A 57671-nucleotide genomic window follows, 5' to 3' on the forward strand; every position below is an offset into this window, starting at 1 on the left:
TCGCATGGGAGAAGGCGCTTCTGAAACCGCTCCGCGGCTTATCCGCCACACCGGGATTCAGCTGCAGCTCACCCACCGTCGGCATGATCAGAAAATCACCCAGGTCCGAATGCCCCGTCCCGCTGAAATGCGTATGACTAAATCCGACGATGGTCTTATCGTCATACTGGTAACCCGCACAGTATTTATATACATCCGGATTATACTTCCCATTCATCTCATAAGGAATGGTGTCCGTATCAGGACTCAGCTGCACCATGCCGAATGGCACCGTTGCGCCCGGATAGACATGGCCCATCCGCTGGGTTCCGATGATCGGCCGTACATACTGGACCAGGTTTTCATCGGCAGCGCTCTGGGCAAAGGAAAATACAGGAAGACTGGCTAAGATCGCGAATAGTGACGTACGCATATTGGTAAGGGCCCTTCCATTTGGTCAGTCAGGGACTTGCAAATATAGTCCTGTAATTGTAAACAGAAACTTAATGACACCATCCTGCCCCATCCCGCCTCCTAATTGATGGTCACGGTCGCCCCCAGCTTATTATACCCGGTTGCCGCCTCCCACGTATCCTTATTAGCCAGCCGGATGGCATACTCCGCACGCCCCGCCAGGGACGCAGCCGCGTCCGGCAAATAGAGCAGCAGATCATAAACGCCCTTGGACATACCGGCATCCGTACTAATGGTCTCGTTCACCACGACTGCCCCGCTATACCATTTACGCACATCCGCTGAAAGAGGGAATTCGTACCCTTTACCTCCATCCCGCGCGCGCAGCACCAGCCTCGCCGGCCGCTGGTTATAGGGCGAGGCGTACCCTTCGTTCCTCAGGTTCAGGGTTAGCTTGAACTGCATACCCGCCTTCACGGCCACACCCGGATAGATCCCGCTCACCAGGACAAACCTATACCCTAAGTTCTTTTTAATATTCTCCATACATCCCCCGTCCACCCAGTCATTGTTCACGTCATTATTGTACGCACAATTGAGGAAGCTGTAATGCATGGCACTCATCACCGTCTGTGCCATTCCTGCCGTTTCACAATCATTTTGCGGGCTATACGTATCGTCGCAGGTCTCCCCGCCCACCGCAGTATATTTATTGTCCGCCTGCGCATAAGCCTCCAGCAAGGTAGTGGCCGATCCCCGGGGCGTGGAAGAATTGCCGTAATCATCATAGGTGCCGTAATCTCCCACGCCTGAAAGGAAGCAATCATTATGCATCCCGATCCGGGCTTTGTCCTCGCCGGAAAATGCTTCTGCATCCGTCAAAGCAGCCGAGGTCACGGGCGCATCAATGCCGTACACATACCGCTGTTTCATCTGCGGCGTACGCACCTGCACCATACGGCTGGCTGGCAGTGCGCCCAGTAAAGCTTTCAGCACTTCGATCTTATCCCGCCAGTTGCTGTCCAGCAGCTTTGACTGACCATTCGAGGAAGGATCGCCAAAATAGTCCGTATAATAATTCTCGCCCCAGATGCCGACAAACCCCATCTGCATACAGGCGATCACGTCCGCATTGTCCTGCAGAAGAGGTTTTAGCTGCGCAATGTGCTGCAGGACGATGGCCTTCGGGGCATCCCCGTAAGGCGGGCAAATGCCTCCTTCCGGGCAGCTGCCGCCATGCGTTGTGGTCGTGTAGGAAAAACGGAGGATCAGCTTCACCCCCGCCGTACGGGCAGCCGCCAGGTCCGCTTTGATCTTGTCCAGCAGGTCGGCCGGTAATGCCGTCCCTGTCAAGCCATCCAGCACAATGCTCCGGAAAACCAGCGTGCTGTAGATCTTATAAACACCGCCCCCATCTGCCTGCTGCAGTGTCCGCCAGGCTTTTAGCTGGGTAGCATCCAAAGCCGTATAAGTATTCGCATTTACTTCCGTGGCGCGGTAAAATCCCCGCTCAGGATTGGCAAAGTCCGAATCGCTGGCCGTATAATGTATGGTATCGACAGGGACAGGCGTATACAGTACGGGCTTTTCCAATTTGTCACAGGAAAGGACGGAGCAGCAGCCGACCACCAGTAAAAAGGCTATTAATGAATAGATCTTCATGGGTAATGTTTTATTCGCTCATATCAATGAATATCGGCGCGGATCCCTCGTCGGGCATCTCACCAAGGGTTTTACTCCAGTCATTCTTCGTAGCCGTCAGCGCCAACCGAAGGCCCTTTCCCGTGAGCCCTTTTAGCTTGCTGCGTTTCAATGCCCCTTCGAATTTCAGTGTGGCGCCGTCCTGTACCACCGTGCCTATCTGGTAAAAATCGGCTACGGAGACACCGCTCCAGCCCCATGCGTTCTGTGTGGCGCCGGAGAAATAGAAAGGATCGAACCATTGGTTCAGCATGGCGCCCTCGATAAGTACGTCATACCCGCCCCCTGGCCAGGTCCCGGTGACGTAGCCGGTGGCAGGATTGTTATCCGCATCCAGGTAAAAATCGAAGATATCTCCTGCCGCGACGGTAGATGTCATTTCAAAATAGAAGTAGACATTATCGCTGTTGTAATCGAATTTCGCTTTTGTAAAGATCCCTCCGTCGACACCCGGCGTGATGGCATTGTACGCCACGGTATCCCAATCCGACAAGGTATTGTCATCCAGCTTCACCGCCGATGACTTCGCAATATGGATGACAGTCGAGCCTTCCGCCTTTACGCCGCCCGCCGTCGTGACATACAGGGTAGGTACATACTTCCCCTTGCCGGGATAGGTATGAACCGGGCTCTTGTCGGTGGAGCTTCCTCCGTCGCCGAAATCCCATTGATAGGAGGTCGCTCCTTCCGTTTGATTGGTGAAAGTGACGGTATAGCCATCCAGGCTCACCGTGTAAATGACGTCAGGAGGGGCGACTGTATCTTTCTTACAGGAACAAAGCCAGCAGCAAGCCGCCAGTATATAAAGCGTTATCTTGGTAGGTGTCATGATGATGGGTTTTATTTGTTTTGCGTACACAACGTATTGGTCTGCACCTCGTCTATGGGAATGTAATAGATGATCTTCGGATTGTCCGGAGCGATGATCATGTTCGCATAGCCCGTTGGCTCTTTGGAAAGATCGATATCCGTCTCCTTCAGCCCCGGCAGATGATATCCCCAGTACGTCCTGTTCATACTGCGCTTGTTGCGGTAGACATCGAAAGCACGATGTCCTTCGAACGCCAGCTCGAAACGCCGCTCGTTCAGCACCAGATCAAGTGCCGTATAGCCAGCAGGTACAACACCACCATAAAGGCTTCCATTTAACCCCCTGTTCTTACGGATCATATCCACGTCATCCAGTGCCGCCGCTGTTTGCCCTGCCTTCGCTTCCGCCTCGGCCTTGTTCAGGTACATCTCGGCAAGCCGGAACATGACGGGCGAGCTCAGCGTAGGACTACCTCCCTGGAAAGAAAATTTTGAGATATAATAGATCTCGATGCCGTTCTTTTTCTGGACCACTCCATTGATGGTGTCCGGCACGATATAGCTCCAGCGTACATCTTCGGGATGGGCCGCCATGGAGTCCCTGAGAGAGGCCGATGCGTACTCTTCACCCCAGCCGGAATTGCCGTCCGAGTAGATCATGGAGGCGATGGATCCGAATTTGCCATAGTCATCCGTCGCCGTAAAGGCAATACAGAAAATGGTCTCCGGGCTTGCCGCCGCATTGGCGAAAAGCGTGGGATACGTTGCCGCCGTGCTAAGCGTAAAATTTCCGCTGTTGATCACCTTATCGGAATAGTAGATCGTGCTGTCATTGTTCCCCTCATACAGATAGGCCCTGGATAGTAAGGCCCAGGCCGCCTCCCGGGTGGCATATTGCACCCCCCTGCTTTGTACCATCAGGTCCGCCCCTTTTGCCGCATCGGCAATCACCTGCTGGTAGACCTGCTGCACCGTAGCCCTTGCCTTCAAAGCCGGGTCACTGGTGGAGGTCCTCAGAATAACGCCGTCTCCCGTGGGAGAGTTGGTATAAGGCATCGCATAAAAACGGACCAGGTTGAAATGGGCGAAGGCGCGCAGGAAGTAACACTCCCCCAGCAGCTGCCGGGTGGCGGCATCCGGGCTGGCAACTTTCTCCGCAGATGCTATCACCGTATTCACGTCGCTGATGATCTTATAGGAGATGTACCAGAAATACCGCATATTCGTCTGCGTGGGAGTATGACCCAGCGAAAAGCTGTAATAGAGGGCGTCCGTAGTCGTCTGTCCGCAAACAATGTCATCACTGGCAAAATCAGACGCCTGGAAATACTGCCGCAGATACATATTATTATCATCCGTCGAACCGGCAAAGGCAACATGGTCCTTAAAAAGCGCATACGCTCCATTCACCGCATTCTTCAATCCCTCGGGGGAGTTGGTCAACGTAGCCGTGGTAATGGCATCGCTGGGCGTAACGTCCTTGACACAGGACGCCAGCAGCAACAGTAAGGGGGATACTATCCAGAATAATTTCTTTTGCATGGTATAATATTTTTATCAGAACCTGAAATCGATGTTGAAGAGATACTGCCGGTTGTTGGGATACTTGAAATCCGATACACCGGGCATCACATACAGGCCGGGCGTAATGGTGGTCTGCGGATCCTGGCCGAAGAACTTCGTCGCCCGGTAAACATTGTCCGCCGACAACGACACCCTGACCCCATCCAGCTTCAGCTTACGGATCACTACTTTCGGCAGGTCGTATGACAGCGTCACGTTCCGGATAGCAAGAAAAGATCCGTCCTTCAGATACCTGGTAGACGTCTGCGTGGAATTATTGGCGTTCTGAGGACTGGGCTCCGACGCAATATCACCCGGCTTCGTCCACACCTTATAGCCCTTTGGAAGAACCGCCTGGTTATAGTAAGGTTCGCTGCCATCGTTCTCCACAAAACGCAGGGCATTGCTGAAGATCTTGTTGCCCGAGAGGAAATAGGCATTGACGCTCAGCGTAATCCCCTTATAGCGGAAAGAGTTGGTCATACCACCCTGGAACTTCGGCAGCGGGCTTCCTGCTTCCTGGTACGTCGCACTGTCATAGTTCGAAGTCGCTTGTCTGTAGATGACTTTTCCCGCCGCATCTTTCGTGATCTGCTCCCACAAAGGCGCCCCTGTCTGCGGGTCCACACCCATCCATTTCGGCATATAGAACTCATAAAGGTTGCCCCCGTTGCGGTAGATCTGGGAAATACCCCAGGTAGACTGTGTACTGATGCTGACAGCAGGGAATTGCCGCAGCTTATTGGTATTCCAGTTGATGGAAAAATCCGTCCGCCATTCGAAATCATGCGTAGTGATGTTCAGGGTGCTCAGCCCTATCTCTATACCCTTATTGGCGATCTCTCCCCTGTTTTCCCACCTGCTCTCAAAGCCCACGGACAAAGGCTGTGATACCTGCAGCAGCAGGTTCCGGGTGATATTATTATATACATCCACCGTCAGGTCCACCCGCTTGAACAATCCCAGGTCGACACCCGCATTCCATTGATGCTTGCTTTCCCAGGTAAGGTCCGGACTGGGCAGCTGGGAAGGGGTCGCCGCTATCAGCGAATTGTACTGGCTGGAGAGGGAGTATAACCCCAGGTAACGGGAGGAGCCGATGTCCTGCGTGCCCGTGATGCCATAGCTCAGCCGCAGCTTCAGGTTGCTCACCAGCCGGCTGTTCGCCAGGAAATCCTCCTTGCTCAATAGCCAGCCGGCGCTGACAGCGGGGAAACGCGCATAACGATGGCTGGAAGGAAAGGCAGAGGAGCCATCCACCCTGTAAGAGCCCGTGAGGAAATATTTGTCCAGGTAACTATAGTTCACCTGCGAAATATAGGACACCAGCGTGGCCTGGTCATTGCTGCCGCTGACTACCTGGCTGTTGGACACCGTATTCAACACCTGCAGCCCTACCGGCAGGCCCTTGCCCGCCGCCCCGTTGAGCTCCGTATGGCTGCCTTCGAACGCCACTCCGGCAAGTCCGCTGATCCTGTGAGGGCCGAGGTTGAAATTGAACTTCAGGAGGTCATTGGAGATGTAGCCATAATTAAAGGTGTTCATCTCGCTGAGATAGCCATTCCCATGATACTGTCCTGCCGTGAGCGGCGAAAAGTAGGTGGTACTCTTGAAATAGGCAGCCGACACCCGGTTGGTGCTCGCCAGGGACAACCAGGGCGTCAACGTCACATTGGCGTTGAGGTCATAGTTCGCATCGAAATTTTTGTACGGGTGATTGGAGTTCTGAATAGTATGGATGGGATTCACCTTATCCCTCGACCACCATTTGAAGGTGGAGCTGCCATCCACATACACCGGCCTGCCTGTGCTGTCATATGGATTGTCCCAGGGTAAATTGAGATAAGCATTGTACACATCGTTGTAATCATAGCTCTTGCCTGTCGTCCCGCTGATATTGATATTGTTGGTGACGGCAATGGCTTTGTTGAAATGATACGTGCTGTTGGCGCGAAGGTTGAGGCGCTGGTATTTCGTGTTCAGGAATGTCCCCTTTTCATTGTAATAGGACAAGCCTACATAATAGTCCGCTTTCTCTGTCCTCCCGCTGGCCGATGCATACAGGTTGGTCATCGGTGCATGCCTGAAGGTCGTCGTCAGCCAATTGTAGTTCCTGTCGCGCAGGCTCAACGGCCTTTCGCCATAGAATTTCAGGATATCTATCTTAAAGGAATTGCCGGTGTCCGTGGGAATATAATCCCGGTAATACTCCTTCTGCTGGTTGTACAGCTGGCTGCCCGACATCATCTTCATCTCGCCGAAATCAGGCGTACGTATCCCTTGCGTCACTTTCACTTCAAACCGGGTCTTTCCGGCAGCCGCTTTTTTTGTCGTAATAATGATCACTCCGCCATTGGCCTGTGATCCATACATGGCCGTGGCCCCCGCGTCCTTCAGCACTGTCACGTTTTCCACATCATTGGGGTCATAGTTGCCGCCAATGATCCCATCCACTACGAACAAAGGGCTCTGGGAAGCATTCACGGAAGAGACGCCCCGCAGCCTGATCTCTGCGGCGGCGCCCGGTACGCCGGAGCTGTTCACCACCTGCAGACCAGCTACCTTGCCCTGCAGCATCGACCCTATGTCATTGGTCGTCACATCCTTTAGTTTTTCCGCCGACACCACCGTAACAGCGCTGGTCAGCTCGCTCTTTCGCTTGTCGCTGTAGCCTACCACTACCACTTCATTTATCTGCTGGTTGGATTCCTTCAGGATGATGACAAAGGTCGACCGTCTGTCTACCTTCACCCATTGCGTCTCATATCCTACAAAGGAGAACTGTAAGGTGTCGCCCTCCGACGCGGGTAGGTTGAAATAGCCCTTCCCGTTCGTCTGTGTGCCTTTCGAAGTTCCCCTGATCAGGACAGATACATTAGATAAAGGCTCTCCCCGTTCATTTCGTATGATGCCCGTCACCGGATCCGCCGCGACTGCCACGGAAGAGGAAGCCTCGCTCAGCACAATAAGATGATTGCTGTTGATGGAATAATCAAGCCCCGTTCCCTTCAATACAAGTGAAAGCACATACTCGAGCGGCGCCTCCTCGACCTTCAGGCTGACCACTTTTGTCTCGTAGAGATCTTTATACTGGTAGAGGAAGCGGTAGCCGGTCTTTTGCTCTATCAGCGACAGTACATTGGACAGCGGCTCTTTGTTGACAGTGAGACTGATCGTCTTCTGGGAAAAGGCCCATACGGAAAGATGGACCCCGGCCAACACCATGCATAAAGCTGTTATTTTCATAATAAACAGTAGTTTACGCCGGGCAATAAGTCGCCCGGGAACAGTTGTTCTGGTAAAATGCATACCTTTGGTTTGATTAAGTTAGTAATAGGCTTTCAACTGCCTGTTGGTAACTCCGGAGAGGTGGCGCAATCACCTCTCTTTTCATTTACAGGCCTTCTTTCATCATGAAGACATATTGTGTGTTTTTATTTACTCCCGGTGATCACGACGGTCTTACCATTTATATCATAGGCGAAAGAGGCGGAACGACGTAAAGCCTCAAGGGCTTCTCCCACCGTTTCTTTTTCAAAGGAACCCGTAAAAAGCAAGGACTGCTGGCTGGTGTCGGTAAACACGATATGCACCTGGTACCATCGCTCCATTCGCCTGGCCAGCGAAGCAAAGGACTCTTTCCTGAATACCAGCTTATCTTTCAACCAGGCTGTCTCAATATAGCTGCTGTCTTTGGGATCCGCCTCCACCTGCGTCACCCGGATCACCTCGTCGCGACTTTTCGCCTTGCCGCTGTCCGTCAAGGGCGCCGCCATCATTACCTGGTTGCGGATAACGATCTTTTCATTGGGTCTTAACAGGATCTTCCGCTCCGGGTCCGATCGCAGGCTGACCTCGATGACGCCTCTCACCAGGGTGGCCTCCACAAAAGAATCTTCCGCATAAGCCCGCACGTTGAATGCCGTCCCCAGCACCCGGATGATGACATTGCCCGCATGCACCACCAGCGGCATATCGGGATTGCTGTGTATATCGAAAAAAGCTTCCCCCGTCAGGCGCATCTCCCGCTTCCTCACTCCGAAATCCTTGTTGTAGGCGAATTGACAGGCGCTGTTCAGCACCACTGTACTGCTGTCCGGCAGGTTGATCAGCGTTTTAGAGCCCGTTTTCGTAACGATCCTGTCATAAGGCTCCGCACCGGTGCCGGACGCGTTCCCTGTTTTCTTAAAGACGATACCGGCTACCACCGCGACCACCAGCATCACCGCTGCCCCTGCAAACATCCTGCTCCTGCCCGGTCGTCCGGCGATGTGCGCCTCTTCTTCGGCCGGTGCAGACGTCCCCCGCACCTGCTGCATAATGGCCGACAAACTATTATTCCTGGCTGCCATATCCTCCGCCGAAGGCCGGAAAGCAAGCGTCTTCAGCTCCGACAGCAGCTCACCATAGGGCATCGTGTCCTGCCGTTCCTGCAACAACAGATGCAATTCCCGGAGCTCTTCTTCCGTGAGCTGCCCGTCATACTGCTTAGCCAGTAATTCCCATAGTCTTTTGTCTGCCATCACAAAGGCTGATGCAGAAAAGATCATTTACCCCTAAAAGCCTGTGTAAAAAATTTACGAAAAATTAATGCTGGAGAAAAGTGAGAGGCACCGCATGGCCGATCTTCTTCAGCGCAATGCTCATTTGAGCCTCGACGGTCTTGACGGAAATATTCAGCAGCTCCGCCACTTCCTTATATCTGAGATTGCTTTCCTTCACCAGGAGAAATATCAGCTTACATTTCGGCGCCAGCTGGTCGATGACCTTATTAATATAACGTACCATCTCCGAGGAGATCAGCAGCTGCTCCGGACTCACCTCCCACTGAACAGGGAAATCATGCAGTTCATCCTCCGCCAGGCGAACAGAAGACTTTTGGGACCGGAGGAACTCCAATGATCTGTTCCGGGCGCATTTCAAGAGGTAGAGCTCCGGGTTGACCACCGCCTTCAAGAGAGGCCTCCGCTGCCAGATCCGCAGAAATACATCGTTCACGATCTCCTCGGCAGCCTCCTTTTCCCCTACGATGGAACAAGCCAGCTTATACAATCGGTAAAAATACAGGTGGTGCAGCCCCGCAAGGGCCTCCTCATCCTCACCCAGGGAGAGTCTTTCGAAAAGAATATAAGCAGCGTCCGTGGTCATACCTGACTCCAATGTACGGAGATTTTCTACTCCTTGCCCTTATAAACCCCTCGCAAACGTTTGCGCCATTTTAATAATAGGTCCACGGTTCACCGGCGTATCCCCCCCTTTCACCGGCCTTTTCGGGTCATTAGACCTTCAGCCCTTCGCTCCTGTCCTTATTTTCCTAATTTTACACCCCATGGAAAAGACAAAAAGACCACCTAAAGGACCTGGATTGTCCTCCCTGTTGAAACCTTACAGGGGGCTGATCGCCCTGCTAGCCTTTTTAGCCTTCCTGAGCAATGGCCTTAGCCTGGCGCTGCCTAAAATTATCGGCTCCGCCATCGACGGATTTGACAAGCGTCAACTGGACATGCACCATATCGTCGTCAAATTCCTGACAGTGACTATAGGCGTCTTTGTCTTTGCCTATCTGCAAAGTATTGTACAGACCTTCGCTTCTGAAAGAGTAGCCCGCGACCTGCGGACCCGTCTGTCGGAAAAGATCTCCAGACAGAGCTATGAGTTCCTGCAGAAGGTAAACCCATCGGCCCTGCTGACCAATCTGACGGCTGACGTCGACTCGATCAAGATGTATGTGGCCCAGGCCATCGTATCCATCCTCTCATCGCTGGTGACCATCATCGGGGTCAGTATCCTGGTGATGACCATCAACTGGAAGCTGGGGCTTATCGTCATCGCCATCATCCCTATTATAGGTATTACCTTTTTTATAGTGCTGCGAAAGGTCAGGGCTTTGTTCCTTAAGTCGCGGGAGGTTATCGACCGGCTTAACAAGGTGATCAACGAAAGCATATTGGGGGCGGCCATCATCCGGGTGGTCAATTCCCAGCAATTGGAGTATAATAAATTCCTGGATGCCAATAGTAAAGCGATGGGGATCGGGTTGAGCATCCTGCGGCTTTTCGCCTCACTCATCCCTGTCATTATCTTTACGGCCAACATGGCGACCCTCTCCATCCTGGCCCTGGGCGGGCATTTTGTCATCACGGGTTCTATGTCGCTGGGTGATTTCTCCGCTTTCAATAATTATCTGGCCATGCTGATCTTTCCCATTCTGATCATCGGGTTTATGAGCAATGTCATCGCCCAGGCCCAGGCGTCCTATGCCCGTATCAACGGTGTCCTCAATGCGCCCGATCCGGTGGAGACGGGAACATTGAAAACGGCATTGAAAGGCGAGATCAACGTGAAGGATATAACGGTGACTTATAATGGGAAGACGGTGCTGAAAGATATTTCCTTTACTGTCGACGCAGGCTCCCGAACGGCTATCATCGGTCCCACAGCTGCGGGCAAGACGCAGCTGCTGCACCTGCTCACCGCACTCACCCGCCCTGATGCAGGGACCGTCGAATATGACGGCCATCCCATTGCCGACTATGAAAAAGAAACGCTGCACAAACAAATAGGGTTTGTTTTCCAGGACAGCATCATCTTCAATATGAGCATCCGGGAGAACATCGCCTTTAATGAGATGGTTAAGGAAGAAGACATGCAGAAGGCCATCGATACAGCAGAACTCCATGATTTCATAGACGCTCTTCCCGAAAAACTGGAGACCGTCGTCTCCGAAAGAGGGACCAGTCTCTCCGGCGGCCAGAAACAACGGATCATGCTGGCCCGTGCCCTGGCCATCAATCCGCAGGTGCTGCTGCTGGATGACTTCACCGCCCGTGTGGATGCCAGCACCGAACAGAAGATCCTGGAGAATGTTCGCCGTAACTATCCGGGCATTACCCTGCTATCGGTGACCCAAAAGATCGCCTCCATCGAAGACTATCATCAGATAATTCTGCTGATGGAAGGTGAACTCATTGCTTCCGGCACGCACCAGGAACTTATGGATACCTGCCCGGAATATGTTCAGATCTATCAATCACAACGTAGCACCAGTCATTATGAGCAACACGAACTACAATCTTAATGCTATTGCGGGCCAGCAGCCCAAAAAGACCTCCAACTGGAAGGCCCTGGGCAAGTTGATCAACCTGCTGCCCGAAAAGCGCAGCGTATTGATATGGGCGCTGATCGCCATTCTGTCCTATTCCGGTCTTACCATGCTGGGACCCTATATCATCGGCCAGACCATCGATAAATATATCCGCAACAGCCAGGATTTCGGCGGCATATTGAAAAACTGCGGCTGGCTGCTGCTGATCTACGGCGGGGTGCTGGTCTGCGTCTATCTCCGCACTATCCTCATGGGCAGCTTTGGCCAGCACCTGCTGTTCAAGCTTCGCAATACCGTGTTCAATAAGCTGCAGGAATTGCCGAATGCCTTTTTCGCACAGAATAAGGCCGGCGACCTGATCTCCCGGGTAAACAGCGATACGGACAAGATCAACCAGTTTTTTTCCCAGTCCCTTATGCAATTTGTCTCCAGTATATTTATCATTACGGGGGCCGCCATCGCCCTGCTGGTGCTCAACTTCCGCCTGGGCCTTGCCACGCTTTCCCCTGCCCTGCTAATGTGGGTCTTTACTAAGGTGATCACCCCCTGGGTCAAACGTAAAAATGCCGCCAATCTGAAAAGCGTGGGTGGCCTCAGCGCCGAGATCCAGGAAAGCCTGGATAATTTCAAGGTCATCATCGCGTTCAACCGCCGTGACTACTTCAGAAATCGTTTTGCCAAAGCCAACAAGGATCAATATTCATCTGCGATAAAAGCGGGCCTGGCCAACAATATCTTTATGCCCGTTTATAGCCTGGCATCCAGCCTCGGGCAGCTCATTATGCTGACCTATGGTATTTACCTTATAACCACCGGTAACTTTACCACCGGCTTCCTTATCAGCTTTTTCGCATACGTCACTAACTTCTATGACCCGCTGCGTCAGATGGCGGCACTCTGGGCCAGTTTCCAGGTAGCGCTTGCCGCCTGGGACCGTATTTCCCAGATATTGAACCTGGAATCCGACCTTGCCACTTTCCCCCATACGTCTGACCTTTCCGTTGCAGGCGCGGCTCCCACCTCAGCCACACCCGCGCTTCTGGAATTCCAGCATGTATCCTTCCACTATCCCGATGGCACGGAAGTCCTCCATAACAACAGCTTCCGGCTGGAGAAAGGAAAAACCTACGCCCTGGTAGGCCCCACCGGCGGCGGCAAGACCACCACTGCCAGCCTTATTGCTCGTCTCTATGATCCTACTGCAGGGCGCATCCTCCTGAACGGGAAAGACCTCCGGTCCTATACGCCCGCAGAAAAGAGCCGTAAAATAGGCTTCATTCTGCAGGAACCCTTCTTGTTTTCCGGTACCGTAAAGGATAATATCCTCTATGGTAATGAGCAATATCGCGATCTCTCCAATGAAGCGCTGACTGCGGTGATCGAGAAAGCCAACCTGCAGACGTTATTATCCCGCTTCGATACGGGACTTGAAACTCCCGTAACTTCCGGCGGCGACGGCATCAGCCTGGGCCAGAAACAACTGATCGCCTTCATGCGTGCCGTGCTCCGTAACCCGGAGCTCCTCATCCTTGACGAAGCGACCGCCAATATTGACACCGTTACGGAAAAAATGCTGGAAGACATCCTGCATAAACTGCCGGATACCACCACCCGGGTCATTATCGCGCATCGCCTCAATACGATCGAGAATGCCGACGAGATCTTCTTTGTCAATGCAGGCGCCATCACCCGTGCCGGCTCCCTGGACCAGGCCGTCGACATGCTGCTGCATGGTAAAAGAGTGAGCTAGCCGGAAATTGAGTTGCAGGATACAGAATTTCATCAGAATAGCACGGTAATTTGCGCCCATGAAATTCCTTAGCTTCCTGATCGCTGCGATCTTCTTTTCACTGTCCCTTACAGCCCAGCAGGCGGCTTCCGCCGGCAAGGGCAGGATCACAGGCCGTATCCTCGACTCAACTACACAAAATCCCGTGGAATACGCCACCATTACCCTGTATGCAACGGGTAATACCAAGCCCCTGAATGGCGCCACCTCCAATACGAAAGGCGTTTTTACCCTCGACGGCATTACACCGGGCAACTATACGCTTACCATCGGGTTCATCGGCTATCAGCCCCGGTCCACCGGCTCCCTGACCCTGGATGGCAAAACCATCAATATCTCTCTCGGTGACCTGTTGCTATCGAAAAGACCGGAAGCCCTTCAGTCCGTCACCGTCACTGCCTCGAAAGGGCTCGTGGAGAATAAAATAGACAAGATGGTCTATAACGCAGAAAAAGACATCACTTCCCAGGGGGGCGTCGCCACCGATATCCTGAAAAAAGTGCCGATGGTGTCCGTTGACGTGGACGGCAATGTCCAGCTGCAAGGCAACTCGAATATCCTTTTCCTCATCAACGGCAAGCCCTCCAGCATATTCGGCAATAACCTGGCCGACGCACTCCAGACGATCCCTGCCAGCCAGATAAAGAACATCGAGGTCATCACCAGCCCCGGCGCCCGGTACGATGCGGAAGGCACCGGCGGTATCATCAACATCATCCTGAAAGAAAACAAGCTCCGGGGCATCAACGGCAATATCAGCTTAACGGCGGGCAGCCGCCTGGAAAACGGCTCGCTGAACCTGAACGCCCGCCACGGCAACTTCGGTATGAACGCCTTCTTCAGTGGCAATGCACAGCTGCGCTCCACCAGGATCAACAGCTCCGACCGCCAATCGGATGACACGGCTGCAGGTACAAAAGACAGGCTGCAGCAACAGGGCAGCAGCAAATTCAACCGGCAGGGTTACGAATCCGGCCTGGGCTTCGACTGGAGCATCGATCACCGCAATACCCTCTCCGGCAACATAGGATATGATAATTTCGGCAACACCAATGACGGCTCCTATCTCCAGCAACAAACCGAAACGGTCAGTGCCACCGGCGCTCCCCTCACGGACTTCAGTTCCCGCGTACGCTCCGGCAGCCGCTTCCAGGGACATTCCCTGGATTACAGCCTTAATTATAAAAGGACATTTCCACAGGAAGATCGGGAACTGACCATATCCTATGACGGCAGCTATGGCAACAATCACTCGGCCTACCACCAGGCGCAAAGCCTGCCTTCAGGTGATTCCACCTATGCCGGGTCCAACAGCAACAGCAACGGATATGATCACGAGACGAACTTTCGCCTCGATTACGTCCAACCGCTGGGTGGGAATATAAAACTGGAGACGGGCGGCAGGGTACAGATCCGCCAGATCAGCAGCGCTTCCACTGTGAACACGCTGATCCCCTCCTCCGGCAACTATGCCTACGACAGCGGCCAATCCAATGCGCTTTCGTATGGCCGTCACGTATATGCCGGCTATGCTTCCCTTGCCCTGCCCCTTTTCAAATGGCTGGACGTCAAAGGCGGGATCAGGTACGAACGCACGGAGACCGATGCCGAATTCAGCAAGGCGGCCGGCACCCGTATTCCCGGCTACAATACTTTCGCTCCTTCCCTCATCCTCTCTCATAGCTTTGAAAATGAGCAAACGGTCAAAATAGCGTATACTAAAAGGATCCAGCGACCGAACTACAGGTTCCTCAATCCTTATATAAATGCCAGCGACCCGAAGAACATCGTCACTGGCAATCCTTACCTGCAGCCTGAGATCGGCAACAACATCGATATCACCTGGAGTAAATCCTTTGAGAAAGGCAGCGCCCTGAACGTCGTCCTGTTCTATCGCGGCAGTCAGCATGACATCCAGCCCTTCGTAACCTACTATCCGGAATACAGCATCGGCGATTCGGTTTACGCCAACACCTCCGTCAGCGTGCCGATGAACGTGGGCTCGGAAAACAACTACGGATTGAATATTTACGGCTCCGTTCCCATCGGCCCGAAGCTCAATATCCGCAGTAACCTTTCCTTTTTCGACAGGTATATCACCACTGGCAGCCTGGGCGGGGGCAACGTCACCAGCTTTAATTACCGCCTCAACATGAATGCCGCTTACCAGCTCAGCAATACCTTTATATTGGAGTTCTTCGGCAATTTCAATTCACCCCGCAATGAGCTCCAGGGGAAATATCCCTCTTTTACCTCCTATAACTTTGCTTTCCGCAAACAGATCTGGAATAAAAAAGGCAGCATCGCCTTTTCCGCCACTAACCCCTTCGCGTCCAGCGTGCGCCAGGAGACTACTGTCACGGGTGCAAATTTTAGGTTAAATACGCTGCAGCAGGTGCCTTACCGGTCATTTGGCATTAACTTTACCTACAAATTCGGAAAGCTGGAATTCCGGAAAGAGAAGGAAGAGCCGAAGGAGTTGCCGGCGCTGCCCGATAATGGTTGACCTATGCCTAAACAAACCCACCCCATATGCCTTGCCTACGTTCCTATTTGTCTTCAGTATTTTTGCTCATATTGCTCAACTCAGCTGTAAGGGCCCAAACGCATTCCTTCCAGCTGATCCAGACATTCCGCATCGGAAGTCCCGGCGGATGGGATTATATCGCCACAGGGCCTGACAATAAACTATACGTTTCCCATGGCACCCATGTGGTGATCCTGGACAAAAAAAAAGGCGACTCCGTGGGTGTCATCCCGAATACCCCCGGCGTCCATGGCATCGCCTTTTGTGAAGCCCTCGGCAAGGGGTACACGAGTAATGGCCGCACCAACAGCGTCAGCGTCTTTGAAATAAGAACAGGACGGGTCCTGAACCAGATCCCCACGGGACAGAACCCCGATGCCATTCTTTTCGAGCCGTTCACCAGGACGATCGTCACCTGCAATGGGCGCAGCCATGACCTCAGCGTCATCGATCCCGCAACAGAGCAGGTCATCGCCACCATCTTCCTGGACGGAAAGCCCGAGACCGCCGTCTCCGACGAGGCCGGCAGACTCTTTGTCAACATAGAGGATAAGAATGAGATCACCGTGGTGGACATGGTCCATAAGAGCATCCTCGCCAACTGGTCGCTGGCTCCGGGTGACGGACCCACAGGACTGGCCATCGACAGAAAGAACAAAAGACTTTTTGCGGGTTGCGACAAATGGCTCATGGTAATGGACGCAGGTACGGGCAATATCCTGGCAAAGCTTCCCATTGCAGATGGCTGCGACGGCGTCGTATTCGATTCCCGGCTAAAAGATATTTTCGCCTCCTGCGGAGAAGGGTTGCTGACCGTTGTCCATGAAAGCTCCCCATCATCATTCCAGGTAATTGCCAATGTCCCTACCAGGCGCAGCGCCCGCACCCTGGCCATCGACGAAAAAGAGCACAGGATATTCCTTCCTGCTGCCGAAATGGAAAAAGGCGGCATGGGTGAAAAGCTTCGGTCGCTGCCGGGTACATTTGAGGTCCTTGTCGTCGCTAAGCGTAAGCACTAGCTAATGGCTACCTGGCTCGAATTGCCCATTTTTCGTTATATTGTACATACAATAAACGATTATGGCAACAGCTACCTCTCATACAGCCGATGAAGCCCGGACTTCACGTCCGGCGTCAGCCCTTCCCAAATATGGCCGCCTGAAGAATTTCGTGGGGGGCGCCTTCATTGATGTCCCCGGACGGAGCATGTCCGTCATCTCTCCCCTTGACGGCTCCTTCCTGGCCGAAATGCCCTGCTCCTCCGCGGCCGACCTCGACCTGGCGGTAAAAGCCGCACAGGCCGCCTTTCCTGCCTGGAGCAGGACCCCCATCAAGGAAAGAGTCCAGGTGTTGTTCCGGTACAGGCATTTACTGGAGAAGCATATGCAGGATCTGGCCGCCCTGGTCAGTGAAGAGAATGGTAAGACACTGGGCGAGGCCGTCGCCGAGATAGAGAAATGCGTAGAGCTCACCGAATTTGCCACCTCCCTGCCCCAGCTGGTGACGGGTGAGGTGCTGGAAGTGAGCAAGGGCGTGGAATGCCGTACGGAACATCCTCCCCTGGGCGTCGTCGCCTCCATCGTCCCCTTCAACTTCCCTGCCATGGTGCCCAACTGGACCATGCCCAATGCCCTGGCGCTGGGCAACTGCATGATCATAAAACCCTCCGAGAAAGTTCCGCTCAGCCTTGTGCGGCTGGCCGAACTACTGCAGGAAGCCGGGCTGCCGGAAGGTGTGTTCAATATCGTCAATGGCGACAGCGAAGTAGTAGAGGCCATCTGCGACCATCCCGGCATCGAAGCCATCTCCTTCGTAGGCTCGACAAAAGTGGCCAAGCTGGTCTATCGCCGCGCTACGAATAACCTTAAACGTTGCCTGGCCCTGGGTGGCGCAAAAAATCACCTGCTGGTGCTGCCGGATGCGAAACCCGAAATGACGGCCCAGAATGTGGCCGCTTCCATGAGCGGCTGCGCGGGACAACGCTGTATGGCCGCTTCCGCTATGATCGGCGTGGGCGCAATAGACCATATCATAGAAAAGATCTGTGAAGAGGCCCGCCGCATCATCCCTGGCCGCAACCTGGGAGCAGTCATCAATGCCGAAGCGAAAGAAAGGATCGAGCGTTATATCACCGAGGCCGAACAGCAGGGAGCAAAAGTCCTCGTCGACGGCCGCGGCGCCACTGTTGAAGGAAAAGACAAAGGCACCTACGTAGGCCCCACCGTCATCGACGGAGTAAAACCCCACATGGCCATCGCCCGCGAAGAGGTCTTCGGCCCCGTCATCAGCATTATGCGCGTGGATACCCTGGACGAAGCCCTAGCCATCGAGAACGCCAATCCCTATGGGAATGCCGCGGCTGTATTCACCCAGAACGGCGGCTACGCCCGTTACGTCATTGACCGTGCCTCCGCCGGTATGGTGGGCGTGAACGTGGGTGTCCCCGTGCCCCGCGAACCCTTCTCTTTCGGAGGATGGAACGAAAGCAAGTTCGGTGTGGGCGACATCACGGGCAAAAGCTCCATCGAATTCTGGACCAGGTTGAAGAAAAGCACTGTGAAATGGAATCCGGAAGCAGGCATTAACTGGATGAGCTAATTTATTTTAAAAACTTTATCTTAAATAAAACCGCATATGGCCTCAAGCGCACCTACTATGTCCGAGACCCAGGAGATCCTGCAAGACAACCTGGACTACACCCTTTTCTCCTGGAGTAAACAGAAAGGCATCAACCCCATTGCCGTCAAATATGCCGAAGGCGTCTACCTCTACGATTATGATGGCAAACGTTACCTGGACTTTTCCTCCGGCCTGATGAACGTCAACATCGGTCACGGCAACCAGCGTGTCACCGCCGCCGTCGCCCGGCAAATGCAGGAAGTGAGCTATGTCACGCCCAGCTGCGTCACCCGGGCCCGGGGCGAGCTGGGCCGGCGCCTGGCGGAGATCACCCCGGGCAATCTGCAAAAGACCCTCTTTACGGTGTGTGGCGCCACGGCCATTGACAACGCCATCAAGCTGGCAAGAATGTATACAGGACGGCACAAGATCATTGCCCGCTACCGGGCCTTTCATGGCGCCTCTTACGGCGCAATGACTGCGGGCGGCGATCCCCGTAAGCTGGCGGCCGACGCCCAGCAAATGCCGAACGTCGTACATGTGGAAGACCCCTATTGCTACCGCTGTCCCTGGGGCAAGGAGATCACCTCCTGCCACCGGGAATGCGTAAGTCATATACAGCGGATCATCGAGTTCGAAGGTCCCGCGAACGTCGCGGCGATCCTGATGGAAGGCGAGAGTGGCAGCTCGGGCTGCATCAAATACCCGCCGGATTATCTGCAAAAGATCAGGGCGCTCTGCGACCAGCACGGCATTCTCCTCATCATGGATGAAGTGATGAGCGGTTTCGGACGGACAGGCAAATGGTTCGCGGCAGAATTACACGGCATCGTTCCGGATATGATCGCCACCGCCAAAGGCATCACAGCCGGCTATCTTCCCCTGGGGGCCCTTATCGTTACAGATAAGATCGCCGATCACTTCAATGACCGCGCCCTTATGCTGGGCCTGACCTATTCCGCTCACCCCGTAGCCTGCGCCGCCGGCGTGGAAGTGCTGAAGATCTATGAGGACGAGCACCTGATAGAAAACGCAGCGGAAATGGGCCGTTATATCGATCATTGCATGGAAGTGCTTAAACAACGGCATCCGTCCATAGGCGATTTCCGCAACACAGGTCTCCTGGGGTGCATAGAACTGGTAAAGAACAGGACTACCAAAGAGCCGATGGCCCCCTTTAATGCGAAGCCGGATGAAATGACGGTAATGAACCAGGTGGCTGCCCGCCTCCGGCAGCTGGGAATGTACACTTTTGTCAGATGGAACTATATCTTTATCGCACCTCCGCTGTCAATCAACCGCGAACAGGTGGACGAAGGGCTGGCCATCATCAGCGACGCCCTCACCATCGCTGACGCTCACACGCAATCCTAACGCACGATAACCCAAAGACACAACTGCTATGACACCCGTCCCGTCACCCGATACATCCCTTTATAGTGAGGATCTGGCGCCTGTTCCTCCTTCGGGCAGGACCTGGACCACCTGGAACTATGCAGCCCTCTGGATCAGCATGAGCCTTTGCATCCCCACTTATATGCTGGCCAGCTCCCTCATCGGCGGCGGAATGAACTGGTGGCAGGCCATTTTCACCATCTTTTTAGGCAATACCATTGTCCTGGTGCCCATGATCCTCAACGGAAGGGCGGGCGCAAAATACGGCATCCCCTTTCCTGTCTTCGCCAGGGCCAGCTTTGGTGTTAAAGGCGCCAATATCCCCGCCCTCCTGCGCGCCATCGTAGCCTGCGGCTGGTTTGGCATTCAGACCTGGATCGGGGGCTTTGCCATCTACCAGGCAGCTAAGCTCTGGATACCCGCCCTTGCATCATTGCCACAGATATTCCCGGATAGCTGGGGCCTGCAGACAGGACCCGCCATTTGTTTTATCCTGTTCTGGATATTAAATATGTACGTCGTCTGGCTGGGCGTGGAAAGTATCCGCAAGCTCCTTGTCTTTAAAGCTTTCTTCCTTCCACTGGCCGCCCTGGCGCTCCTGTTCTGGGCCATCACCGCCGTCCACGGAGGACTGGGCCCCATTCTCTCCCAGCCTACCCAACTCCATGGCGCCGCATTCTGGACCTTCTTCATCCCGGCCCTCACAGGCATGGTCGGCTTCTGGGCTACCTTGTCCCTCAATATACCCGACTTCACCCGTTATGCCGTTGACCAACGGGCACAGGCGAGAGGACAGGCCATCGGCCTGCCGCCTTCCATGACCCTCTTCGCCTTCATCGGCGTCATCGTCACCTCCGCAACGACCTTACTCTACGGCCAACCCATCTGGGATCCCGTTGTGCTTGCAGGAAAATTTGAGAACAAGGTGCTTATTACGCTGGCAATGACTGCAGTAGCTGTCTCTACTCTGGCGACCAATATCGCAGCCAATATCGTCAGCCCAGCCAATGACTTTGCCAACCTGAGCCCTGCCCGGATCAACTTCCGGACAGGCGGTCTGATCACAGGCGTCCTGGGTATCCTGATCTTTCCATGGAAACTGATAGCGGATCCCAGCGGCTATATATTCACGTGGCTCGTTGGCTATTCCAGCCTCCTGGGGCCAGTGGGCGGTATCCTGATCACCGACTATTACCTCATTAGAAGACAACAGCTGTCCGTAACAGACCTCTATTCTCTCCGGGGCGCTTATTCCTATACCGGCGGATTCCACCGGCGGGCCATCGTCTGCCTGCTGCTGGGCATCATCCCCAATATTCCCGGCTTCCTGGCCACCATCGGCCTCATCAGCCGGAACGCCATGCCGGCCTGGATCATCTCATTATACAGCTATGCCTGGTTCGTCGGTTTCTTCGTTTCCGGCGTTTGCTACCGGCTCTCTTTCAACTATAAAAAACAGGTCAACTATGTCAGTATTGATTACTAACGGCAGGATCATCACCGCAACCGACGATTTCATCGGCGATATCTATATCGAAGGAGAGAAGATCGTCTCGGTCGGCAAACGTCTCGAGGTCACGGCAGAACACACCATTGACGCCACAGGCCAGCTGGTCATGCCCGGCGGCATCGATCCGCACGTACACCTGGATATGCCGTTCATGGGCACCTTCTCCAGCGACAGCTACGAGACGGGTACACGGGCAGCCCTCTTTGGAGGTACCACCACTGTCATCGACTTCATCCTTCAAAAGCAGGGACACTCCCTGCGGGAAGCCTTCGACGAATGGAACGGTCGCGCCTCCGGCACCGCTGTGGGAGACTACAGCTTCCATATGGCCGTAACGGATTTTAATGAACAGACGAAGCCGGAGATTAGGACGATGGTAGAAGAGCATGGCATCACTTCCTTTAAGACTTTCATGGCTTACAAAGGCGCGTTGATGATCGACGACAGGCAGATGACGGCTCTCATGCAGGAGGTTCGCCGCCAGGGCGGACTGGTGACCGTCCACGCCACGAATGGCGACATGATCGACTACCTCGTCGCCCGTCACAGGGGCGAAGGCAAGCTCACCCCGCGCTACCACTACCTGTCACAGCCGGAGATCACAGAGGCCGAAGCATCGTGCCGTTTTGCCGATATCTCCCATTACACGGGCTGCCCCGGCTATATCGTACATCTCACCTGCGAAGGCGCCCTCAACGCTGTGCGCAACGCCACCACCCGCAACCAGCATATATGGGTGGAGACCTGCATACAGTATCTCCTGTTGGATGCCTCCCGCTACGGAGAAGACTTCGAAGGGGCCAAATGGGTGATGAGCCCGCCCCTCCGGGAAAAGAAGGACCAGGCGACCTTATGGGCCGGTATCAACCAGGGATTGGTGAACGTGGTAGCCACCGACCATTGCCCCTTCCGCTGGGAACAGAAATTGATGGGCAAGGATGATTTTTCGAAGATACCCAATGGCCATCCCGCCATCGAACACCGTATGGAGCTGCTCTACAGCGAAGGTGTCCGGAAAGGCAGGATCAGCTTGCAGAAATATGTGGAGCTCACCTCCACCAATGCAGCTAAGATCTTCGGCCTCTTCCCCCGTAAGGGCACCCTGGCCCCGGACAGCGACGCAGACATCATCCTGATGGACCCCAATCGCCAGCATACCCTTTCGACCGCCACCCACCACATGAACGTGGACTACTCTGCCTATGAAGGATGGCAACTGACGGGAAAGATCCAGACAGTCCTGCTGAGAGGGAAAGTCGCCATCGACCAGGGCGAATGCAAGGTCCATAAAGGGTATGGTCAATTCCTGAAACGCCATCGACACACAGGGTTGCCCTGATCCGGCAAACAACATTTCACGCCCTTTTCATTTCTAATGTTAACCAACAATCGAATATAATGCCCAGAATGATCAGATCCGGCCTCATCCAGATGAGCCTGCCGAAGACGGAAGGAGAAGGTACCATCGAAGAGATAAAGGAAGCCATGGTGCAAAAGCACATCCCCCTCATCGAAGAGGCAGGTAAAAAAGGTGTCCAGATCCTTTGCCTCCAGGAAATATTCAACACGCCCTATTTCTGTCCCGGACAAAACCGGGCCTGGTACGACTCTGCCGAACCTGTGCCTGGCCCGACCGTCGATCGGATGACGGAATACGCGAGGAAATACAATATGGTGATGATCGTGCCCGTGTACGAAAAAGAGCAGGCCGGCGTGCTCTACAACACTGCCGCCGTCATCGACGCCGATGGCACCTTCCTGGGAAAATACCGTAAGAACCATATTCCTCATACCTCCGGGTTTTGGGAGAAGTTTTTCTTCAAGCCAGGCAACCTTGGCTATCCTGTCTTCCAGACAAAATATGCAAAGGTCGGTGTGTACATCTGCTATGACCGCCATTTCCCCGACGGCGCACGCTGCCTGGGCCTCAATGGCGCCGAGATCGTGTACAATCCATCCGCCACCGTGGCCGGCCTTTCGCAATATCTCTGGCAGTTGGAGCAGCCCGCCCATGCCGCCGCCAACGGCTACTTCATGGGCTGCATCAACCGCGTAGGAGAAGAAAAACCCTGGAACCTGGGCCGCTTCTATGGCAGCTCCTATTTCGTGGACCCGCGGGGGCAGATCTTCGCCCAGGCCTCCGAAGATAAAGACGAGCTGCTGATCGCGGACTTCGACCTGGACCAGATCGAAGAAGTGCGCAGCGTATGGCAGTTCTTCAGGGACAGGCGGCCGGAAACCTACGGCAAATTGACGGAACTTTAAATCATTGTGCATGGCCATTACCAATCATCGACTGACCCCCGAAGCTTACGAGGAGAATTTCAGGGACATCCACCCCCCTTTCGAAACAAGGGATGCCGTGCTGGTGGAAGCCAACCGCTGTCTCTTCTGCTATGATGCACCCTGTACCAAAAGCTGCCCCACCGGCATCGACGTGCCGAAATTCATTAAGCAGATCGCTACCGATGACCTCAGAGGGTCCGCCCACACCATTTTTATCGCCAATATAATGGGCGGCGGCTGCTCACGCGTATGCCCCGTGGAAAAGCTATGCGAAGGAGCATGCGTATACAATCTCATGGAAGAAACACCAATCGCCATCGCACGCCTGCAACGCTACCCCACCGATCAGGCGATGCAACGGAAATGGCCGCTGTTCACCCGCAAACCTTCTTCCGGCCGCCGTGTTGCTGTCATAGGCGCGGGACCTGCGGGCCTTAGCTGTGCGCATGTGCTTTCCCGTGAAGGCATCGACGTCACCATCTATGAAAAGGAAGCGAAGGGCGGCGGGCTGATGACCTATGGCGTCGCCGCTTATAAAGTGACGCCCGAATATTGCGCGGAAGAGCTGAATTACATCCTCTCTCTGGGCGGCATCACTATTCAATATGGCAACGAGCTGGGAAAGGACCTGCAGCTGGAACAGCTGCGCTTGCAGTATGACGCCGTCTTTCTGGCCTTTGGCGTAGGACTGGCGCGCCGGCTGGACATTCCCGGCGAAGAGCTGGAAGGTGTGGTGGATGCCCTCCGTTTTATTTATTCCATTCGTACCGACGGCTTCCCATCCGTGCCGGTGGGTGATAAAGTAGCCGTCATCGGTATGGGAATGACCGCCATCGACGCCGCCACCCAGGCGCGCCGGCTGGGTGCGGCAGAGGTCACGCTGGTTTATAGAAGGACAGAGGCAGAAATGCCCTGCACGGAAAAAGAGCTGGAGATCGCCCGGCTGGATGGCTGCCGTATGCACTGGCTGGCGGCGCCCGAAGCGCTCACCGGCGCCGATGGCCGCGTGACACAGCTGCGCTGCAGGAAAATGGAATTGGGACCTCCCGACGCCAGCGGACGCCGCGCTCCTCGACCCACCGGCGAGACCTTTACCCTCGACGTGGATATGGTCATCAAAGCCACTGGCCAGATGCCTTTTGAAGAATTAGTACAGGATGCCGGCCTGCGGCATCGCAACGGAAAGATCGATAGTGCCACCCATGGACTTACCTCGCTTCCCGGCATCTTTGCCGGCGGCGACTGCGTCAATGGCGGAAAAGAAGTGGTGGACGCCGTGCAGGCCGGCAAGCTGAGTGCCGTCGCGATCCTCGAATACATTCAGTCGCAACCCCCACGGCCTGCTGTGGGACCGATTGATCCATCCATACCCGATCACACCGTTTAAATCCATTCACCATGGCTTCCCTTTATACCAACTATCTCGGCATTTCCTCCCCCAACCCCTTCTGGCTGGCCAGCGCACCCCCGACGGATAAACTGATCAATGTAATCCGCGCCTTCGAAGCCGGCTGGGGCGGGGTCGTGTGGAAGACGCTCGGAAGCCAGGTGAAGAACGTCTCATCCCGTTACTCCGCCGTAGATTACCACGGCAGCCGCGTCATGGGCCTGAACAATATTGAACTTATCAGCGATCGCCCGCTGGACCTCAACCTTAAAGAAATAAAGGAATGCATCCGCCTCTTCCCCGACAGGGCCATGGTCGTCTCCCTGATGGCTGACAACGACCGTGACAGCTGGCACGACCTGATCCATAAGGTAGAGGACACCGGCGCCCACGGGATCGAGCTGAATTTTGGTTGCCCTCATGGCATGACCGAACGCGGCATGGGCGCCGCTGTAGGACAGGACCCGTCGATCGCCCGCATCGTGACGGAATGGGTCATGGAGACCGCCACCATCCCCGTCATCACCAAACTTACACCTAACGTCCACTCTGTCGTTCCTACAGGCCGTGCAGCCGTGGAAGCCGGCAGCCAGGGGCTTTCCCTCATCAATACCATCCAGTCCGTCACGGGCGTCGACCTGGACACGTTCATCCCGAATCCCAATGTAGGCGGCAAGTCCACTTTTGGCGGCTATTGCGGCCCTGCCGTAAAACCCATCGCCCTGAAGATGCTGACCACCATTGCACAGGACCCCGTCACCGCCAAAGCCCCCGTCTCCGGCATAGGAGGTATCACCACATGGAAGGATGCCGCAGAGTTCATGCTGCTGGGAGCCACCACCGTTCAAATATGCACCGCCGTTATGAAACATGGTTTCCGCATCATCGAAGGGCTCTGCGAAGGTCTCAGCAACTGGATGGATGAGAAAGGGTTTCAACAAACCACTGATTTCATAGGTCGTAGCGTCCCCACCCTCACGAACTGGGAAGACCTGGATCTTAATTTTCACGTAGTGGCCCGTATCGATCCAGATAAATGTATCCATTGCGGACTGTGCTATATCGCATGCGAAGATGCTTCCCATCAATCCATCAGCATAGACCCTGGCAATCCTTACAATACCTACGCCATTAAGGAAGAGGAATGCGTAGGCTGCAATCTCTGCAAGCTGGTCTGCCCCGTCGACAGTTGCATTACCATGGTCGAGCAGCGCAAAGGTCCGGACTACCTCAATTGGAAGGAATTTCAGCAGCGGGGGTTGCCGCTGAATGATCATTGATCTGCACTACATACCCCGCCCGGATAGTACGTACAATTGATGCCGGCGTCAACACTTTCACCCGCCGTCCTTCAGGCAGCGTCTGCCCGTTCTCATACCCAAAAGGACTCCAGCGAAAGATCTTCCGCTGCGCCACCACGTAAGCCTTTCCCTCTATTTCAACAAAACTCCCGTCCGGCAAACGATCGGCCATTTCCTCATACGTCACTTTCCCGCCACGCTTGTCGATCCTCTCCCCATGAATGATCTTGTCTATCTCTCCGATGGAAGTGCCCTCGTTGAATCCATACTCCGGATTCCCCTTTAGCCAAAACTTTTTGAATCTCACCGCGTCGTTCCGCCGGCATTCAAAACAAGGCCGATGCCCCGCCGCCAATGAGGTAGCCTCGTCCAGGAAGAATAATTCGGTCCACCTGTCAGGCGACATCACCTTCCTATGCCTGCCCTTGAACTGCAGTACACAGGTGATCCAGGCTTTCAATTTGAATGGCCGGCGAATGGTTTGATGCTCGTCATGCAGGACGCCGCGGTTGCCCATCCAGGCCCCACGTGCGCTTGTGGTGATAATGACTCCCCAGGGATCGACTCGGTTTTGTAACATATTTTACTGACAAATAAAATTAAAATTTGTTGCGCATTAAACAAGGTTAATCTCTCACTGAAGTTCTCCCGTCACCGAATATACTAATAGCTAAATTTGTTCCGCCTTAAATCTTACCTATGCGCAGAAAGAATGACATCTTATGGAAAGGAATGATGGAGGAGGTATTCGATGACCTGTTACGCTTTCTCTTTCCCGAGGCAGAACAATTGGTTGATATGGATCGCGGCTTTGACTTTCTCGACAAAGAATTGGCAGAGATGTATCCAGAGCCGGATAAACTGTCTGACACCAGATACGTTGATAAGCTGGTAAAAGTCCATCTGCTGAATGGAAGTGAACAATGGTTCCTTGTTCACCTGGAAGTCCAGGGTTATTCGGATAAATTGTTTGCTGAAAGAATGTTCCGATATTATTACAGGATCTTCGACAAATACCAAAAGCCAGTGACGACATTAGCCATTTTTACAGGACCTGACGGAAAAAATATGCCGGTTTCTTATAGGCATAATTTCATGGGCACTAAGCTGATATATAAATACAACACCTGTTGCATCACTGATTACGCCGATGAGATGTTAATGACCAGCAATAATCCTTTTGCCATGGTCTTATTAGCAGCAAAGACAGCACTGCTTTCGGAAAAAGTACTGGAAGAGAAACTGCTGAATCAAAAACTATTGATAGCCAGATTATTGTATAAAAAGGACATATTCAGCAGAAAGAAGATCGAGGCTGTTCTGACATTTTTGAATAATTACATCCTATTTGAGCATGAGGAAACTAATCGTATCTTTGAAAAGCAACTCGATCAAATCACCGGTAAAACACATACTATGGGAATTATTGAGCAAGTAGCAGAAATGAGGGCGGAGATGAAAGCAAGCAAAGCCAGAACTGAGGAACGAGAAACAATTGTAAAAAGACTGCTCTCCGAAACTGAACTCTCTCCCGAAAAGATCGCATCTCTGGCCGGCGTGTCAATCGATACCGTTGAGAAAATAAAGAAAAGCCTCCATTCAAAGTGATCTTCACGCCTCTGAAAAGCGTGAATGACCAGCGTACTTACAACTTATTTTCCAGGTCCCATCCCGCATAATATTACCCAGCAGCGCGGTAATCGCTAACAGGATCAAAACATGGACCGCATTCCCCAAATGAAACACAAACACCCCCACAACCCATCCTATCGTCAGGACAACGGCAATAACGTACATCCATCTTGTCATGGCGGCGCCGCTGGCTGTGGGGGGTGGTGGGGTATTTACAGCCATAAAAGAAACGGGCCCCGTCGGGGCCCGTTCAAATCTTCTTATTTCTTCACCGTGAACCGGTATACCGTACTCGTTTTATACTTCGCTCCGGGCTTCAGCTCCGTCGTTGGGAAAGACGGCTCATTGGGCGAATCAGGATAGTGTTGCGTTTCCAGACAGAAAGCCGTCCGATGATCATCCTTCTTTCCACCCTTCAGAGGATTGCCGCCATTCATAAAATTACCACCATAGAATTGGATGGCCGGCTCCATCGTCAGCACTTCCATAAAGATACCGCTCTGATCGCCCAGCACTGTTGCCGCCAGGTTCAGACCCGCGCCTTTATTGGCATTCAAAACGAAATTATGGTCATACCCCTTTCCGAATTTCAGTTGCTCATTGTTCGCATCGATCCGCGATCCGATCGCCGTCGGCTGCAGGAAATCAAAAGGTGTCCCGGCTACAGGTTCCAGCTTGCCCGTGGGTATCAGCGTAGAATCCACCGGGGTATACCGGTCTGCGTTCAGGAAAAGCAGATGATGGTTGATCGTCCCGCTGCCCTGTCCATTCAGATTGAAATACGTATGGTTCGTCAGGTTCAGCACGGTAGCCTTGTCCGTCGTCGCCTCATAATCTATTTTCAAAGAATTAGCCGTGTCTCCCGACAACGTATAGGTTACTTTTGCCTGTAGGTTGCCCGGATAGCCCTCTTCCTGGTCCTGAGACAGGTAGGTCAATTCAAGGGTGCTGTCGTTCAGTTTTTTTGCATCCCAGACATGCGCGCCAAAACCTTTGAGACCGCCATGGAGGTGATTGGCTCCATTGTTGGTGGCCAACTTGTATTCCTTGCCATTCAGCTTGAATTTTCCTTTAGCGATGCGGTTGCCATAGCGGCCTACAATGGCCCCGAAATAAGTCTCGGGCTGATGGATATATTTACCGATACTGTCATATCCCAGCGCCACATCCGTCAAAGTCCCGTTCTTGTCCGGTACCAGCAGGCTGACGACGCGCGCCCCATAATTGGTAATGGCGACGGACGCATTATTCTTATTCTTTAGTATATACAAGCCCGTTGTCTTACCTTCCAGGCTATCCCTGAAAAGGGCGTTGTCCGGCAATGCGGCGCCGGCGGCAGGACCGGTAGCAGTGGAGTCACCGGCAGGCTTGTCAGAAGAAGCGTTGTTACCACAGGCCACCAGCAAACAGGTGGCTGCGATGCACGAAAAGGAGGCAAAAGATCTCGTCATCATATAGCAATAATTGTTTTTGAGATTATTTAGATCAGCGAGGTTCCATTCTCGATCTGTCCGATATACACTTTCAGCTCCTTATTCATCGCCCTGGCATAGGCGGGCGTTAGTTCCGCCACCAGCTCATCGATGACGGCTTCACGCACCAGGTTGATGGTGCAGCCGCCAAAGCCTCCTCCCATCATCCGGGCGCCGATCACACCCGGCCTGCCCTTCACCTGCTCCACCAGGAAGTCCAGCTCGGGACAGCTGACGGCATACTTACGGCTTAATCCTTCGTGCGTCGCAAACATCTTCTGGCCGAAAGCTTCAATGTCCCCCTTCTTCAGATCTTCGCCGGCCGCCAGCAACCGTAGGTTTTCCTCCACAACATATTGACAGCGTTGATAAACCAATGCGTCCGCAGGCGCCACATGTTTGTCCAGCATCTCCAAAGTCGCATCCCGCAGGCTGCGAACCTCCGGATGGTGCGCCCTGATCAAAGCTACACCCGCCTCGCATTGCTGACGACGCGTATTGTATTCGGAGCTGGCCAGCGAATGCTTCACATTCGTATCCAGTAGAACGATGCGGATGCCATCGGTATTAAAAGGCACATATTCATATTCCAAAGACTGGCAATCCAGCCGGATGACATGGTTCCTGCGACCGAACATACTGGCAAACTGGTCCATGATCCCGCATTTCACTCCCACGAACTCGTTCTCCGCCTTCTGCGACAATTTTACCATGGTCAGCGGGTCCATTTTCAGACCGAAAAGCTCATTGAGGGAAAAAGCCGTGGCGCATTCCAGGGCGGCCGATGAGGACATACCCGCCCCCAGGGGAATATCTCCGCCGAAAACACAGTTGAAGCCGCCTACAGGATGTCCAAGGGCCTGCACCTGTTGGACGACTCCCAGTATATAATCGGGCCAGTGAAGGGAAGTAGGCTCCACCTTGGCTATATCGCCCAGATAGCTGAGCTCAAGATCCTGCGACACGATGTGAATGAGGTCGTCATCCCGGCGGGATACCGCCATATAGATCGCCTTATTGATGGCGGCAGGCATGACAAACCCGTTGTTATAATCCGTATGCTCGCCGATCAGGTTGACCCTGCCGGGAGAACGGATGACCATCGGGTCCGTATTAAAAGTTTCTTTGAATTTCTCTATAATCCTGAAGGACAATGACTTCTCTTGTTGGGTTGCTATCATATGCGGTCAATCTGCAAGTGTCAAAATAACATCTATTTTGACTTAAAATAAAAAAAACTTTACCCCTGGGGCCGCCCCGGCATTTTTCCACGGTAAGCTTTCACCGGCGCCTGGTTGATACCGAAAAGCAATGTGCCTCCCACCCGCACCACCGACCGTACATCCCCCTGGAGATGAAAACCCGACTGGCGCTGAGGGATATAGACGAAACCTCCCTTGCCATCTCCCTTTAACAGGCATCCGTAGTTGGCATCGTATTTTCCAAACCGCAGCCGGGCATGGTTGATATTGCCGCAAAGCAGCAGGTCTTCCTTCCCATCCCCGTCATAATCCAGCACCGTGATCGTCCAGACTGGGGAGAACTGCGCCTGCAGCGGCAGCCGCTCCTCATGCATACGCCCGTCCTTGCCCGAAGAGAAATAACAGGTCCGCAGACAAGTGGCCTGCAGCTTCCCTGCGCCCTGCAGACCCGCCTCTCCAAAAATATCCTGGATCTTCGCACCGGCATAGGTCTTATAATCGGGAAAACGTTTGCTCATATTCCCCACCTGCTGCAAAAGCTCGTCCCGCGTAAGAAATGGATAGCTGGTATCCCCGATGTAAAAGCATAAAAAAGGATCCATGGTGCCATTCCCGTCAAGGTCCTTATAATACAGCTCGGCCGGATGCTGCTCATCCACCTTGCACTGTGAATTTAATCCGAGGTTGCCGGCAACGATATCGGGTTTCCCATCACCATTCAGATCCCCTATCCAAAGCTTATTCCACCATCCGCTGTACGGCCTGTCAAAATAATCCCGCGTCCTGTTCTCCCATCCCCCCTTGTTCCCGATGAACACGGTGACCGGCATCCATTCTCCCACCACTACCAGGTCCTGTCTCCCATCTCCATTCAGGTCCGCCCATGCCGCATCCGTGACCATTCCTATCTTCTCCAGCCCCGGCGCTAATTTTTTCACCTGGTTGGTAAAATGCCCCTTTCCATCGTTGATCAACAGGTAGCTGGCTGGCGTAACAGGATAAAGACCGGGTATCATGCGCCCTCCGACAAAGACATCAGGCCTGCCATCCCCGTTAATGTCCGCCACCCGTACACAGCTCTTCGATACGCGCATGGAAGGAAGCGTCCCCTCCCGGCTGCGCATAAAATGCCCTCTCCCATCTCCCAGGTACAGCCGGTCCTCCAGCAGGCTGTCGTTCTCCCGCAAATTATGACAGCCGCCACTGGCCACATACAGGTCCACGTGCCCATCTCCATCCGCGTCCAGGAATGCGGCATCCGCATCCACAGCGGCCTTGTCGGCCTCCAACGCGGGCTGGGGCAATACGACAAAACTCCCGTTCCGCTGCTGCATATACAGGCTCCCGGCCTGTCCGTTGTCGCCCCCGACAAACACGTCCTCCAAACCATCCCCGTTCACATCGCCCTTGACAAGACAAGGCCCCGAAAAAGACAATGGATTCACCAGCAGTGGTTGACGCTTGTAATCATTGATGGCCATTTTCGCGGGCTGATAAGGGACGGGAGAAGCGACCTCATTAAAAAGGACTGGCGCCGGTAAAGGCGCATGAAAGCTGCTTGCGGCATCCTCCTCCCGTAGCACCAGCGTACGATCTATCGCGACGCCCGTCCTCACCTGCTGCCGGCCCGAAGGCCATACTACCCGCAAAGAATCAACCGATGTATCTTTCCCCAATCCGAAATGAAGAACAGGAGACACCGACGACTGATACCCCTGCTGTGGCATCTGCTCGACATACTGCACCTTGCCCGCGTCATATAGGGTCAGCCGCGCGCCGACGCCCTCCGTATTACCACCCTTCCCTTCCAGCTTCACCTGCAGGTAATGATACCCTCCTGACTGACGGGCCTTGTTCTCATATACGAAAGCGGGTAAATTGAGATTGTTCACCACCAGGTCCAGGTCCCCGTCATTGTCCAGGTCCGCCCAGGCAGCGCCATTGCTGTTGGAAGGCTGAAGAATTCCCCAATCCGCACTCCTGTCGGAAAAGCTCAGATCCCCGTTGTTATGAAAAAAATAACTGTGTACATTAGACGAAGGCATATGGTCTACTATGTCCAGCACATCCTCCCGCCGCAACCGGCCCTTGCTTTGGGTATAACCTTCCATGAACTTGATGAAGTCCATATTGGTATAGTCCCGAACATAGCCATTCGTTACAAAAAGGTCTTTCCATCCGTCGTTGTCCAGGTCGGCCCATAAAGGCGCCCAGCTCCAGTCCGTATTGGAGATGCCGGCCAGCTGCCCCACTTCGCTGAAATGGCCATTGCCATCGTTCAGCTGTAGCATATTGCGCATATACTGGTAATAAAAACCACTCCTCAGGTAGAGGTCGAACTTCTCATAGTTGTCCGGAGAGAACAGCAGCTTCTGGCGACGATTGTCTTCCGGCAGCATGTCCAGGGTAAAAATGTCCGGCAACCCGTCGTTATTTACATCGGCTACATTGTTCCCCATGGAGAACTGGGATATATGGCCAAAGCCGTCTGTAAGATGATTGACAAATCCGCCTTTGTGATCATTGATATAATAAGCGTCCGGTACGGCATAATCATTGGAAATATAAATGTCCGGCCATCCATCCCCGTTGATATCCGCAATGCCCGCGCCCAATCCATAGCTGAGCGAGCTGCTGTTGAGCCCCGCGCCAGCCGTTACATCATGAAAACGTCCTCCGTCGTTCCGGTATAAACGCACCCCGCAAAGGGGGTCCTGCTGCTTAAGGATGGCCGCCGTGCTCACTTCGTTCAGCACGGGCAGGTTGTTCGGATTATGGTTCAGCAACAACAGGTCCAGGTCTCCATCCCTGTCCTCATCGAAAAAATAAGCCTGCGTCGTGTAAGAAGAGTCCGCCAGCCCGTATTGTTCGGCCTGTTCACTAAAGCGAGGGACGCCGCCTGCATCATTACCCTGGTTGATGAACAGCTGCTTCATCCTTTTGATGCCGCGTACCTTGCCCGAATAACAGACAAAGATGTCCGGCTTGCCGTCTCCGTTCACATCTGCTATGGCAACACCTGTTTTCCACGGCCCCGGCCTGCCGGCTACACCAGCCCTGTCGGTGATGTCTTCAAATTGCAACCGGCCCCGGTTGAGATACAGCTTGTTGTCAGTCATGTTGCCGGTGAAATAAACGTCCTGCAGCCCATCCCCGTTCATGTCACCTACCGCTACTCCACCTCCGTTGTAGAAATACTCATATAATAATACATTGGTGTTGAGCCCTTCGGTCAGCTGGTTGGAAAAGGTGATATGCGTGCTGTCCGGTGGCAGCAGCCTGAAAAGGGCATTCCGGCCGGCAGCCTGGGATGTGTTGGAATGGCTGGTGTCAGCCATGTCATCCACGGCTGGATGTCCACAGCTGGTGAAGAAAATGCCTGCTCCGAAGAGCAGGCATAAAAATAATGATCTTTTCATCGAAAATTTCCGTGTTTCAATGTTAATATTATTCGTATCCCGGGTTCTGTACCAGTTTATTATTTTTGATCATCTCGTCGCGGCTAATGGGCCGGAAATACATTTTATCCACCCACTGCCTGTTCTCCAGGCTATTGTCCACCACGGGCGAATAGGTATAATTGTACAGGGTCTCGTCGTGTCTGTAGGGGGAGGGGGCGGTGGCGCCAGATTTGAGCATGCCTGTAACGCTCATGTAAACAAGCTTTCGACCGAGCGTAGCAGGGGCGATCATCCAGCGGCGCGCGTCATGATAACGCTGCTCCTCATACGCCATCTCGATCCTTCGCTCGTTCCTGTATCGCTGCCGGAGAGAATCTCCCGTAACAGTAACAGGGATGGCAGGCATTCCTGCCCGGTACCGGATCTTGTTAAGCCAGTTCCGCGCTTCCGGTTCATTGCCCAGCTCGATGTTGGCTTCCACATAGTTCAGGACGGCCTCGGTATACCGGAAGAAAGGCCAGGGGATATATTGCCGGGTAGTGTTATCTACGATATTCGGATCGGGGTCGATAAATTTTTTCATATAGTAGCCTGTCCAGCTGCCATTCCAGTTTTCGATGGAGCTCTGCCGCGTATCGAGACCAGGTATCATGCCCGAGGCTACCTGGTAAGACCCCACCTGTATCTGGTTTACCGGATCCACATTGCCGGAGATTTTGTCCCTGGGTTTCCAACCTGCACCATCATACAGGATAGTGGCATAAAAACGGGGGTCCCTGTTGACATAGGGGGCAGCTTTTTGGGTGGCATTATTCCAGTCGAACCGGGAACCGTCCATCATTTCATAGTCATCTACCAATTCCTGGATGGGAGAATTGCCAGCCCAATTATGGTAGCCGTTCGGCCCGTTGGCCAGACCGACATAGATGCCGGCATATTCGTCCTTATTAGGTGTAAAATCGCGGGTGAACAGAAGCTCCGAAGCTGCGGTTGCGTCGATGCCAGGAGCCTTGCTACCCCCTCCCATTGCAATGGAAAGATAATTGGCCTGGGCAGCTGCCGAGGTCTCGGGTGCGCTGAGTCCGAGTTTGTATCCACTCCCCGCATCATCCAGCACCGCCTTGGCTGCATTCATCGCAGCCGTCCACCGGGTGGCAGGATCCGAAGTGGTGTATCCCAGCAGTTCGGGATGGGCATATGCCCCGATAGTGGCAGAATTGGCCTTAGCCTTCGTCATATCATGCAGGTCGCTGGCCGCATATAGCAGGAGCCGGGATTTCAGCGCCAACGCCGCATTGACGGATGCACGGCCGGAGGGCATGGACATGCCTGTCAGCAAGAGCACCGCGCTGTCGCATTCTTTACTGATGAAATTTACGCATTCTTCAAAGGTATTCCTGGCGATAGTATAATCCTCGTTCAGGCCATAAGTCTTGGAGATCAGCGGGACACCCCCGTAATATCTCAGAAGCTGGTGATAGAAATAGCCCCTGAGAAAATGCGCCTCGCCCATCAGCTGCTTCTTTAATGCAGCGTCGCTAAAAGTGGCCACAGGCAGCTGCTCCAGGGCGACATTGCAGGTACGGATATGGTTATACATATTCGTCCACTCGTAAGTATTATTGGTCCAGCCAAGATTGGAAGGATTTAATGTTCCCTCATTGATAGTATTGATACCCCGTCCGGCATGGGTAAACACGGCTTCGTCGCTGAGAGAAGCCAGCATCTGCTCATCAAAACCGCCCATGCCCAGACCGCTGTAGATACCCGTGACGAATGCCGTCGATAAGGGACCGTCTGTCCAGGTGGAGGAGGATGGCACTGTAGTCTGGGATTTTGTATCGAGAAAATCCTTTTTGCACGAGAACATGCCTGATAAAAGAATAAACAGGCAGAATAGTTTGAATTTTATATTTTTCATATAAATCATTTTAGAAAGTTACTCTTACGCCTGTATTTAAAATTCGGGACTGCGGATAATACTGGCCGTTGCCGGAAGTGGACTCAGGGTCCCAGATCTTCATTTTATCCCAGGTGAGCAGGTTAAGTCCGCTGACATAGATACGGAGGTTGCTGATACCGGCCCTTTTCGAAATACTGCCCAAAGTGTATCCTAATTCGATATTTTTGAGACGGATATAATTGCTGTTGCGAAGGAAGTAAGTGTTGTTGCCCGCTCCGCCACCCGTATAGTAGGTATCGCCCCTGTTGGCCAGCCGGGGATCCGTGCTGCTGGGATGATCGACAGACCAGCGATGATCATAGCTATACTGGAGGAAATTGCCGATGTCGCCCGATTCCGTACCAAAGAAGAGGAGACCTCCGGAAGCGCCCTGAAAAAGGATGGAAAGATCGAAGCCTTTGTAGGCCATGTTGGCAACCAGGCCGCCCGTAAACGTCGGGTCGCGGTTCTTATCCAACCTCTTCTCGTCGTTGCCGTCTATCTTGCCGTCTGGCGGGCCGCCATTGGGGCCTCCGATGTCCTTGAACTTCATATCACCCGGCCTTAAAGTGCCGGCGAGCGCAGAATAATCCAGGGTCCTGGTGTCGATGTCCTTTTGATCTTTGAATACACCGTCATATTCGTACGCCAGGAAATTCGGTCCGCTGGTGCCATAGGAATGGCCTGTAGCCAATTGGTATTTTGGCGCCCCTGAGGCCTCATCCCAATAGAGGATCTTGTTCTTGGCAAATCCCCCGTTCACACTGACACTGTATTTGAATTCGCCCGCCTGCCCATTGTATCCCAGCTTGAACTCGAATCCCTTGTTCTCCAGCTTACCCTTGTTCACAGGTGGTAAAAGGCCGCTTATGCCCGAGCTTCCGGGTACGGATCCGGGATGGATCAGCATGTTGTTACGCCGGTTATAGAAATAATCCAACTCGAAGAAAATCTTTGAGTTCATCATGCTTCCCTCCAGGCCGATGTCGGAATTCCGCGCCACTTCCCAGGTGAACTGGTCATTGGGGACCACCGTCTCGGACAAAGTCTTCAGGACCTGGTTATTGATGACCTGAGTCCCTAAACTATATAGAGAAGCAAAAGCGTATTCCTGCAGTGCTCCATTGTAATACACCTGGTCATTGCCTAACTGTCCGTAGGAGCCCCGTAATTTAAGATAGTTGATGAGAGGAACAGCCTTAAAGAAGTCTTCATTGGAAATATTCCATCCGGCCAGCACGCCGGGAAAGAATCCAAACCGCTTCTCCTTCGGAAAGATATAGGAGCCGTCGCTACGCCAGAGGAATTCCAATAAATACTTTTCCTTATAATTGTAGCCTACACGGCCGAAATAGCTCATCCGGGCCCGCTCATAACCAGCGCCCCCCGTGTTCTGCTGATCCGATCCGCCAGCAAACAACTGGTCGACTGCCGAAGAAATAAAATAACGGCGGAAGGCATTAAAACCATCGTCGTTCACCGTCTCCTTGGATAGTCCCGCCAGCAGGTTGATGGTATGTGGGCCATAAGTATGGTCATAGGACAGCAACCCTGTCAGGTTGATGTTCAGTTGATTTTCGTCGAATTGGCTAAGACGGGGATCTGTGAATGTGGATCGCACGGATTTCGTCAGTAAAGGCGTTTTCCCGTCGGGCTCGTAGGTGGCATGGTCCCAGAAATACAGGTACCAGGGCGTTTCCCATTTCTTACCGCGGGTGATCAGTTTATCCAGCGCTCCGGAGAGGGTCAGTTTCAGCCCCTCTATCCAGGGGTTGGTAATCTCTACGCGGCCATTGGTCTGGAAATAATCTTTCCATTGCTTATCGTATCCTGTCTGGTTGGTAGTGATGACGACAGGGTTCTGACCATTTTCAATATCCGGGCCAGGAAGGCCATTGGGCCAAATCTCGGGCTCCGTCGGTTTGCCCCGCATCAGCATACGGAAGATCGATCCGGCGCTCTGTGTGGGATAGAACCTGTTCTCTTCACGAGCCGTGAGACCAATGCTGGTATTGATGTACTTATTGATCTTCGCATCCATATTCAGCCGCATATCGTACTGTTTGTACCCGGTGGCTGAATGCTTATAATAACCGTCCTGATCCAGGTAGCCCAGGGAAGCAAGGTAACGTACGTTCTCCGATCCGCCATTGATCTGTAGGTTATGCCGAACCTGGGGAGACCAGGTCTTTAACGCGCCTTTAAACCAGTCGGTATTCGGATGTCCCCAGGGATCGCTGCCGTCGGCGGTCTTTTTGATATAGTCGGGAGAGTAAGGAGCATTGACCACGACAGCGTTGTCCGTCCGGGTATAGCTTCCTGTGCTTTTAAACGCTGCCCAGCCGGCCGTCCATTGATCCGCCGGCAAATTATTGAAGAGGGATAGCTCATTATTAACCTCCGCATATTCAGGACCATTCATCAGCTTAGGAATGCGCGTAGGCTGGGCCCAGCCATGGTTGAAGTCATACGAAAGCTGGGGCACGCCTGATTTGCCCCGTTTCGTTGTGATGAGGATAACCCCGTTGGCCCCCCTGACGCCATAAATAGCGGCAGAAGCATCTTTTAGTATGGAGACACTTTCGATATCAGCCGAGTTTATACGATCCAGACCGCCTGCGCGATCCGGGATACCGTCGATCACGATCATTGCCCCGCTGTTGCCGATGGTATTGGTGCCACGGATCTGAATGGTCGATCCATCGTAGCCGGGTTCCCCGCTGGACTGAATGGCGATGACACCCGGCAGCCTGCCCGCCAGGGAGTTAGACAGGTTAACGGTGGGAGACTTTTGCAACTCCGCCCCTTTAACAGTGGCTACCGCCCCCGTAACCGTCACCTTCTTTTGTGTGGCGTAACCTACAACCACGATATCTTTCAGGGCATTCTCGGAAGCAAGCAACCGGACATCCGCGCTTGTCTTTCCTTTCAATGGATATTCCTGGTTGGCAAATCCAATATAGCTAAAGACCAGTATGGCATTCGGGCTGGTGACCTGTAAAGTAAATCCGCCGTCATCCCCTGTCACTGTGCCATTATTGGTGCCTTTTTCCACGACAGACACCCCTCTCAAAGCCTCGCCCTTATCATTGGTCACTTTGCCGGTGATCTTCACTGCCTGCAGGGCACGGATACTTTCCCCGGCGTCCGCACGGGTGATGACTACCAGGTTCTCACTGAGCTTATGATAGGTCAGTCCGGTGTTTTCCAGCACTTTATCCATGACGGCAGCCAGTTCGGCATGCTGTACCCGGATACTGATGCCCTGTTCCTTCGGTAGGATTTCGTCCTTGTACACAAATCGATAGAAACCACCTTCTTCGATGGCTTTAAATACCTTTTTTAATTGCGTTTTTTCCAGTCTGAGACTGATATTTCCCTGCCCATAACCATTGTTGGCAAAGGATTGCATGGATTGAACAATAATCAGTAAAATGGCAAGTTTGGTCATCAGCAGGCATTTGATGATTAAACGGCGGTTATCAACCGATACGCCGCTTGCGTTTTTTTTCATAACTTAGTTTTGATAAAATGATAAGAACCCGCTCCGCATGGAGCAGGAATTGTCTTTACACCGGCGGGGAATGCTGCAATCATTCTCCGCTTTTTCGTTAACAGACAGGAATGTGTTAAGTGATTTTCATATAAGCAATTTTGGTTAAACAATAGACGGCCCCATGCAGGCTGCCCGCAATGTCGGAAAGGGAGTCATGCCGGTGCTGATGCATCCGACTTCTATACTAGGGTGTTATGGTAATCTCTTTTTTGCTGATGACATACCGGAAATTACCCGTCATCCGCAATGCCTCCATCACCTGCCGCAAACTCTCATCTTCGAAGACGGCGCTGTATTCCGTATGCTTAAGTCTTTCATCTTTGATAGTCACCTTTACATCATACCAGCGCTCGATCTTCCGGGCGGCATCCTCCAGCGTTTCCTTGTCAAAAGCAAGCTGGTTCTTCACCCACAGGATATCCATGGCCGTACTATCCTTTTCCTGCAGATGCGCTTTGCCCAGTGTCATCACAGGCGCGGGCTCCTCCTTTTGTAGCACGGGCTTATTCTTTACGACGATCGCCTTGCCGTTCTGTACCACCAACTTTTCGTTGGGTTGCAAAATTATCTTCTTATCGGGGCTGCTTCGCAGCGTCACTTCGATAGAGCCGCGGATCAGGACTGTCTCCGTATTCTTTTCGTTATTATAGCTCCGGATATTCAGGCTGGTGCCCAATACCTTTATATCGATGGAATTGGCATGGATGATAAATGGATGGTCCTTGTCCTTCGCAATGTCGAAATAGGCTTCACCAATTATCTGCACCTGCCGGAAAGGGCCCCGGAAATTCTCGTCATAGATGATCCGGCTGTCGGCATTCAGCCATACCTGCGATCCATCCGGCAACTGGATCTTTGACTTGGAGCCTCGTTTTGTGCTCACCGTATTCTGCGCCGTCCGCGTCGCCTCGCCCCTGGGCTCCTGTACGTTTACAAACAGGAATACCAGGGCTATGGCCGCGGCTATTCCCAGTGCCGGCCATAGCAGCCGACGGGTCCACCGGGACGAGCCAACGCTGACCTCCTCTTCCTCCTCCAGAACGGCTGTCGTCTCATAATTGAGGGCAGGGGCTGATAAATGATTGCTCAGCCGCTGCAGGTGCCTGTTAAGCGCGCCTCCCCTCCTGGCATCCGACGGCACGCTCTCCCATAGGCCATGCAGCATTTCCATCCGCACCCCCATCTCCGGACAACGTACGAGCCATGCATCCAGCTCATCCAATTCCTCAGGCGTAGCTTCTCCGGCAAGTCGTAAACTTACCAGCAGCCAAAACCTTTCTTCCTGTTTAAATTGATCTTCCTGCATATAGATGTGCTTATTCTACAGACAATGCCTCTGATCGGAATGTACCAAAGGATGAGGGAATTTTTTTGGGGAGGCCGGACAGCCGCTTAAGAATGGGAGAACCGGTTGATCTCCTTAAAACCCGATTGCAGATAGGCTGGCAGCATTTCCCCGATCTTGCGGACAGCAATAGCCAGCTGATTGCGGACAGTCAATGGAGATATTTCCAGCACAGCGGCCACTTCCTTATATTTAAGACCTTCCTCCTTCACGAGCTGAAAGATAAGCCGGCATTGCGGCGGCAGCTGCCGGATGACACGCCCGATCTGCTGGATGAGATCCGCGGAAATACACATTTCCACCGGCCCGTTGAGCTCGATCACAGCCTCCACGTCCAGCTCATCCAGGCTGACCATCGTATTCTTATAATGCTTGGTAATATAATTGAAGGAGAAATTCCTGGCAATGGTATAGAGATAGACTTTCAGGTTTTCGATCTCCGGCAGCCTGTCCCGGATCTGCCACATCTTTATAAAAACATCGGAAACGATCTCTTCCGCCACTTCCTGCGACTTCACCAGGGAGTAGGTGAACCTGAAGATACCTCCGGACAAGAGCTCGAACAACTGGTTGTATGCTTTCATATCCTCATAGAAAGCAATGCGCTCCTGCATTTCTCGTATGGCAATAGTTTGGTCCAAGTGTAGTAGTAAAACGTTACATGCATCGTGCAATCGTTTACACGATTTTTGAACGTTAAAGGAAAGTTAAACAGCTTTAACGAATTTGCAATGGCTTTCTGTAATTAAATTTATACACGTCTTTCTTACACTTTTTCATATAGCCCCGTAAAATCGATGCCCAGCCCCGGGGCGCGGGGGATCTGCACTTTGCCTTGATCAAAAGCAACACCCGTCGCAAGATCTTCCTTTAATAATAAAGGCCCATCCATATCCACATAATCCAGGCCGGGCAACAAATGTGCTATGGCAGCGCTGCCCACCGAGCTTTCGTTCATGCTCCCCACCATTACCTTCATACCCCAACCGCGCGCCGCAGCGATCATTCGCCGGGCCGGCGTAATACCACTGCACTTTGTCAGCTTTATATTGATGCCATGAAAATAGCCCCTGCACTTTTCGACATCAGCTTCCCGCACACAGGACTCGTCGGCGATCAGGGGCAGCGGCGATTGCTGAAACAATACTTTCATTCCTTCCCAATCTTCTTTCGCCAGCGGCTGCTCCACGAACTCAACATTCAGTTCTTTTAAGACTGGAATGATCTCCAGTGCCTGCTCCAGCGTCCATCCCGCATTGGCATCTACCCGGAATACAGCTGCCGTATGCTGACGCAAAGCCCGCATGATCGCAATATCGTCCGGCGAACCCAGCTTGATCTTATAGATTGGCCAGGGTCTTTCCTGGATCTTGGCCACCATTTTGTCAATCGTGTCGATCCCGATGGTAAAGTCCGTCATCGGTCCCGCTGCCGGATCCAGCTTCCACATATTATATAAAGGTTGTTGCCGCAGCTTTCCCGCAATGTCCCAGGCGGCCATATCCAGCGCACAGACCAGGAATGAGTTGTCAGGTATCAGATGATGCAGATAATGCCAATACCGCTCAGGGTCCGTAAGCGCGTACCGCTCTATAAACGGCCGCTTCGCCTCCAGGTCGGCGATCATTTTTTCGACAGGAATATGATAGTAGCTGATGGCAGGGGCCTCCCCATAGCCTTTTATCCCCCGGTGCTCCAATTCGACGATCAGGGTAGGCTGATGGGTCTTCGTACCCCTGGAAATAGTAAATGGATGACGGAATGCCAGTTCGTAAGCGTAATACTTAAATTGCATGGGCGCAAAGGTACAGAGCACGGGCCACAGGGCAGCCGCCCTGCATAAATTACGGTACCCATCGTGTTTTTCCTACCTTTTTTGCAGAAATGAGAAGATTTTTCCCATTCAGGGAACGTTGGAGGGTTTGGCACGCTCTTAAATGATTAATATTCAACGTTTTGTTTTTTGGTACACAATTTACCTGGTATAGAGCGTAACACGAAAACGTACCCAGATGAAAACTATTAACGCAGCTACCTTTACTACCGCTCTTTTTACCGCCGTGATCATGATGGCCGGCGCAACCAGTGCAAACGCCCAGGAACTGGCACAGAACAAGAGCAGCCAGCCCGCTCTTCTTATGAGCTTCACCAGCCAGACAACGGGCGACTCCGAAGGTCAGCTGCTGTGGACAATGGAAAATCTCACCAACTGTAAATGGTTTGTAATAGAAAGGTCTGCCAATGCCAGCGGATTCGATTCCATCGGCGTAGTAATAGGAACCAACAACACCCATTCCACCGATTACACTTTCACGGACGAGCATTTATTAAGCGGTAATAATTATTACAGGCTTCGTCAGGTGGATATGGACGGCACCTCCAGGTATTCCAGGATCGTTTGCCTGTCCAATACCACTAAGGCCACCGCCAACCAAAATTTACAGGTATATCCCAATCCCGCCATCTCCGTAGTGAACTATACGCTGAACAGCACGACCGCCACTTCCGCAATGGTACAGGTATACAATATGTCTGGCGTGCTGGTCCTTACACAGCAACAGCAGCTTACTTCCGGTGTTAATCAGCAATCTGTTGCTATCTCTCACCTGAGAAACGGAAATTATTTCCTGAAGGTCATTAGCCACAACGGCGCTCAATACGAGCAGACCTTTGTAAAGTATCTCTAATCGAAAGTATCTCTAAACGTTTTCGTTCCTGAACCCCTCTCCCCCAGCCGGACCGCAAGGTCCGGCTTTTTTATCTGCCCGCATGTTCCACATACCCCTTCAGCTCATCATTAAACTCCTTCTCCCTGATCAGCTCCTCCAACGTGAGATGCATTCGGTATCTCCAATAATGCTTCGGATCGGCCGGTACATTGATCCGCTCGTCATGAGGGTTTTCCCGCCGGAACTGCTCGCTCATGCCCAAAAGGTCCTGTAACTGGAAAATGCTCCACTGTGCGGGAGAATGAAGGTGCTGTAACACGATCGCCTTGTTTACCCAGGGTTCACAGAAATAAGGCGCTTCGCCCCATTGACCCAGCTCCTGGTTAAAGAACCGCTGGATCTTCTCCCTGTCCTCTTCCCACCATCCCCTGATGGTGCTCATATCATGCGTGGACGGGGTAACGACTGATAAATAGGGCGCCTCATTCGGATGAAAGAACTCCCGGGCGGGGTTCTTCGGCATGCGCTGGATCTCCAGGCTGAGGATCCCTAATTGCCGCATGACATCGGGCACGCAACGGGGCACCATTCCAAGATCCTCCCCAAAGACCAGCATGTTGGTAGCCCGCTTTAGTGCAGGAAGCTTATGCATAGCCTCCCTCTCCCAGAATGCGTCCTGCCGGCTAAAAAAATAATTCACATAAAGGTCCTTCAGGCCCTGCTGTGTATGCCATTCAAGGTACCTGAACGAAGACGTCTGATCCATGGCAATACGGAAATGGAATTGCTGCTGCCCGCTGCCTTCCACATCCATCAGGATGATATTGGAAATCAGATCATATAAGCCATCCCTGATCCGCGCATGAAGATCCGAATGCCCGACGCCGTTGAACCAGGCTTCCACCTTGCGTTGCGTATCAAATGCTTCGCGCAGCACATAAGTACCATGGTCCCTGCCCCATAGAAAATTCGCCTTCACGTATTCCGAGTCATTCCCGAATAATTCCCAGAGCACTGCATCGTTGATGAACGGCCGGGTATAACGGTCATGGTCAAACCAGAGATTCCTTTCGCCGAACTCGACCCGGTGCACCGGTATCGCCGGGACAAAATGCCCCAGGATCCCCTGCACCGCATCCATGGGTATGCTCCAGATACGGAAAAAGCCCAGGATATGATCGATGCGGAACCCATCGAAATAATTGCTCATCTGCTCAAACCGCTGCTTCCACCAGCAAAACCCATCCTTTTCCATCTCCTCCCAATTATAGGTAGGAAATCCCCAGTTTTGTCCCTTTACGGCAAAATTGTCCGGAGGCGCGCCCGCCTGCTGATCGATATGGTAAAGACGAGGCTCCATCCAGGCGTCGCAGCTGTACCGGTAAATGCCGATCGGGATATCGCCTTTCATAATGACACCGTTCTCATGGGCGTGGTCCGCAGCTTCCCGCAGCTGCAGGTGCAAATGATATTGTATGAAATACTGCAGGGCAATAGACGCATAATGCCGGGTCCCACGCGCCACGAATTGTTCGATGGCCTCTTTGTCATAATTCCGATGCGACTTCCAGGCAGAAAAATCCGGCGTTCCGTTCTTATCTCTCAGGTAACAAAAGGCAGCGTAGGGTATCAACCAATGCTTGTTCTGCTCAAAAAAAGCGATATAATCCGGGTCTTTCTCAAATTGTACTTTCTGTATCTCGTATAATTCTTTGACTGTCAGGAGCTTGATCTTCATTACGGCCTCGTAGTCCACCTGTGGCAGCTCATTTAGCTCCTTCTGGCGTTTTTTCAAAGGCTTGATCAGCTCGGCATATTTACGCCCGGCGCATTTCTCCAGGTTCAGGTACAATGGATGCAGCGCAAAAGCCGAGATAGCCGCATAGGGATAGGAGTCCTGCCAGTCATGATTGGCGGTGGTGTCATTCACCGGCAGTATCTGCACCACTTTCAGACCGCATTTCACCGCCCAATCGATCAACAGCTTCAGGTCCGTAAACTCACCCACCCCCATCGACTTTTTAGTGCGCAGGCTGAAAACAGGTATAGCCACCCCGGCGCCTCGCCAGGTATTATTCGGCAAGTGCACAAATCCGTCGTGAAGGACCGTCAACGTATGCTGATGGGCATCCCCATGCAAATACCGGTTATCTCCATTTTCATACAGCACCACCCGCTTTTCTTTCATATGGTAGACGCCATATTTGTAGACCACCGGCAGCGATTCTTTTGGCAAACTCAACCGGCAAGTCCACCAATTCCCCTCCTGTACCATCAACAGAGGATCTTCGCTTTCCCAATCTTTCAACGCCGGCCCGCTGCCCAAAAGACACAGCGTCTCATCCTGCTTCAGCAAAGGCGCCTTCACCTTGAATATATGCGTGATCACCCCTTTCGTCCGGGATTTACGGCTTTTACCCTTCCTCCGCAGCAATACATCCCGGAATGGAGCGGTATAAAATACATTCTCATATTCCCCCGACCAGTTCCAGGTATCCATCACCTGCATCTCGCCAGTGTCCGCCGCCGGCTGTTCCAATTGCCGGTCGCCACCCCATTCTTCCGTCATTTTTCCATCCTCCGTATGCAGGATATAATGATAGCTGACAGGCGCTTTTGGCCACTGCTCCAACACGACCTGCACATGCCAGAAATCGCTGTTCATATATTGCATGGACAGCGCTTTCAATGGATCCTTGTCCCCCAGGGCCGCTATATTTCCTGACAAATGCAATGTTTGACCGGGCCGAGTATGAAAACGTAGATAGAAATCAATTTTTAAAACAGACATGTAAAGCAATTTTTTTTGCCATCCACATAATGTGTATTTTTTACATTATGTGGCTAATTTATAGTAAAAATCTGAAATGTGTCAACTTGTCACGCCTTTTTTGTTTTCTCAGAAGGTTTTAAAATGGCCGGCAAAGATGTAGGACCGCAAAGGTAATTCATACTCTTTTCTTTTTGAGCCTTTTCACTTAGTTTTGCGTCAAACTTACAACCCTCATAGCATGGAAAAGCAAAAGAAAAACACGGGACTTTATTGGATCCTCTTCCTTATCTCTACCGCAGCTTTCATTTTCGCCATTGGCGCCCATTTCGAATATCTCACCCTCATATTACCTTTCGTCTGCACATTTTTTGTTAAGGCCATGGATATCATGTAATGCCAGCCCCCATTTCGTTCTATGAAGAGAAGATAACTTCATATACCGCTCGTCTCCGGATGGTACGGAAGAGGTTGGCGCTGCTGGCCACCCTTCGTCTTATTTGCTTCCTGGGATTATGCGTGGCTGGTTTTTACCTTATTCCTTCTTTTCCCCGGCTCATCGCCGGTCTGTTTTTTTTGCTCCTGGCGGCCTTCATCGTCCTGGTAAATCGCTATTTCCGGTGGAATGACCAGAAAGCCCTGCTGGAAAAGCTGTTGTACGTCAATACCAACGAACAGGCTATCCTGCATGGGCAGGTCAACAGCTTTCCGGACGGGAAAGACCATTTGGATTCCTACTCATACCTGGACGACCTGGATATCTTTGGCCCCCGCTCACTGTTTCACCTGCTCAACCGGACCACTACCTCTCTGGGAAAAGCCCGGCTTTCCACCCTGCTGAGAACTCCCTTGCTGCAAATTCCGGACATCCAGCAGCAGCAACAGGCGATCCGGGCTCTTACCCAACAACCTGACAAATGCCAGTTGCTGACGGCAAAAGGCCTTCTGGCCGGAGAAAAGGAAGGCAACCTGCATAGCCTCACCGGCTGGCTTTCCAATCCTTCCCGTATCACTGGGCGAAAAGGTCTTACCTTCCTTCGCTGGCTCCTGGTCGCATACAACCTTTTTTCCATCGGCCTGTACCTGGCCACCGATCTCTATGCACCGCTGCTGACGGGCGTTTTGCTTTCCTGGGCGTTCATTGGTTCCTTCACAGGCTATATCTCCAGGCAACACTTGCTTATCAGTAAAAAACAGGCCATCCTCGATCAATATGCGTCCATCCTGGCCGTCTTTAATACGATGGATCCCCAGGGGGCCGCTGCCCTTCAGGATCTGCAGACCCGCACATCGACGGCTCACCGGGCCATTCGCCGCCTTTCCCAGCTGGCATCTTTCTTTGATCAGCGGCTCAATGTGCTGGTGAATATCTTTCTGAACAGCTTTCTCCTGTACGATCTGCACTGCATGGCCGCCCTGGAAAAATGGAAAGAGACCTATAAGGACAGGTTCCACGAATGGATCGACGCCGTAGGCGATATCGAAAGCCTCAACTCATTGGCATCTTTTGCTTTTTCCAATCCCACGTTCATCTACCCCGCTCCGGTGCAAGACACCGGCCTCCGGCTCGCAGCCACCCACCTGGCTCATCCATTGATCCCCGCTGCCGAACGTATCGCCAATGACTGCTCTATTGGAAAAGACCAGCGCCTGATCCTTGTCACCGGCTCCAATATGTCCGGTAAGACCACCTTCCTGCGTACCATTGGCGTCAACCTTTTACTCGCGCAATGCGGCGCTCCCGTCTGCGCCACCGCCTTTTCTTTTACGCCTATGCAGCTCCTCACCTCCCTCCGCGTCAGCGACTCGCTGCAGGAACATACCTCCTATTTTATGGCGGAGCTGAAAAAGTTGCAACGGATCATTCACAGCCTTCGGGGTGGCATCCCTTCCCTCGTATTGATAGACGAGATCCTGCGTGGCACCAATTCGGAAGACAAGACCTACGGCTCCGAACAATTCATACGTAAGCTTTTGCAATATCCATGCCTCTCGTTCTTTGCTACGCACGACTTGTCGCTGGGCAGCCTGGAAAAGGAAATGCCGGGCCTTGTCAGCAATTATTGCTTCGAAAGCATCATCCAGGGCGATGAGCTCCTCTTCGACTACCGGCTTCAGCAAGGCATTGCCCGCAACCGCAATGCATCCTTCCTGATGAAGAAAATGGACATCATCTGAGGATCGACCCCATGGGGGCCAGGCAAAAAAAGATCCCCGCGATAGCGGGGATCAAACTAACTGCTAAACAGAGCCTGTACTATTGTTAATAGCTGATTCCTGTAGTAATGGTGCCCTTTTGACGAGGCTTGCCGGCATAACGGCCATGCTTACGGATATTCCACATATCCACCAATCCGAAAGAAGATTTCACCTCTTTCTCAAAAGCAACTTCCGTTGCCACCGTTTCTTTTACTTCAGTCACCAACTCATTAAGGATAGCAGGTTCCATTGGGACATAACTGTCCATGACATCACTTTTCATAACGTATACTATTTAATTATTCACGAGTGTTGATCCGGGCAAGGAGGAAGATTAAAAAACACCGAAGAATCGTATCTAAGAAAGTGTCAAATCAAACCCTGGGATGGCAAGTGTATTAGACCGTTGCCCGGCTTTGCGCTGCAAATATACGAACAATTACGTTCATGTGCAAGCGATGAAGGTGAAGATTTTGTTAACTGACTTGTAAGTATATGGTATACAATGATTTAAGATAGGCCCAGTTTCGTTCTCACTCTCTCTTTATAGGTGTCCCCTATTGGCAAATACTCCTTGCCAATCACTACTCTCCCCCGCTCTAAAAAGTCGATCCTGCTGCAGTTGATGATATAGCTCTTATGAATGCGGATGAACTGATCTCCCGGCAACATCTCCTCCATATGTTTCATGCTCTCCAGCGAAAGGATCTTTCCCGTCCCGGTGTGGACAGCGACGTAATCCCGCAACGCTTCGATATAGTGAATCGCCGCCAGATCCACCCGCTGAACGCGGTATTCCGTCTTGACGAAAATATGGTCCTGCTTCCTGGCCGGCACTATCGGCGCCGCATCGTTATTTTCCACCGCCAGGGCGGTCCTGACCCCCATCCGCTCTTTTGCTTTTTGCACTGCGATCATAAACCGGTCCAGGGTGATCGGCTTCAGCAGATAATCCGCCACATCGTGCTCATACCCATCCAACGCATACTGTGTATATGCCGTCGTTAGGATCACCTTACACCTGTTCCGGATGATCTTTAGGAACTGGATGCCCGTGAGCTCTGGCATCTGTATGTCCAGGAACAGCAGGTCCGCCTTATCTTCCTGCACAGCCTGTAAAGCTTCCAGGACATGCGTTGTCCGGAGGACCGTCTCCAGCCCTGGCGTTTTCATTACATAGTCCGCCAGCAAGGCCACGGCCAATGGCTCGTCATCCACAATGATACATCTTATGGGTGCAGGGTCAGTCATGTCTCAGTTCGAGATTGATGGAAAAATGTATAGGACCATCCTCCATTGAAAATACGTGCTTGCCGGGATATAAAAGCGATAATCTCCTTTTTACATTTTCCAGGCCGATGCCGCCACCCGGATCCTTCTGCTGTGATCCCTTACGGTTCGTGCAATGAAAATAGATCTTTTTCGGTCCGCTGTCCAGGTAGATGGATAGGCCGCCGTTGCCCAGGTCGCCATGTTTGAACGCGTTCTCGATAAAAGGGATCAGCAACAAAGGTGGGATAACAACGCCCGCCATGGTTCCGTCCGTCTTCATATGCACTTCCACCGGATGATCAAAACGCAACTGCTGCAGACCGATATATTTCCGGATATAATCCATTTCCGTTGCCAGCGGTACCTTCTCCGACGCATCATACAGCATGTAACGTAAAAGATCCGACAGGCCCGCAATAGCCGTTAATGCCTGACCGGAGCCCTGGTACACGAGCGAATAGATATTGTTCAGGCTGTTAAAAAGGAAATGAGGGTTGATCTGGCTGCGAAGAAAGGATAGCTCAGACTGCCGGTGCTGGATCTCCAGGTCTTTTTGCTGCAGCTCCTTGTGTCGGGACCACCGGATAAAATAAAAGACGATCCCAAACACCACGGAAATAAGCGCATAGAACAAATGGTTAAGGAAAAAGGTACGCAGCCGGATACGGCTGCCCAATCCGGTCCGCTCCATCCAATAACGGATCAGGAAGATCGCCGGCAGGCATACAACCAATACCAGCGCAATATATGCCCACGCTCTTTCCGGCCACCATCGCCACAATGCCCAATAGGGAATAAAAGTAAATAAGAAATAAAAACAGATATCCCCGATCCTTGTCAGCCAGGCCCGTCCATTTTCCGGCAGCCAATCGAAGCCCGGCGAGCCATGCACCAGGTTGGGCATATCGTAAACGATATGGATCAGGTGATAAAAGGCTACAAAACATCCCAGTAGCAACAGCTGCCTTTTTTCCATGCTTCAAATGTACCGTTTGCACGCCGGATGAACAATCCCCGGCTCTGAGATTTGTCGACCAACCCCCGTTTTCCATCTGCAAACGCTGTCCGGGAATTGGCAGACGAACCTTCCGCGTTGGCAGATCGCAGTTTACACCACGGCAGCGGCCCCGTTACTTTGAATGCAAACGATGACCATGACCCACTCCGATACCAAAGCTCATCAAACATCCAGCCGAAGGCTCTTTCCATTAATCATCCTCTTTCTTCTGGTAGCTATCCTGGCATACTGGTGGCCCCGTTCATCTCAGGGATATTTCCGCTGTCCCCTGGACAGGCCCCTTCAACTGGCCGCCAACTTTGGCGAGCTGCGGGAAGGACACTTTCATATGGGAGTGGATATTCGCACGGGCGGCCGGGAAGGGCTGCCTGTCTATGCCGCTGCCGATGGCTACATCAGTCATCTGTCCATTGGAGAAGATGGCCTGGGTAAAGCCCTTTTCATCACCCATCCCAATGGCCTCATCACTGTCTACGGCCACTTGCAGCATTTCACCGACTCCCTCGACGCACTGGCCCTTCACACCCAATATGCCACGCAGTCCTGGCGACAGGAGCTTGATCTGCCTCCGGGCAGTTGTCAGGTGAAAAAAGGAGCATGCATCGCCTACAGCGGGAATACAGGTGCATCCCGCGCGCCGCATCTTCACTTCGAGGTTCGCAATGCCAGCACAGGCTGTAACCTCAATCCCCAATTGCAAGGATTGCGTGCAGACGATCACCTTCCTCCTGTTATCGATGGCCTCTACTGGTATGACAGACGGTACAGCACCTATACGACAAGAGCGCAGAAAATTCCCATCGCAGGCAGGAACGGCAGCTACCACACCGTCCGGGATATCATTCTTGTCAACAGCCCCCTCGTGAGCCTGGGCATTTCGGCGACGGATAGAAGTTCCTCCTCTTCCCATCTTTCCGGTGTTTTCGAAGCATCCCTCTGGCTGGACAATTCCCTGATCCATGCCTTTAGCCTTCGGAACCTATCGACCTCGGATACCCGCTATATCAACGCCTGCATCGACTATGGTAAATGGTTCCGTTCTGGCATCTACGTACAGCACCTCTCCACCCTGCCAGGGAATCATGCGCCCATCTTTGCCCTTTCCGCCGGGGACGGGGTCATTCATTTGCAGGACACACTTGTGCATACTATACGCATCCGGACTGCGGATGTACAGGGCAATTACACCGAGCTAACAGCCCGTATCCAATGCTCCGATCCTGCCGCTGTGACAGGAGATGTCCCCCTCCTGCATGCTGCCGCCTTTCGTTCCAGCGCTGTCTTCTCATCAGGAAATGTGCCCTGCCAGCCCGGAAAAGCCATCAACATCGACGGTCCGTCCTTCCGTGCACGATTCACCGCCTCTGCTTTTTACGACCAATTCCCTTTTCATTGGCAGTCGCTGTCCGCAGCTGATCCTCGCTGGCCTTCTCCGCTCATCTATCTGCACGACCCGTCCGTACCCGTGCATGATCGTTTTTTCGTCCAGGTGAAGACTTCCCTGCCCAAAAGTAGTCGTCTGCGTAACCGGACAGTCCTTCAGCTCATCTGCGGCGATAGCCAATACATTGTAAAAGGCAGCTGGCAGGACGATTGGATGAGCGCAACCTTCAATCGCCTGGGCATCCTGCGGCTGTTGATCGACACCGTCGCGCCCTCCCTGACAACCCTCCAATGGGAAGACGGACAACATTTCAGCAAAAGCGCCGCTGCATGCAGCATTCAATGTAAGGATGACCTGGGGCCAATTGCCAGATTCAACGGAGAGATCGACGGACATTGGGTGCCTTTCGCACAAAAAGGGAATACCTTCACTTATACATTCGACGCCAGCTGCCCGGCCGGGTCTCATACACTAACCCTCACCGCCGTAGACATCGCGGGTAATAGAATGCGGCGGGAGATTCACTTCGTCCGGGAGTGAATAAAACAAAAAAGGGAGTGAGGTTACCCCACTCCCTTACCATATAATTAACAACATGCTTACTTCACTTCTTCAAACTCAGCATCCGTCACATTCTCTCCACCCGCGCCGGCTGCATGACCTTGCCCACCAGCGCCTGCCTGCTCGCCTCCGGGCTGCCCGCCATTTTGCTGGGTTGCCTTGTACAGCTCTTCTGAGGCCGCCGTCCATGCCGTATTCATCTCAGCTACTGCCGCATCGATGGCCGCAACATCCTGGGACTTATGCGCGTCCTTCAGCTTGTTGAGGGCCGCTTCGATAGGCGCCTTCTTCTCGGCCGGGATCTTATCGCCATATTCCTTCAATTGCTTTTCCGTCTGGAAAATAAGGCTGTCGGCCTGGTTCACTTTATCCACTTTCTCACGGGCCGCCTTGTCAGTTGACTCATTGGCCCTCGCCTCTGCCTTCATCTTTTCCACTTCTTCCTTGCTGAGACCACTGCCAGCCTCGATGCGGATCTTCTGTTCTTTACCCGTGCCTTTATCCTTTGCCGTTACATGCAGGATACCATTGGCATCGATATCGAATACAACTTCGATCTGCGGTACGCCGCGCGGAGCAGGCGGAATTCCATCCAGGTTAAAGGTTCCCAGGCTCTTATTCTGGTTAGCCATGGGACGCTCGCCCTGCAATACATGGATCTGCACCCCGGGCTGGTTGTCACTGGCCGTAGAGAAAGTTTCAGACTTCTTCGTAGGAATGGTCGTGTTGCTGTCGATCAGGCGAGTCATTACACCACCCATCGTCTCAATGCCGAGACTCAGCGGCGTAACGTCCAGCAGGAGCACATCCTTTACTTCACCCGTCAATACGGCACCCTGGATACCGGCGCCGATGGCTACCACTTCATCAGGGTTCACGCTCTTGTTCGGCTTCTTGCCGAAGAATTTCTCCACTATCTCCTGTACCTTGGGAATACGGGTGGAACCACCGACCAGGATCACTTCGTCAATTTGTGAAGTGTTCAACCCCGCATCTTTCAGCGCCTGCTCACAAGGTTTCAGGCACCTTTCAAACAGTGCATCTGACAGCTGTTCGAATTTGGCCCGGGTGAGCTTCTTCACCAGGTGCTTGGGCACTCCATCCACTGCCGTAATATAAGGCAGATTGATCTCCGTCTCGCTGGAGGAGGACAGCTCTACCTTGGCCTTTTCAGCCGCTTCTTTCAAGCGCTGCAGTGCCATCGGGTCCTTCCGGAGGTCGACATTCTCGTCTTTCCTGAACTCGTCGGCCAGCCAGTCCATGATCACCTTGTCAAAGTCATCACCCCCCAGGTGCGTATCCCCATTGGTGGATTTCACTTCGAATACCCCATCTCCCAATTCGAGGATGGATATGTCGAATGTACCGCCACCCAGGTCAAAGACTGCTATTTTTTCATCTTTTCCGGCCTTGTCCAGGCCATAGGCCAAAGCGGCAGCCGTAGGCTCGTTCACGATACGACGGACCGTCAGACCGGCAATCTCGCCGGCTTCCTTCGTCGCCTGGCGCTGGGCATCATTGAAATAGGCCGGCACCGTGATGACCGCCTCTGTAACTTCCTGTCCCAGGTAATCCTCGGCCGTCTTCTTCATCTTCTGAAGGATCATGGCTGAGATCTCCTGTGGAGTATACAAGCGACCGTCAATATCGATGCGCACCGTATTGTTATCCCCACGGACGACTTTATAGCTCCAGTGGGTAATTTCATTGGTCACCTCGTCAAAACGCCTGCCCATAAAGCGTTTCACAGACATAATAGTGTTCACCGGGTTGGTGATCGCCTGCCGCTTGGCAGGGTCCCCGACCTTTCTTTCCCCATTCTTGAGAAAAGCCACCACTGAAGGCGTCGTGCGACGTCCCTCGTCATTGGCGATCACCACGGGCTCGTTACCCTCTAATACGGCTACGCAACTATTCGTCGTACCAAGGTCAATTCCTATAATCTTTCCCATATAATTGTTTGCTTTTAAGGTTAGTATAATCCTATCGGGAAGAGAATGTCAATCATTGTGCCATAGCAGGCGAAGATGAAAAAATGGCAGGATTATCCGGTTTGGAGGCATTTTTTCAGGGAAAAGAAAATATTAATAAATTAACCCCTGCCTATTGACAATATACTCAAAAGGTTATATCTTGCCAGCCTCTTAATAAAACAACCCGCCTATTCTCTTCGGCGGCCGCCTGAATAAACCACCGGAATTATTGTCGCAATTCTCATTCCCAGGATCCTGGTTAGCTCTGGTTCCCCGATTCAGACCATCCTCTTATTGCTTTTAGATCCCCATGCTGGCGTGCCTTATTAAAACCATAAGACAGGACGGATCGGTGCTTCCTGAAAGGCACCATATTCTTTATTCTTTCACTATTTAAAACACATCTCTATGAGTTACCTTAACCATGATGGTCATTCGGCTACCGTGTCCGAACCCAATGCAGGCCTATTGCAGGAAACGACACATCCCACCCAAAAAAGAATGAAAATCGGCGCCGGGGAGCAGGAGCCTGATGAAATTGATGCACTCCTTGCCATGAGCGACAGGTTTGAGGAGCTGCCGGAAACCGCCAGGCTGGAAGAAAGCAGGCCGATAGACGCCGGGGTTCCTGTCACTTTAACCCCTCCCATTATCCCCCTTCCTAAAAACAAGGTGTACGGACGCTACCGTGCCCAGTCCGGTGTTTTTGAGCTGGAACTCCGCGTTGACATCGATGGCCCGAATCCTCTGCAGAAAATAAGCGGTGACTATTACCAGATCTCCGGCCAGACCAAATCCTATTTTGGTTCTTTCATCGTCGATGGCATTACTAAAACCTTGGCAAACGGGGTCATTACCATTACGGGCGTCGCCAATACCACCTGGTCTACCTCATTCAAGAAAATAAAATTAGCCATTAAGCAAACGCTTATTCTTCAGCCGCTGGCGCCTGCATTCCTCCAATGGTTCCACATTACCACCAATGCCCCGGGCGCGCTGTACGTATGCAACCACTTCAGCTGGGCCTTCAGGACCGTAAGACTGGAGCAGGATCACGTCCAGGGCGTCGCGCCTTTCGTGTCCTATAACACCGGCGCGCTGCCTTCAGGCGGTCCGGCACGGGTGCTCTCCATCAACACCGCTTACCAGGAGGCCGGGGTCGAAATGGTCAATGCTGGCCTGACCAACGTGGCGCCGGTGGTGAATCTCACCCCGCCTGCCGACCAGTGGTCCAACGCAGAACTACACCAGGCAATGGTCACCAATTTCAGCCTCTATCAAAGTTCACCGCAATGGGCTTCCTGGCTGCTGCACGCTTACGAACATGAGTACGGCCCGGGACTATATGGTATTATGTTCGATTCCCAGGGGGCGTCTCAAAGGCATGGCTGCGCCGTTTTCTACAAAGGCATCGGAGGTAACACCGCCGACCAGCAAAGACTGCAGCTCTACACCTGCGTGCATGAACTGGGGCATACTTTCAATTTGTTACATTCCTGGCAAAAGAACCTGGCTACCCCGCCCAAACCCAATATCCCGAATTCCCTCTCATGGATGAATTATCCCTGGAATTACCCCCAGGGCGGAGCCCCGGCCTTCTGGAACGCTTTCCCCTTCCAGTTCGACCCGGTGGAATTGACACACATACGTCATGGATTCCGTAACAATGTCGTTATGGGCGGGAACCCCTTCACCACAGGATCAGCCCTGGAAAACATTGCAGGCCTTTTCGAGGAACCCATCGAAAATCACTCGTCTTTATTCCTGGAACTGGAGGCGAAAAATACCTACATGTACGGGGAGCCTGTTTGCCTGGAAACCAAGCTCAAAACCAATAGCATGGTGAACACCCGGGTAATCAGCAACCTCCATGCGGATTATGGGTTTGTAACCATCGGTATTAAGAAACCCGGCGGTGAAATAAAGGTATATGAACCGCTTGCCGAACGATGCACGATTCCCACCACCACCGTGCTCAACAGCAGGACTCCGTCGATCTACGAAAGCTCCTACATAGGATTCGACAAGGACGGGTTCATCTTCGACCAGCCCGGCTATTACCAGATCAAAGCAGTCTATCATCATGAAGACGGCTCCCGCATCGTATCCAACACCCTTTCGATAAGGGTCAAAAACCCCGTGACTGCAAAGGACGACGAAGCAGCTGAGCTGATGTTACAGGATGACACCGGCTACCTGCTGAGCTTCCTGGGCTCGGATGCCCCCTACCTGCAGAAAGGCAATGACGCACTGCAATTGCTGAATGAGAAATACAAGGACCATCCGCTGTCCGTTTATGCGCAATTCGTAAGAGGGGTCAATGCTCAAAGATTCTTTAAGACCATCACGGAGGATAAAAAGATAACAGCGAGGGAACCCGATTACGGACAGGGCGGAGCGCTCCTCCATGAAGTGATCGACAAGTCGAAATCCGGGAAAGGACTGGACAATATCAGTCTGAACCAGGCTATGCAAACTTTGGCCAAGGCGTATCACCGTCAGGGAAATAAAGAAGCGGCGGACAATATGGCTAAAGACATGGTCAAATATTTTGACAAATTGCCCATTAAAGAACACGTAAAGGAAAAAATACGCAGACAGGCTGCGACCTTGTTCGTGAGAGAATAAAAAGATGCCGGATCAATATGCCGCCCCTGTCTTTCTTTGGGGCGGCATATTTGTTTTATACTTCTTTGATGTCCGTCAACAGGAAGGGCTGGCCAGCCCACATTTCTTCCGGATTAGGCTGCTTGATGGAGCCGCTGAAGATCACCCGCGTCCCCGCTTTTCGCAATTGAGCCGGAAGATTCACCGGCAATAGCAGGACGGCGCCATCCCCTTTCTGCCTGATACCAAAATTATTACCATCTATGAGGGTGATTGCTCCCT

40 protein-coding genes (2 of these 40 cut by a window edge) are annotated in these 57671 nt (G+C 52.7%); 17 read left to right on the top strand and 23 right to left on the bottom strand.

Going from position 1 to position 57671, the window contains the following annotated elements; genetic code table 11:
• The 7 genes from Q4E93_RS14205 to Q4E93_RS14235 form a co-directional block, all read right to left on the bottom strand.
• A protein-coding gene (locus Q4E93_RS14205; protein WP_303586235.1) for a GH92 family glycosyl hydrolase crosses the window boundary here: on the bottom strand, positions 1-412 show its start. The gene continues 1877 nt to the left of window position 1, outside the view; 412 of the gene's 2289 nt are visible here — the first part of the coding sequence; it begins with the start codon at positions 410-412; its stop codon lies beyond the left edge, outside the window.
• A gap of 101 nt (positions 413-513) precedes the next feature.
• Positions 514-2055 carry a DUF4832 domain-containing protein gene (locus Q4E93_RS14210; RefSeq protein ID WP_303586237.1) on the bottom strand — a complete coding sequence of 514 codons (1542 nt, stop codon included), beginning with the start codon at positions 2053-2055 and terminating at the stop codon, positions 514-516.
• Positions 2056-2065: 10 nt separating this feature from the next.
• Entirely contained in the window at positions 2066-2923 is an 858-nt protein-coding gene (locus tag Q4E93_RS14215; RefSeq protein ID WP_303586239.1) for a PKD domain-containing protein, read from the bottom strand.
• A gap of 11 nt (positions 2924-2934) precedes the next feature.
• A complete protein-coding gene (locus Q4E93_RS14220; RefSeq protein ID WP_303586241.1) occupies positions 2935-4446 on the bottom strand; it encodes a RagB/SusD family nutrient uptake outer membrane protein in 1512 nt (503 codons plus the stop codon).
• 15 nt (positions 4447-4461) lie between these two features.
• Entirely contained in the window at positions 4462-7713 is a 3252-nt protein-coding gene (locus Q4E93_RS14225) for a TonB-dependent receptor (RefSeq protein ID WP_303586243.1), read from the bottom strand.
• Positions 7714-7901: 188 nt separating this feature from the next.
• Positions 7902-8990, bottom strand: coding sequence for a FecR family protein (locus Q4E93_RS14230; protein ID WP_303586245.1), 1089 nt, complete (start codon positions 8988-8990; stop codon positions 7902-7904).
• A 64-nt stretch (positions 8991-9054) separates the two neighbouring features.
• A complete protein-coding gene (locus Q4E93_RS14235; RefSeq protein ID WP_303586247.1) occupies positions 9055-9615 on the bottom strand; it encodes an RNA polymerase sigma-70 factor in 561 nt (186 codons plus the stop codon).
• 181 nt (positions 9616-9796) lie between these two features.
• Between Q4E93_RS14235 and Q4E93_RS14240 the strand changes: the two genes are divergently transcribed.
• The 11 genes from Q4E93_RS14240 to preA all read left to right on the top strand — a co-directional run bounded on the left by Q4E93_RS14240 (position 9797) and on the right by preA (position 26365).
• The gene (locus Q4E93_RS14240) at positions 9797-11545 is read left to right on the top strand and encodes an ABC transporter ATP-binding protein (RefSeq protein ID WP_303586249.1); all 1749 of its coding nucleotides are present in this window, start codon (positions 9797-9799) and stop codon (positions 11543-11545) included.
• Positions 11481-13322: an ABC transporter ATP-binding protein gene (locus Q4E93_RS14245; RefSeq protein ID WP_303586251.1), complete on the top strand. Its 1842-nt coding sequence runs from the start codon at positions 11481-11483 to the stop codon at positions 13320-13322. The genes Q4E93_RS14240 and Q4E93_RS14245 overlap by 65 nt, the downstream gene beginning before the upstream one ends.
• A 58-nt stretch (positions 13323-13380) precedes the next feature.
• Positions 13381-15867: a TonB-dependent receptor domain-containing protein gene (locus Q4E93_RS14250; protein WP_303586253.1), complete on the top strand. Its 2487-nt coding sequence runs from the start codon at positions 13381-13383 to the stop codon at positions 15865-15867.
• Positions 15868-15893: 26 nt separating this feature from the next.
• Positions 15894-16907 carry a YncE family protein gene (locus tag Q4E93_RS14255; protein WP_303586255.1) on the top strand — a complete coding sequence of 338 codons (1014 nt, stop codon included), beginning with the start codon at positions 15894-15896 and terminating at the stop codon, positions 16905-16907.
• Positions 16908-16968: 61 nt separating this feature from the next.
• Complete coding sequence (locus Q4E93_RS14260; RefSeq protein ID WP_303586257.1) at positions 16969-18486, top strand: CoA-acylating methylmalonate-semialdehyde dehydrogenase; 1518 nt, start codon at positions 16969-16971, stop codon at positions 18484-18486.
• A gap of 36 nt (positions 18487-18522) precedes the next feature.
• Entirely contained in the window at positions 18523-19881 is a 1359-nt protein-coding gene (locus Q4E93_RS14265; protein WP_303586259.1) for an aminotransferase class III-fold pyridoxal phosphate-dependent enzyme, read from the top strand.
• Between the two features lie 28 nt (positions 19882-19909).
• Entirely contained in the window at positions 19910-21388 is a 1479-nt protein-coding gene (locus Q4E93_RS14270) for an NCS1 family nucleobase:cation symporter-1 (protein ID WP_303586260.1), read from the top strand.
• The gene (gene hydA, locus Q4E93_RS14275) at positions 21369-22751 is read left to right on the top strand and encodes a dihydropyrimidinase (RefSeq protein WP_303586262.1); all 1383 of its coding nucleotides are present in this window, start codon (positions 21369-21371) and stop codon (positions 22749-22751) included. The genes Q4E93_RS14270 and hydA overlap by 20 nt, the downstream gene beginning before the upstream one ends.
• 59 nt (positions 22752-22810) lie before the next feature.
• Positions 22811-23677: a nitrilase-related carbon-nitrogen hydrolase gene (locus tag Q4E93_RS14280; protein WP_303586264.1), complete on the top strand. Its 867-nt coding sequence runs from the start codon at positions 22811-22813 to the stop codon at positions 23675-23677.
• 10 nt (positions 23678-23687) lie between these two features.
• The gene (locus Q4E93_RS14285) at positions 23688-25085 is read left to right on the top strand and encodes an NAD(P)-dependent oxidoreductase (RefSeq protein ID WP_303586266.1); all 1398 of its coding nucleotides are present in this window, start codon (positions 23688-23690) and stop codon (positions 25083-25085) included.
• Positions 25086-25096: 11 nt separating this feature from the next.
• On the top strand, positions 25097-26365 hold the full coding sequence (gene preA, locus Q4E93_RS14290; protein WP_303586269.1) for an NAD-dependent dihydropyrimidine dehydrogenase subunit PreA: 1269 nt from the start codon (positions 25097-25099) through the stop codon (positions 26363-26365).
• Here preA and Q4E93_RS14295 read toward each other — a convergent pair.
• Entirely contained in the window at positions 26316-26966 is a 651-nt protein-coding gene (locus tag Q4E93_RS14295; RefSeq protein ID WP_303586270.1) for a hypothetical protein, read from the bottom strand. The two genes, preA and Q4E93_RS14295, sit on opposite strands and share 50 nt — an antisense overlap.
• 119 nt (positions 26967-27085) lie before the next feature.
• On the opposite strand from Q4E93_RS14295, the gene Q4E93_RS14300 reads away from it, so the two are divergent.
• Positions 27086-27994 (top strand): RpnC/YadD family protein, encoded by a 909-nt coding sequence (locus Q4E93_RS14300; RefSeq protein ID WP_303586272.1) that lies wholly within the window; start codon positions 27086-27088, stop codon positions 27992-27994.
• Positions 27995-27997: 3 nt separating this feature from the next.
• Here Q4E93_RS14300 and Q4E93_RS14305 read toward each other — a convergent pair whose 3' ends face one another.
• From Q4E93_RS14305 to Q4E93_RS14345, 9 genes are all read right to left on the bottom strand, one after another.
• Positions 27998-28240 carry a lmo0937 family membrane protein gene (locus Q4E93_RS14305; protein ID WP_317505160.1) on the bottom strand — a complete coding sequence of 81 codons (243 nt, stop codon included), beginning with the start codon at positions 28238-28240 and terminating at the stop codon, positions 27998-28000.
• 38 nt (positions 28241-28278) lie between these two features.
• Complete coding sequence (locus tag Q4E93_RS14310) at positions 28279-29472, bottom strand: aldose epimerase family protein (RefSeq protein ID WP_303586274.1); 1194 nt, start codon at positions 29470-29472, stop codon at positions 28279-28281.
• Positions 29473-29498: 26 nt separating this feature from the next.
• Positions 29499-30671, bottom strand: coding sequence for a galactokinase (galK, locus tag Q4E93_RS14315; protein ID WP_303586276.1), 1173 nt, complete (start codon positions 30669-30671; stop codon positions 29499-29501).
• Between the two features lie 59 nt (positions 30672-30730).
• The gene (locus tag Q4E93_RS14320) at positions 30731-34111 is read right to left on the bottom strand and encodes a VCBS repeat-containing protein (protein WP_303586278.1); all 3381 of its coding nucleotides are present in this window, start codon (positions 34109-34111) and stop codon (positions 30731-30733) included.
• A gap of 28 nt (positions 34112-34139) precedes the next feature.
• Positions 34140-36014 (bottom strand): RagB/SusD family nutrient uptake outer membrane protein, encoded by a 1875-nt coding sequence (locus Q4E93_RS14325; protein WP_303586280.1) that lies wholly within the window; start codon positions 36012-36014, stop codon positions 34140-34142.
• A gap of 10 nt (positions 36015-36024) precedes the next feature.
• Positions 36025-39549 carry a TonB-dependent receptor gene (locus tag Q4E93_RS14330; RefSeq protein WP_303586281.1) on the bottom strand — a complete coding sequence of 1175 codons (3525 nt, stop codon included), beginning with the start codon at positions 39547-39549 and terminating at the stop codon, positions 36025-36027.
• 226 nt (positions 39550-39775) lie between these two features.
• The gene (locus Q4E93_RS14335; RefSeq protein ID WP_303586282.1) at positions 39776-40897 is read right to left on the bottom strand and encodes a FecR family protein; all 1122 of its coding nucleotides are present in this window, start codon (positions 40895-40897) and stop codon (positions 39776-39778) included.
• A gap of 86 nt (positions 40898-40983) precedes the next feature.
• Positions 40984-41577, bottom strand: a complete 594-nt coding sequence (locus Q4E93_RS14340; protein ID WP_303586284.1) for an RNA polymerase sigma-70 factor — start codon at positions 41575-41577, stop codon at positions 40984-40986.
• Positions 41578-41702: 125 nt separating this feature from the next.
• On the bottom strand, positions 41703-42731 hold the full coding sequence (locus tag Q4E93_RS14345) for a dipeptide epimerase (RefSeq protein ID WP_303586286.1): 1029 nt from the start codon (positions 42729-42731) through the stop codon (positions 41703-41705).
• A 217-nt stretch (positions 42732-42948) separates the two neighbouring features.
• Here Q4E93_RS14345 and Q4E93_RS14350 point away from each other — a divergent pair, with 217 nt between their 5' ends.
• Positions 42949-43623 carry a T9SS type A sorting domain-containing protein gene (locus Q4E93_RS14350; protein ID WP_303586287.1) on the top strand — a complete coding sequence of 225 codons (675 nt, stop codon included), beginning with the start codon at positions 42949-42951 and terminating at the stop codon, positions 43621-43623.
• Between the two features lie 70 nt (positions 43624-43693).
• Here Q4E93_RS14350 and Q4E93_RS14355 read toward each other — a convergent pair whose 3' ends face one another.
• A complete protein-coding gene (locus Q4E93_RS14355; protein ID WP_303586289.1) occupies positions 43694-46396 on the bottom strand; it encodes a 4-alpha-glucanotransferase in 2703 nt (900 codons plus the stop codon).
• Between the two features lie 220 nt (positions 46397-46616).
• On the opposite strand from Q4E93_RS14355, the gene Q4E93_RS14360 reads away from it, so the two are divergent.
• Together Q4E93_RS14360 and Q4E93_RS14365 are read left to right on the top strand one after the other, a co-directional pair.
• The gene (locus Q4E93_RS14360) at positions 46617-46772 is read left to right on the top strand and encodes a hypothetical protein (protein ID WP_303586290.1); all 156 of its coding nucleotides are present in this window, start codon (positions 46617-46619) and stop codon (positions 46770-46772) included.
• Positions 46772-48553: a MutS-related protein gene (locus Q4E93_RS14365; protein WP_303586292.1), complete on the top strand. Its 1782-nt coding sequence runs from the start codon at positions 46772-46774 to the stop codon at positions 48551-48553. The genes Q4E93_RS14360 and Q4E93_RS14365 overlap by 1 nt, the downstream gene beginning before the upstream one ends.
• Positions 48554-48638: 85 nt before the next feature.
• Here Q4E93_RS14365 and Q4E93_RS14370 read toward each other — a convergent pair whose 3' ends face one another.
• The 3 genes from Q4E93_RS14370 to Q4E93_RS14380 form a co-directional block, all read right to left on the bottom strand.
• The gene (locus Q4E93_RS14370) at positions 48639-48857 is read right to left on the bottom strand and encodes a hypothetical protein (protein ID WP_303586294.1); all 219 of its coding nucleotides are present in this window, start codon (positions 48855-48857) and stop codon (positions 48639-48641) included.
• A 227-nt stretch (positions 48858-49084) separates the two neighbouring features.
• Entirely contained in the window at positions 49085-49825 is a 741-nt protein-coding gene (locus Q4E93_RS14375; protein WP_303586295.1) for a LytR/AlgR family response regulator transcription factor, read from the bottom strand.
• Positions 49818-50822 (bottom strand): sensor histidine kinase, encoded by a 1005-nt coding sequence (locus Q4E93_RS14380; RefSeq protein WP_303586297.1) that lies wholly within the window; start codon positions 50820-50822, stop codon positions 49818-49820. Before Q4E93_RS14380 ends, Q4E93_RS14375 begins: the two co-directional genes overlap by 8 nt.
• 178 nt (positions 50823-51000) lie before the next feature.
• Between Q4E93_RS14380 and Q4E93_RS14385 the strand changes: the two genes are divergently transcribed.
• Positions 51001-52788 (top strand): peptidoglycan DD-metalloendopeptidase family protein, encoded by a 1788-nt coding sequence (locus tag Q4E93_RS14385; protein WP_303586299.1) that lies wholly within the window; start codon positions 51001-51003, stop codon positions 52786-52788.
• Positions 52789-52847: 59 nt separating this feature from the next.
• Here the strand turns inward: Q4E93_RS14385 and dnaK are convergent, their stop codons facing one another.
• Complete coding sequence (gene dnaK / locus Q4E93_RS14390) at positions 52848-54761, bottom strand: molecular chaperone DnaK (protein WP_303586300.1); 1914 nt, start codon at positions 54759-54761, stop codon at positions 52848-52850.
• Positions 54762-55190: 429 nt separating this feature from the next.
• On the opposite strand from dnaK, the gene Q4E93_RS14395 reads away from it, so the two are divergent.
• Positions 55191-57410, top strand: coding sequence for a hypothetical protein (locus Q4E93_RS14395; protein WP_303586302.1), 2220 nt, complete (start codon positions 55191-55193; stop codon positions 57408-57410).
• A gap of 55 nt (positions 57411-57465) precedes the next feature.
• Here the strand turns inward: Q4E93_RS14395 and Q4E93_RS14400 are convergent, their stop codons facing one another.
• Positions 57466-57671 carry the 3' portion of a hypothetical protein gene (locus Q4E93_RS14400; protein ID WP_303586304.1) on the bottom strand. 97 nt of this gene lie beyond the right edge of the window, so only the last 206 of its 303 coding nucleotides appear in the window; its start codon lies off the right edge, out of view; its stop codon occupies positions 57466-57468.

It is taken from the genome of Flavitalea plasmicola (assembly GCF_030546645.1).
In the GTDB taxonomy this organism is placed as follows: Bacteria; Bacteroidota; Bacteroidia; order Chitinophagales; family Chitinophagaceae; genus Puia.

Bases quoted from the DNA above. Each gene is read 5' to 3' on its own strand.
- Q4E93_RS14210 (WP_303586237.1), bottom strand. From the start codon at position 2,055: ATGAAGATCTATTCATTAATAGCCTTTTTACTGGTGGTCGGCTGCTGC.
- Q4E93_RS14215 (WP_303586239.1), bottom strand. From the start codon at position 2,923: ATGACACCTACCAAGATAACGCTTTATATACTGGCGGCTTGCTGCTGG.
- Q4E93_RS14220 (WP_303586241.1), bottom strand. From the start codon at position 4,446: ATGCAAAAGAAATTATTCTGGATAGTATCCCCCTTACTGTTGCTGCTG.
- Q4E93_RS14225 (WP_303586243.1), bottom strand. From the start codon at position 7,713: ATGAAAATAACAGCTTTATGCATGGTGTTGGCCGGGGTCCATCTTTCC.
- Q4E93_RS14230 (WP_303586245.1), bottom strand. From the start codon at position 8,990: ATGGCAGACAAAAGACTATGGGAATTACTGGCTAAGCAGTATGACGGG.
- Q4E93_RS14235 (WP_303586247.1), bottom strand. From the start codon at position 9,615: ATGACCACGGACGCTGCTTATATTCTTTTCGAAAGACTCTCCCTGGGT.
- Q4E93_RS14240 (WP_303586249.1), top strand. From the start codon at position 9,797: ATGGAAAAGACAAAAAGACCACCTAAAGGACCTGGATTGTCCTCCCTG.
- Q4E93_RS14245 (WP_303586251.1), top strand. From the start codon at position 11,481: ATGTTCAGATCTATCAATCACAACGTAGCACCAGTCATTATGAGCAAC.
- Q4E93_RS14250 (WP_303586253.1), top strand. From the start codon at position 13,381: ATGAAATTCCTTAGCTTCCTGATCGCTGCGATCTTCTTTTCACTGTCC.
- Q4E93_RS14255 (WP_303586255.1), top strand. From the start codon at position 15,894: ATGCCTTGCCTACGTTCCTATTTGTCTTCAGTATTTTTGCTCATATTG.
- Q4E93_RS14260 (WP_303586257.1), top strand. From the start codon at position 16,969: ATGGCAACAGCTACCTCTCATACAGCCGATGAAGCCCGGACTTCACGT.
- Q4E93_RS14265 (WP_303586259.1), top strand. From the start codon at position 18,523: ATGGCCTCAAGCGCACCTACTATGTCCGAGACCCAGGAGATCCTGCAA.
- Q4E93_RS14270 (WP_303586260.1), top strand. From the start codon at position 19,910: ATGACACCCGTCCCGTCACCCGATACATCCCTTTATAGTGAGGATCTG.
- hydA (WP_303586262.1), top strand. From the start codon at position 21,369: ATGTCAGTATTGATTACTAACGGCAGGATCATCACCGCAACCGACGAT.
- Q4E93_RS14280 (WP_303586264.1), top strand. From the start codon at position 22,811: ATGCCCAGAATGATCAGATCCGGCCTCATCCAGATGAGCCTGCCGAAG.
- Q4E93_RS14285 (WP_303586266.1), top strand. From the start codon at position 23,688: ATGGCCATTACCAATCATCGACTGACCCCCGAAGCTTACGAGGAGAAT.
- preA (WP_303586269.1), top strand. From the start codon at position 25,097: ATGGCTTCCCTTTATACCAACTATCTCGGCATTTCCTCCCCCAACCCC.
- Q4E93_RS14295 (WP_303586270.1), bottom strand. From the start codon at position 26,966: ATGTTACAAAACCGAGTCGATCCCTGGGGAGTCATTATCACCACAAGC.
- Q4E93_RS14300 (WP_303586272.1), top strand. From the start codon at position 27,086: ATGCGCAGAAAGAATGACATCTTATGGAAAGGAATGATGGAGGAGGTA.
- Q4E93_RS14305 (WP_317505160.1), bottom strand. From the start codon at position 28,240: ATGGCTGTAAATACCCCACCACCCCCCACAGCCAGCGGCGCCGCCATG.
- Q4E93_RS14310 (WP_303586274.1), bottom strand. From the start codon at position 29,472: ATGATGACGAGATCTTTTGCCTCCTTTTCGTGCATCGCAGCCACCTGT.
- galK (WP_303586276.1), bottom strand. From the start codon at position 30,671: ATGATAGCAACCCAACAAGAGAAGTCATTGTCCTTCAGGATTATAGAG.
- Q4E93_RS14320 (WP_303586278.1), bottom strand. From the start codon at position 34,111: ATGAAAAGATCATTATTTTTATGCCTGCTCTTCGGAGCAGGCATTTTC.
- Q4E93_RS14325 (WP_303586280.1), bottom strand. From the start codon at position 36,014: ATGAAAAATATAAAATTCAAACTATTCTGCCTGTTTATTCTTTTATCA.
- Q4E93_RS14330 (WP_303586281.1), bottom strand. From the start codon at position 39,549: ATGAAAAAAAACGCAAGCGGCGTATCGGTTGATAACCGCCGTTTAATC.
- Q4E93_RS14335 (WP_303586282.1), bottom strand. From the start codon at position 40,897: ATGCAGGAAGATCAATTTAAACAGGAAGAAAGGTTTTGGCTGCTGGTA.
- Q4E93_RS14345 (WP_303586286.1), bottom strand. From the start codon at position 42,731: ATGCAATTTAAGTATTACGCTTACGAACTGGCATTCCGTCATCCATTT.
- Q4E93_RS14350 (WP_303586287.1), top strand. From the start codon at position 42,949: ATGAAAACTATTAACGCAGCTACCTTTACTACCGCTCTTTTTACCGCC.
- Q4E93_RS14355 (WP_303586289.1), bottom strand. From the start codon at position 46,396: ATGTCTGTTTTAAAAATTGATTTCTATCTACGTTTTCATACTCGGCCC.
- Q4E93_RS14360 (WP_303586290.1), top strand. From the start codon at position 46,617: ATGGAAAAGCAAAAGAAAAACACGGGACTTTATTGGATCCTCTTCCTT.
- Q4E93_RS14365 (WP_303586292.1), top strand. From the start codon at position 46,772: ATGCCAGCCCCCATTTCGTTCTATGAAGAGAAGATAACTTCATATACC.
- Q4E93_RS14370 (WP_303586294.1), bottom strand. From the start codon at position 48,857: ATGAAAAGTGATGTCATGGACAGTTATGTCCCAATGGAACCTGCTATC.
- Q4E93_RS14375 (WP_303586295.1), bottom strand. From the start codon at position 49,825: ATGACTGACCCTGCACCCATAAGATGTATCATTGTGGATGACGAGCCA.
- Q4E93_RS14380 (WP_303586297.1), bottom strand. From the start codon at position 50,822: ATGGAAAAAAGGCAGCTGTTGCTACTGGGATGTTTTGTAGCCTTTTAT.
- Q4E93_RS14385 (WP_303586299.1), top strand. From the start codon at position 51,001: ATGACCCACTCCGATACCAAAGCTCATCAAACATCCAGCCGAAGGCTC.
- dnaK (WP_303586300.1), bottom strand. From the start codon at position 54,761: ATGGGAAAGATTATAGGAATTGACCTTGGTACGACGAATAGTTGCGTA.
- Q4E93_RS14395 (WP_303586302.1), top strand. From the start codon at position 55,191: ATGAGTTACCTTAACCATGATGGTCATTCGGCTACCGTGTCCGAACCC.